The 57,034-nt window shown below is 66.4% G+C and carries 50 protein-coding genes and 1 tRNA gene (1 of these 51 cut by a window edge); 25 read left to right on the forward strand and 26 right to left on the reverse strand.

Annotation, left to right across the window (positions count from 1 at the left end; genetic code table 11):
- From L8K25_RS18830 to L8K25_RS18840, 3 genes are all read right to left on the reverse strand, one after another.
- A tRNA-Asn gene (locus L8K25_RS18830) sits at positions 1–75 on the reverse strand.
- A gap of 62 nt (positions 76–137) precedes the next feature.
- Positions 138–674, reverse strand: a complete 537-nt coding sequence (locus L8K25_RS18835) for a DUF2141 domain-containing protein (protein WP_242140537.1) — start codon at positions 672–674, stop codon at positions 138–140.
- 27 nt (positions 675–701) lie between these two features.
- The gene (locus tag L8K25_RS18840; protein ID WP_242140538.1) at positions 702–1,292 is read right to left on the reverse strand and encodes a hypothetical protein; all 591 of its coding nucleotides are present in this window, start codon (positions 1,290–1,292) and stop codon (positions 702–704) included.
- 289 nt (positions 1,293–1,581) lie between these two features.
- Here L8K25_RS18840 and L8K25_RS18845 point away from each other — a divergent pair, with 289 nt between their 5' ends.
- Positions 1,582–2,187, forward strand: coding sequence for a hypothetical protein (locus L8K25_RS18845; RefSeq protein WP_242140539.1), 606 nt, complete (start codon positions 1,582–1,584; stop codon positions 2,185–2,187).
- A gap of 300 nt (positions 2,188–2,487) precedes the next feature.
- Here the strand turns inward: L8K25_RS18845 and secA are convergent, their stop codons facing one another.
- Both secA and L8K25_RS18855 read right to left on the reverse strand, forming a co-directional pair.
- Positions 2,488–5,220, reverse strand: coding sequence for a preprotein translocase subunit SecA (secA, locus tag L8K25_RS18850; RefSeq protein ID WP_242140540.1), 2,733 nt, complete (start codon positions 5,218–5,220; stop codon positions 2,488–2,490).
- A gap of 96 nt (positions 5,221–5,316) precedes the next feature.
- Positions 5,317–5,580: a hypothetical protein gene (locus L8K25_RS18855; protein WP_242140541.1), complete on the reverse strand. Its 264-nt coding sequence runs from the start codon at positions 5,578–5,580 to the stop codon at positions 5,317–5,319.
- Between the two features lie 456 nt (positions 5,581–6,036).
- On the opposite strand from L8K25_RS18855, the gene argJ reads away from it, so the two are divergent.
- On the forward strand, positions 6,037–7,257 hold the full coding sequence (gene argJ / locus L8K25_RS18860) for a bifunctional glutamate N-acetyltransferase/amino-acid acetyltransferase ArgJ (RefSeq protein WP_242140542.1): 1,221 nt from the start codon (positions 6,037–6,039) through the stop codon (positions 7,255–7,257).
- A 36-nt stretch (positions 7,258–7,293) separates the two neighbouring features.
- Here argJ and L8K25_RS18865 read toward each other — a convergent pair whose 3' ends face one another.
- Genes L8K25_RS18865 through L8K25_RS18875 form a run of 3 tightly spaced genes read right to left on the reverse strand, consistent with a single transcriptional unit; the run spans position 7,294 to position 10,456 of the window.
- Positions 7,294–9,282 carry a TonB-dependent receptor gene (locus L8K25_RS18865; protein ID WP_242140596.1) on the reverse strand — a complete coding sequence of 663 codons (1,989 nt, stop codon included), beginning with the start codon at positions 9,280–9,282 and terminating at the stop codon, positions 7,294–7,296.
- A 53-nt stretch (positions 9,283–9,335) separates the two neighbouring features.
- Positions 9,336–9,686: a hypothetical protein gene (locus L8K25_RS18870; protein ID WP_242140543.1), complete on the reverse strand. Its 351-nt coding sequence runs from the start codon at positions 9,684–9,686 to the stop codon at positions 9,336–9,338.
- Positions 9,687–9,700: 14 nt separating this feature from the next.
- On the reverse strand, positions 9,701–10,456 hold the full coding sequence (locus tag L8K25_RS18875) for a molybdopterin-binding protein (protein ID WP_242140544.1): 756 nt from the start codon (positions 10,454–10,456) through the stop codon (positions 9,701–9,703).
- Positions 10,457–10,520: 64 nt separating this feature from the next.
- Here L8K25_RS18875 and map point away from each other — a divergent pair, with 64 nt between their 5' ends.
- From map to L8K25_RS18910, 7 genes are all read left to right on the forward strand, one after another.
- On the forward strand, positions 10,521–11,345 hold the full coding sequence (map, locus tag L8K25_RS18880) for a type I methionyl aminopeptidase (protein WP_242140545.1): 825 nt from the start codon (positions 10,521–10,523) through the stop codon (positions 11,343–11,345).
- A 385-nt stretch (positions 11,346–11,730) separates the two neighbouring features.
- Entirely contained in the window at positions 11,731–12,069 is a 339-nt protein-coding gene (locus L8K25_RS18885; protein WP_242140546.1) for a P-II family nitrogen regulator, read from the forward strand.
- A 135-nt stretch (positions 12,070–12,204) separates the two neighbouring features.
- Positions 12,205–13,626, forward strand: a complete 1,422-nt coding sequence (glnA, locus tag L8K25_RS18890; protein WP_242140547.1) for a type I glutamate--ammonia ligase — start codon at positions 12,205–12,207, stop codon at positions 13,624–13,626.
- A gap of 359 nt (positions 13,627–13,985) precedes the next feature.
- Positions 13,986–14,903, forward strand: a complete 918-nt coding sequence (locus tag L8K25_RS18895) for a rhodanese-related sulfurtransferase (protein ID WP_242140548.1) — start codon at positions 13,986–13,988, stop codon at positions 14,901–14,903.
- A 131-nt stretch (positions 14,904–15,034) separates the two neighbouring features.
- A complete protein-coding gene (locus tag L8K25_RS18900; protein ID WP_242140549.1) occupies positions 15,035–16,528 on the forward strand; it encodes a carbohydrate porin in 1,494 nt (497 codons plus the stop codon).
- A 64-nt stretch (positions 16,529–16,592) separates the two neighbouring features.
- On the forward strand, positions 16,593–16,772 hold the full coding sequence (locus L8K25_RS18905; RefSeq protein ID WP_242140550.1) for a hypothetical protein: 180 nt from the start codon (positions 16,593–16,595) through the stop codon (positions 16,770–16,772).
- Positions 16,769–17,560, forward strand: coding sequence for a hypothetical protein (locus L8K25_RS18910; RefSeq protein WP_242140551.1), 792 nt, complete (start codon positions 16,769–16,771; stop codon positions 17,558–17,560). The genes L8K25_RS18905 and L8K25_RS18910 overlap by 4 nt, the downstream gene beginning before the upstream one ends.
- A gap of 69 nt (positions 17,561–17,629) precedes the next feature.
- Here L8K25_RS18910 and L8K25_RS18915 read toward each other — a convergent pair whose 3' ends face one another.
- Positions 17,630–19,162: an aminoacyl--tRNA ligase-related protein gene (locus L8K25_RS18915; protein WP_242140552.1), complete on the reverse strand. Its 1,533-nt coding sequence runs from the start codon at positions 19,160–19,162 to the stop codon at positions 17,630–17,632.
- Between the two features lie 176 nt (positions 19,163–19,338).
- Between L8K25_RS18915 and L8K25_RS18920 the strand changes: the two genes are divergently transcribed.
- The gene (locus L8K25_RS18920; RefSeq protein ID WP_242140553.1) at positions 19,339–20,100 is read left to right on the forward strand and encodes an SPFH domain-containing protein; all 762 of its coding nucleotides are present in this window, start codon (positions 19,339–19,341) and stop codon (positions 20,098–20,100) included.
- A gap of 117 nt (positions 20,101–20,217) precedes the next feature.
- On the opposite strand, the gene L8K25_RS18925 is transcribed toward L8K25_RS18920, so the two are convergent.
- Together L8K25_RS18925 and L8K25_RS18930 are read right to left on the reverse strand one after the other, a co-directional pair.
- Positions 20,218–20,469, reverse strand: coding sequence for a hypothetical protein (locus L8K25_RS18925; RefSeq protein ID WP_242140554.1), 252 nt, complete (start codon positions 20,467–20,469; stop codon positions 20,218–20,220).
- Between the two features lie 103 nt (positions 20,470–20,572).
- Complete coding sequence (locus L8K25_RS18930) at positions 20,573–21,547, reverse strand: quinone oxidoreductase (RefSeq protein ID WP_242140555.1); 975 nt, start codon at positions 21,545–21,547, stop codon at positions 20,573–20,575.
- 122 nt (positions 21,548–21,669) lie between these two features.
- On the opposite strand from L8K25_RS18930, the gene L8K25_RS18935 reads away from it, so the two are divergent.
- On the forward strand, positions 21,670–23,094 hold the full coding sequence (locus L8K25_RS18935; RefSeq protein ID WP_242140556.1) for an aldehyde dehydrogenase family protein: 1,425 nt from the start codon (positions 21,670–21,672) through the stop codon (positions 23,092–23,094).
- A gap of 132 nt (positions 23,095–23,226) precedes the next feature.
- Here the strand turns inward: L8K25_RS18935 and L8K25_RS18940 are convergent, their stop codons facing one another.
- The 3 genes from L8K25_RS18940 to L8K25_RS18950 all read right to left on the reverse strand — a co-directional run bounded on the left by L8K25_RS18940 (position 23,227) and on the right by L8K25_RS18950 (position 29,647).
- Positions 23,227–27,285: a translocation/assembly module TamB domain-containing protein gene (locus L8K25_RS18940; RefSeq protein ID WP_242140597.1), complete on the reverse strand. Its 4,059-nt coding sequence runs from the start codon at positions 27,283–27,285 to the stop codon at positions 23,227–23,229.
- 116 nt (positions 27,286–27,401) lie between these two features.
- Positions 27,402–29,381, reverse strand: coding sequence for an autotransporter assembly complex family protein (locus tag L8K25_RS18945; RefSeq protein WP_242140557.1), 1,980 nt, complete (start codon positions 29,379–29,381; stop codon positions 27,402–27,404).
- A gap of 53 nt (positions 29,382–29,434) precedes the next feature.
- Positions 29,435–29,647, reverse strand: coding sequence for a hypothetical protein (locus tag L8K25_RS18950; protein ID WP_242140558.1), 213 nt, complete (start codon positions 29,645–29,647; stop codon positions 29,435–29,437).
- A gap of 182 nt (positions 29,648–29,829) precedes the next feature.
- Between L8K25_RS18950 and L8K25_RS18955 the strand changes: the two genes are divergently transcribed.
- Positions 29,830–30,012, forward strand: a complete 183-nt coding sequence (locus tag L8K25_RS18955) for a hypothetical protein (protein ID WP_242140559.1) — start codon at positions 29,830–29,832, stop codon at positions 30,010–30,012.
- Between the two features lie 14 nt (positions 30,013–30,026).
- On the opposite strand, the gene L8K25_RS18960 is transcribed toward L8K25_RS18955, so the two are convergent.
- Complete coding sequence (locus tag L8K25_RS18960) at positions 30,027–30,653, reverse strand: S24 family peptidase (RefSeq protein ID WP_242140598.1); 627 nt, start codon at positions 30,651–30,653, stop codon at positions 30,027–30,029.
- Positions 30,654–30,746: 93 nt separating this feature from the next.
- On the opposite strand from L8K25_RS18960, the gene L8K25_RS18965 reads away from it, so the two are divergent.
- Complete coding sequence (locus tag L8K25_RS18965) at positions 30,747–30,932, forward strand: hypothetical protein (RefSeq protein WP_242140560.1); 186 nt, start codon at positions 30,747–30,749, stop codon at positions 30,930–30,932.
- Positions 30,929–31,237 (forward strand): hypothetical protein, encoded by a 309-nt coding sequence (locus L8K25_RS18970; RefSeq protein ID WP_242140561.1) that lies wholly within the window; start codon positions 30,929–30,931, stop codon positions 31,235–31,237. Before L8K25_RS18965 ends, L8K25_RS18970 begins: the two co-directional genes overlap by 4 nt.
- 56 nt (positions 31,238–31,293) lie before the next feature.
- Here the strand turns inward: L8K25_RS18970 and L8K25_RS18975 are convergent, their stop codons facing one another.
- The gene (locus L8K25_RS18975) at positions 31,294–32,139 is read right to left on the reverse strand and encodes a hypothetical protein (protein ID WP_242140562.1); all 846 of its coding nucleotides are present in this window, start codon (positions 32,137–32,139) and stop codon (positions 31,294–31,296) included.
- Positions 32,109–33,350 (reverse strand): TIGR04063 family PEP-CTERM/XrtA system glycosyltransferase, encoded by a 1,242-nt coding sequence (locus L8K25_RS18980; RefSeq protein ID WP_242140563.1) that lies wholly within the window; start codon positions 33,348–33,350, stop codon positions 32,109–32,111. The genes L8K25_RS18975 and L8K25_RS18980 overlap by 31 nt, the downstream gene beginning before the upstream one ends.
- Positions 33,351–33,465: 115 nt before the next feature.
- On the opposite strand from L8K25_RS18980, the gene L8K25_RS18985 reads away from it, so the two are divergent.
- From L8K25_RS18985 to L8K25_RS18995, 3 genes are read left to right on the forward strand one after another with little or no spacing between them, the layout of a single operon-like run.
- A complete protein-coding gene (locus tag L8K25_RS18985; RefSeq protein ID WP_242140564.1) occupies positions 33,466–33,624 on the forward strand; it encodes a hypothetical protein in 159 nt (52 codons plus the stop codon).
- A complete protein-coding gene (locus tag L8K25_RS18990; RefSeq protein WP_242140565.1) occupies positions 33,617–34,978 on the forward strand; it encodes a putative O-glycosylation ligase, exosortase A system-associated in 1,362 nt (453 codons plus the stop codon). The genes L8K25_RS18985 and L8K25_RS18990 overlap by 8 nt, the downstream gene beginning before the upstream one ends.
- Positions 34,975–36,069 carry an acyltransferase gene (locus tag L8K25_RS18995; RefSeq protein WP_242140566.1) on the forward strand — a complete coding sequence of 365 codons (1,095 nt, stop codon included), beginning with the start codon at positions 34,975–34,977 and terminating at the stop codon, positions 36,067–36,069. The genes L8K25_RS18990 and L8K25_RS18995 overlap by 4 nt, the downstream gene beginning before the upstream one ends.
- Here the strand turns inward: L8K25_RS18995 and L8K25_RS19000 are convergent.
- Positions 36,045–36,626 (reverse strand): type 1 glutamine amidotransferase domain-containing protein, encoded by a 582-nt coding sequence (locus L8K25_RS19000; protein ID WP_242140567.1) that lies wholly within the window; start codon positions 36,624–36,626, stop codon positions 36,045–36,047. The genes L8K25_RS18995 and L8K25_RS19000 overlap by 25 nt on opposite strands.
- Positions 36,627–36,745: 119 nt before the next feature.
- On the opposite strand from L8K25_RS19000, the gene L8K25_RS19005 reads away from it, so the two are divergent.
- The 3 genes from L8K25_RS19005 (at position 36,746) to L8K25_RS19015 (ending at position 39,516) form a co-directional block, all read left to right on the forward strand.
- Complete coding sequence (locus L8K25_RS19005) at positions 36,746–37,774, forward strand: DNA topoisomerase IB (protein WP_242140568.1); 1,029 nt, start codon at positions 36,746–36,748, stop codon at positions 37,772–37,774.
- A 10-nt stretch (positions 37,775–37,784) separates the two neighbouring features.
- Entirely contained in the window at positions 37,785–39,008 is a 1,224-nt protein-coding gene (locus L8K25_RS19010) for a mechanosensitive ion channel family protein (protein ID WP_242140569.1), read from the forward strand.
- 220 nt (positions 39,009–39,228) lie between these two features.
- Positions 39,229–39,516 carry a hypothetical protein gene (locus L8K25_RS19015; protein ID WP_242140570.1) on the forward strand — a complete coding sequence of 96 codons (288 nt, stop codon included), beginning with the start codon at positions 39,229–39,231 and terminating at the stop codon, positions 39,514–39,516.
- A gap of 15 nt (positions 39,517–39,531) precedes the next feature.
- Here L8K25_RS19015 and L8K25_RS19020 read toward each other — a convergent pair whose 3' ends face one another.
- The gene (locus L8K25_RS19020) at positions 39,532–39,954 is read right to left on the reverse strand and encodes a diguanylate cyclase (protein ID WP_242140571.1); all 423 of its coding nucleotides are present in this window, start codon (positions 39,952–39,954) and stop codon (positions 39,532–39,534) included.
- A 375-nt stretch (positions 39,955–40,329) separates the two neighbouring features.
- Here L8K25_RS19020 and L8K25_RS19025 point away from each other — a divergent pair, with 375 nt between their 5' ends.
- Positions 40,330–40,806 (forward strand): MaoC family dehydratase, encoded by a 477-nt coding sequence (locus L8K25_RS19025; RefSeq protein WP_277923125.1) that lies wholly within the window; start codon positions 40,330–40,332, stop codon positions 40,804–40,806.
- A gap of 135 nt (positions 40,807–40,941) precedes the next feature.
- Positions 40,942–42,120 (forward strand): acetyl-CoA C-acyltransferase, encoded by a 1,179-nt coding sequence (locus tag L8K25_RS19030; RefSeq protein ID WP_242140573.1) that lies wholly within the window; start codon positions 40,942–40,944, stop codon positions 42,118–42,120.
- 136 nt (positions 42,121–42,256) lie between these two features.
- Here L8K25_RS19030 and L8K25_RS19035 read toward each other — a convergent pair whose 3' ends face one another.
- Positions 42,257–42,535 (reverse strand): hypothetical protein, encoded by a 279-nt coding sequence (locus L8K25_RS19035; protein ID WP_242140574.1) that lies wholly within the window; start codon positions 42,533–42,535, stop codon positions 42,257–42,259.
- 54 nt (positions 42,536–42,589) lie between these two features.
- Here L8K25_RS19035 and L8K25_RS19040 point away from each other — a divergent pair, with 54 nt between their 5' ends.
- Entirely contained in the window at positions 42,590–43,069 is a 480-nt protein-coding gene (locus tag L8K25_RS19040; protein WP_242140575.1) for a pyridoxamine 5'-phosphate oxidase family protein, read from the forward strand.
- Between the two features lie 108 nt (positions 43,070–43,177).
- On the opposite strand, the gene phaZ is transcribed toward L8K25_RS19040, so the two are convergent.
- The gene (gene phaZ / locus L8K25_RS19045; RefSeq protein WP_242140576.1) at positions 43,178–44,395 is read right to left on the reverse strand and encodes a polyhydroxyalkanoate depolymerase; all 1,218 of its coding nucleotides are present in this window, start codon (positions 44,393–44,395) and stop codon (positions 43,178–43,180) included.
- A gap of 155 nt (positions 44,396–44,550) precedes the next feature.
- Here phaZ and L8K25_RS19050 point away from each other — a divergent pair, with 155 nt between their 5' ends.
- Positions 44,551–46,377, forward strand: coding sequence for an ABC transporter transmembrane domain-containing protein (locus tag L8K25_RS19050; protein WP_277923723.1), 1,827 nt, complete (start codon positions 44,551–44,553; stop codon positions 46,375–46,377).
- A 95-nt stretch (positions 46,378–46,472) separates the two neighbouring features.
- The gene (locus tag L8K25_RS19055; RefSeq protein ID WP_242140577.1) at positions 46,473–47,630 is read left to right on the forward strand and encodes a saccharopine dehydrogenase NADP-binding domain-containing protein; all 1,158 of its coding nucleotides are present in this window, start codon (positions 46,473–46,475) and stop codon (positions 47,628–47,630) included.
- A 434-nt stretch (positions 47,631–48,064) separates the two neighbouring features.
- Here the strand turns inward: L8K25_RS19055 and L8K25_RS22750 are convergent, their stop codons facing one another.
- The 5 genes from L8K25_RS22750 to L8K25_RS19085 form a co-directional block, all read right to left on the reverse strand.
- Positions 48,065–49,072: a sensor domain-containing diguanylate cyclase gene (locus L8K25_RS22750; protein ID WP_347341163.1), complete on the reverse strand. Its 1,008-nt coding sequence runs from the start codon at positions 49,070–49,072 to the stop codon at positions 48,065–48,067.
- 136 nt (positions 49,073–49,208) lie between these two features.
- Positions 49,209–51,611, reverse strand: a complete 2,403-nt coding sequence (locus L8K25_RS19070) for an RNB domain-containing ribonuclease (protein WP_242140578.1) — start codon at positions 51,609–51,611, stop codon at positions 49,209–49,211.
- Between the two features lie 122 nt (positions 51,612–51,733).
- Entirely contained in the window at positions 51,734–54,511 is a 2,778-nt protein-coding gene (locus tag L8K25_RS19075) for a TonB-dependent receptor (RefSeq protein WP_242140579.1), read from the reverse strand.
- A gap of 216 nt (positions 54,512–54,727) precedes the next feature.
- On the reverse strand, positions 54,728–55,795 hold the full coding sequence (locus L8K25_RS19080) for an acyl-CoA dehydrogenase family protein (protein ID WP_242140580.1): 1,068 nt from the start codon (positions 55,793–55,795) through the stop codon (positions 54,728–54,730).
- Between the two features lie 109 nt (positions 55,796–55,904).
- Positions 55,905–57,034 carry the 3' portion of an acyl-CoA dehydrogenase family protein gene (locus L8K25_RS19085; protein ID WP_242140581.1) on the reverse strand. The gene runs 88 nt beyond the window's last position, so only the last 1,130 of its 1,218 coding nucleotides appear in the window; its start codon lies off the right edge, out of view; it ends in the stop codon at positions 55,905–55,907.

The raw sequence follows: 57,034 nt of genomic DNA on the forward strand, positions 1-57,034 counted from the left end.
TGGCTCCCTGAGTAGGATTCGAACCTACGGCCGCTCGATTAACAGTCGAGAGCTCTACCGCTGAGCTATCAGGGAACATCGCGGAGGCGCGCCTATAGCAGCGGGTTTCGCGCGAATGCAAGCGGTGTTACGCAGGTTTATCGCATCGGGCTGAAACCGCCCAGGCCGTGCAGATATTGCGTGTGGATATCCAGCGACACGATGCCCGAGCCCACCGCCACCGTGGCCGCATCGACCGACGGACGCGCGCGCCCGATCCGCGCGTTGCTCCGCAGACCGACGCCGTCGGCGAAGACGTCGAACTTGTCCTGCGCGCGCCGCGAATGCAGCATCAGCAGCGCATACCGTCCCGGGTGCGGCACCTTGATGCACAGGCTGACCGCGCCGGTCTCCGGGGTCGCCACGGTCACCCGGCGAAACACCTTGCCCGCCGTGAGCAGGTCCGTATCGGATCGCATGAAATCGTCGGGATTGTCGGGATAGAGTTCGAGCTTCACCTGCCCCTGGCGATCCTTGAGACCCAGCACGTTGACCAGGATCGCAGGCCCCCTGCCCGACGTACAGGCATTGGCATCGCTGCCGAACATGCCGCCCGCGCTCGCGCGCTCCGGCTGACCCAAAAGGGCGATCGTCAGGCCACAGAGACCCAGGGCGATCCACGACTTGTCACGCATCTTCACTCTCTTCGTCGATTGGGGTGATCAGAATTTCAGGCCGACCATGAGATTGGCGATCGGATTGAGACCGCCGGGCCGGTCGCCCAAGGCGCGGTAGGACCGTGGCAGGTTGGCGTTGGCGGCGCCGATCAGCGTGCCCATCTCCACGCCGAACATGGCATTGTGATACGTGCCGCTATAGCCGACAGTGGCCGCGGGGGTCCGGCGGTTGAAACCGGTGCGCACGCCGGAGTTTCCCCCGGGCAAGCGGGGCGCATACAGCAGGCCGCCGGTCGCCTTTTCCGCATCCCGCACGAAATTCGCGACGGAAAAAAACTTCATCCCCCCGGAGAGATGCAGCCCGCTCCCGTGGATCGGGTAATAATCGATCATCGAACTGGCGAACCGGTGCTTCATCGTCCCGTCCGGATCCTGCAGCGGATCCAGCGTCTCGGACGTACTCAGCACGGCCAGTCGCAGGCGGAAGTCCGGGGCGAGCCTTGCCTCGACCGGCGTCACCCGGCCGACCGCAGCCGGCGCAGGCGCCGCCAGCACTGCCGCATAGTCGGCGTGCGCCGATCCCCCCAGCGCCACCCCTGCGGCCAAACTTGCGGCAAACCCTGTCACGATCCGCATCGGCACCCCCGTAGGCACTGCGATCCCCGTCGCATCCATCCCTGTTGCAAAGACGGTAACCGGCGCCTTAACCCGCCCATCGTAGCGGCCCGGTGCGACCAAAGGAGTATCGATCGCGACAAAACGATGAAACCGTCGTTCGTCGCGCGTCAGTCTCCGTTCATCTCGCAAGGCTTACAAAGTGTGAGACCGGATCAATTACCCGGAGCCTTGCGCCCGGTCGCTCGTTCTGCGCTTCATGGCCTCGACGGCACGGCTCGCCGCACAGACCAGTTCACTGGAGACCGAAATGCCCAAGTTTTCGCCGACCTTCCGCAGATCCGCTATCGTCGCGGCACTGGCGGCATCTACCCTATTGACGGCTTGCGCCACGGAATCGACCTATCGCCCAGCGGTCGGCCGCGGGTTCGAGCGTTCGGGCTACAGCGATCGCCAGATCGAAGACAACCGTTTCCAGGTCAGCTTCTCGGGCAACAGCTACACGTCGCGCGACACGGTCGAAAAGTACCTGCTGTTCCGTGCGGCCGAGCTGACCGTACAGCGTGGCTACGACTATTTCGTCTTCGCCGACCGTAACGTCGACAAGAGCACGCGGACCTATACCACGCCCGGTGTCGGCGGGTTCGGTGGATTCGGATATGGCGGCGGCTTCGGCGGCGGCTATTGGGGCCCCAGCTGGCGCTATCGCGGGCGTGGCTTCGGCTGGCGTTCGTGGGATCCGTATTTCGGCGACCCGTTCTTCGACCGCGGGGTCGATATCAACACGATCGACAAGTACGAGGCGAATGCCGAGATCGTGGTCGGCAAGGGCCCCAAGCCCAAGGACAATATCCGCGCCTTCGATGCACGCGAAGTGTTGCGCAACCTCGGACCGAGCATCGTCACGCCGAAGTAACGGCTACCGCGCGACGGCATGAAAAAGCCCCCCTTCTGCAGACAAGAAGGGGGGGTTTTTTTGTCCCGTTTTGAGGGACGCGGTGGTGGGCTTTCAGGTTCCGTCATTTTCGCAACGGCATGAGCGCCCCGAAACCGGAGCTGCTCTCCCGCGAAGGCGGGAGCCCAGGAGTCGCGCGAACTGCAAGCCGTTGTCTTGCTTGGCACTGGATTCCCGCCTTCGCGCGAAAACAGTGCATGGCGCGTCCCTGGCTCAAGCTTCGCGGGGATGACGGCGTCTAAGGGAGAGGGTCGGTGCCCGTCACACCGCGCCGTGGCAGTGCTTGTACTTGTTCCCCGACCCGCACGGGCATGGCGCATTGCGGCTGACGTTGCCCGCCCATTCCAATGGATCCTGCCCAAGCTCCTGCCCTTCCGGTCGCGGGATCGACAGCGGCGGAAGGCGCGTGGTGATCAGGCCGCTTCCCGCATCCTGGTCGTAGGTATCGTCGTCCCCGGTGAACGGGTCGAAATGGTTGGTGATGAAGTCGGGCAGCGTCGGCAAGGCCGGTGCCGGCTCGACGTTGAACTCGGCGAAGGCGATCGTGCGGGTCACGTCCTCGCGGATGCTGCCGAGCATCCGCTCGAACAGCGAGAAGGCTTCCTGCTTATACTCGTTGATCGGCGTCTTCTGCGCATAGGCGCGCAAATGGACGACCTGGCGGAGCGCGTCGAGCGTCGCGAGATGCTCCTTCCAGTGATGATCGAGGTTCTGCAGCAGGATCGACTTCTCGACCCGGATCCACGTCTCGGGATCGAGCGACTCCGCCTTCTCGCGGACCAGATCGTCCGCCTGCGCGCGGACACGCTCCTCGATGATCTCGGGGTCGATCGCCTCTTCCTCGAGCCACGCCTCGACCTGCGGTTCGAGGTTGAGCGTCGTCGCGAGCTGCTCCTTCATCCCCGCGATATCCCATTGCTCGGGATAGGTGCCAGGAGGGCACGCCGCGCCGACGATGCCGTTGACCGTCTCGGCGCGCATGTCCTCGACGACGTCGCCGACGGTCGCGGCGTCCATGATGTCCGACCGTTGCTCGTAGATGACCTTGCGCTGGTCGTTCATCACGTCGTCATATTCGACGACCTGCTTGCGGATGTCGTAGTTGCGCGCCTCGACCTTCTTCTGCGCGGTCTCGATCGCCTTGGACAGCCACTTGCTGCCGATCGCCTCGCCGTCGCCGATGTTCGAGCGCATCATCTTGGCGAACAACGTGTCCGGCCCGAAGATGCGGAGCAGATCATCGTCGAGGCTGAGGTAGAATCGCGAGAGACCCGGATCACCCTGACGGCCCGAACGCCCGCGTAGCTGGTTGTCGATACGACGGCTCTCGTGCCGCTCGGTGCCGAGCACGAACAGCCCGCCCGCCGCGAGCACCTCGGCCTTCTCGACCGCGATTTCCTGCTTGATCCGCGCGATCGCCGCCTCGCGCTCCGGCCCCTCGGGCATCGCCGACAACTCGTCGTTGACGCGGAATTCGAGGTTGCCGCCGAGCTGAATGTCGGTGCCGCGGCCCGCCATGTTGGTCGCGATCGTCACCACGCTCTTGCGCCCCGCCTGCGCGACGATGTGCGCCTCGCGCTCATGCTGGCGCGCGTTGAGCACCTCGTGCTTGACGCCTTCCTGCACCAGGAATTCGCTCAGCAATTCGGACTTCTCGATCGACACGGTGCCGACCAGCACCGGCTGACCGAGATCGGCGTGATGCTTGATCTTCTTGGCGATCGCGCGGAATTTGTCCGGGGTGTCCTTGTAGAATTCGTCTTCCTCGTCGACGCGCTGGACCGGCACGTGGGTCGGGATCGTCACCACGTTCATCTTGTAGATGTCGTAGAATTCCGCCGCCTCGGTCGCCGCCGTCCCGGTCATCCCTGCGAGCTTGGGGTACATGCGGAAATAGTTCTGGAAGGTGATCGACGCCATCGTCTGGTTCTCGGGCTCGATCTCGACGCCTTCCTTGGCCTCGATCGCCTGATGCAGACCGTCCGACCAGCGGCGGCCGTCCATCATGCGGCCGGTGAATTCATCGATGATGATGACCTTGCCGTCCTTGACGATGTAGTCGATGTCCGCCTTGAACATCATGTTCGCGCGGAGCGCCTGGTTGGTGTGGTGCACCACCTGCGTATTCTCGAAATCGTACAGGTTCGCGCCCTCGAGCAGCCCCGCCGCCTCGAGCAGCCGCTCGACCTTCTCGGTGCCGTCCTCGGTCAGGATGATCGACTTCTGCTTCTCGTCCTTTTCGTAATCCTCCGCAGCCAGCTCGCGGACGATCAGGTCGACCGAGCGGTACAGGTCGGACTTGTCGTCGGTCGGGCCGGAGATGATCAAAGGCGTGCGCGCCTCGTCGATCAGCACCGAATCGACCTCGTCGACGATCGCCATCGCAAACGGGCGCTGGACCATCGTCTCGCGCTCATATTTCATGTTGTCGCGCAGGTAATCGAAGCCGAATTCGTTGTTCGTGCCGTAGGTGATGTCCGCGGCATAAGCGTCGGCGCGCTGCTGGTCCGACAGGTTCGGGACGATGACGCCGACCGTCATCCCGAGGAAGTTGTAGACCTGCGCCATCCAGCCCGCATCGCGTGCCGCCAGATAGTCGTTGACGGTGATGACGTGGACGCCCTTGCCCGGCAGCGCGTTGAGATAGGTCGCGAGCGTCGCGACGAGCGTCTTGCCCTCGCCGGTGCGCATTTCGGCGATCTCGCCGCGGTGGAGGACGATGCCGCCGATCATCTGCACGTCGTAATGCCGCTGGCCGAGCGCACGCTTGGCGGCTTCGCGGACCGTGGCGAACGCTTCGGGGAGCAGCGCATCGAGATCTTCGCCCGCTTCCAGCCGCTCGCGGAAGCGCGCGGTCTGGGCGGAGAGGTCCTCGTCGGACATGGCGGAGATGGTGGGCTCGAACCCGTTGATCTTCGCGACGACCGCGCCGAGCGACTTGACGTAGCGGTCGTTGGACGAGCCGAAGAGCGATTTGGCAATGCCGCCGAACATGGGCAATTCCTGTATGTCTAAAGGGGATGAGCGGCGCGCTACCCGCGGCCACCGGAAAATGTCGTTAAGAAGGGCAGCGCGGCAGGCGCCGCCGGATCAAGCCCGCGGGCGATCCAGGTAGAGGCGCGCAGGTGCGATCGCGGGAAGCGCAACGACTTGCAGCGCGAAAACCGCCGTTTCGCCAAAGCCGCTCGCGAGGTGCAGATGCCCCGCTACGCGCAGCACCCGCGCCGGGAGCGCGACCTGCGTGCGTGCCGCCGCGACCGACTGGCATTCGACCTGCACGTCCGGTGCGCGAACGCCCGTCACCACGCCGGTCAGCGCGGAGAGGATCGCAGAAAAGAACAACAGCCATTCCATGGGTGCTCGGGCATGTAATGGCTGCGACGCGCTTCGTCTATCGGCAAACACCGCTCGTCGTGGGGGGCTGTTCGTGCGCAGACGACCCTTCGACTTCGCTCAGGGCGAACGGGGGGAGGATGGTTTCGGCGAGCAACCCGCGCCCGAAAGGGTGAAGGAAAGAGCTGCGCTGCATTGCGTTCGTGCTGAGCGTAACATACCGTTCGTGCTGAGCGAAGTCGAAGCACCGCCCCAAGCAAGACGCCTGAAACCGCGCCCTCCCTTGCCTAGGAAGGGGAGAGGGACTTCCGACAAGTTCCTCCCCTCCCTGGAAGGGAGGGGTTGGGGGTGGGTAGGCTCGAGGCGGGTGCTGCACCCTCCCCACACCAACCCACCCCCGCCCCCTCCCTTCCAGGGAGGGGAGAAGCAACAGCAGCACCGCTTGAGACGCGCCTTCGATCTGCTAAAGCCGCGCACATGACCCGCTCCCCGCTCGCTCGCCCCTTCCCCGCCCTGCCTGCGATCGCGGGCGTCACCCCCCGCGTCGCGCGCGCCGGGTACAAGGCGTGGGAGCGCAACGACCTCACCTTCATCACGCTCGACCCCGGCACCACCGTTGCGGGCGTGCTGACGCAAAGCAAATGCCCGTCGCCCGAAGTCGAATGGTGCCGCTCGGCGCTGATCCTCGGCGAGGCCCGCGCGGTCGTCGTCAATGCCGGCAACGCCAACGCCTTCACCGGCGGGCGCGGCCGCGCCGCGGTCGAGGCGATCGCGGCCAAGGTCGCCGGCGCGCTCGCTTGCCGCCCATCGGACGTGTTCGTCTCCTCGACCGGCGTGATCGGCGTGCCGTTGCCGATCGACAAGGCCGAGGCCGGGCTCGACGCCGCCTTCGCCGCGCTGCCGTGCTCGTGGGAAGACGCAACCAACACGATCGGCACGACCGACACCTTCGCCAAGGGCGCGATGACGACCGCAGTGGTCGGCGGGCGTACGGTGACGTTGGTCGGGATCATCAAGGGCTCGGGGATGATCGCCCCCGACATGGCGACGATGCTCGGCTATATCTTCACCGACGCGGCGGTTTCCGCCGAGTTCCTCCAGGCGATGCTCGGCGAAGCCAACCGCGCGACCTTTTCGTGCATCACGGTCGACAGCGATACCTCGACCAGCGACAGCGTCCTCGCCTTCGCCACCGGCAAGGCCGGGAATACCCCGCTCACCGGCGCGGACGACGACGGCGCCGACGCGTTCCGCGCGGCGCTGGCGGACCTGTGCCGCCAGCTCGCGCATCTGGTCGTGCGCGACGGCGAGGGCGCGTCCAAGTTCATCGAGGTCGCGGTGACCGGCGCGGAGAGCGACCGCAGCGCCCACCGCATCGCGATGAGCATCGCCAACTCACCGCTCGTGAAGACGGCGATCGCGGGCGAGGATGCGAACTGGGGCCGTGTCGTGATGGCGGTCGGCAAGGCGGGCGAACCCGCCGAACGCGATCTGCTGGCGATCCGTTTCGGCGATACGCAGGTCGCGCGCGAGGGCCTGGCGGTCGTCGGCTATGACGAGGCACCGGTCGCCGCGCATCTCAAGGGGCAGACGATCGAGATCGGAGTCGATCTCGGGCTTGGCAACGGTATTGCGACGGTGTGGACGTGCGACCTGACGCACGGGTACATCTCGATCAACGCGGACTATCGGAGCTGACGCCCGGCTGGGGACCGTCGACCGACATGGGGCGCGTCAGCGTCCTGACGCGCCGCCGAGCCGTACCCCGATCCACAACCGGCGCGGCGTGCCGAGGTCGATCGACCCGGCTGCGTTCCGCGTGATCACCGTGGTATCGGTCAGATTCTCGCCGCGCGCGATCACCGCCCAACGCCGCGCGATCGGCACCGACACGACGCCATCGAGGGTCGTTGCCGCCGGCAGGACGTCGGTTTGCAGATCGTCTTCATATTGTCGCCCGACGTACCGGCCCGTCAGCGATACGCCGAGCCCGCGCGGATCCTGCCAACCCAGCGTTGCGCTGGCCGTGTGGCGCGGGCTCTGCGCCGGGATGAACCCGTTCAGCTGCGCCGAGGCCCCGGAGGCGCGGACCTTGCTGTCGCTGAACGCATAGGACCCGTCGAGCGACACGCGCCCGTGCGTCGCATGCGCGGTCACTTCCACCCCGCGCGCGACGATCGCATCGACATTGCGGCGCTGCCGCACGGTGGGGGTAATCGTCACGTTGGCGATCGCACCCTCCAGCCGGTTATAGAACGCGGTCACACCCAGCGAAACGCCGGCGACCGGTGTCAGGTCGATCCCGCCCTCCACGCCGCGCAACCGTTCCAACCCCAGCGCGACATTGGCCTGGGTCGTGATCGGGAACACCACGAACGGCCGGTAAAGTTCGTTGAGCGTCGGCAACCGGAAACCGGTATAGCCCGCCGTCCGCAAGGCCACCGCGTCGCTGGCATGAAACACCGCCCCCGCGCGTCCGGTCGCCTCCACCCCGTCGCGATCGGCGAAGCGCTGATTCGTCGTGACCGTTCCCGCGCCGTTGCGCTCGCGGAAGAAGCCGTCCGTAATCGTCCAGCGGTCCCCCCGCACACCCGCCGTCAGCACCAGACGGCCGAGCGTCCAGTCATCCTCCGCAAACAGGCCGGTCGTATTGGTCGTCCCGCCGGCGGTCCGCCGCGTCGTGACGGCACCGCTCGCGGCATAGGCGTCCTCGTAAAGCGTACCGTCCCCCAACCGGACGTCCGCGCCGATCCGCAGGACGTGGTCCGGGCCAACCGGCGGCCGCAGTTCGATCTTGCCGCCAATCCCGGTCGACGGAGTGTTGCGCTGGTCGAGGGTCAGTTTCGCGGTCGTCGCGCTGATCACGCGATTGGCGAAGTTCCGCGCCTGGACATACGCCAGCACGTCCACCGCCCAGGGTCCGCGATGGACCACCCGGACGCTGGCGTCCTCGCCTTCGGAGCGACTGTCCGCCCCCGCGAACCGCAGCGTCCGGTCGTCACGGAACACCACCGCCCGCGCCTGCAACTCGGTTTCGGCATCGATCGGGAGGACGGCGCGGGCTTGCCCCGACCAGTCACGATAGCGCGCGCGGACGGTGGCCGCGGTCCGCTGGTCGAGTGGGGTCGTGTAGAAGCCGTCGCCCCGTTCATACTTCCCCGCGACCGTCAGGAAGCCCGCGCCGACGTCGGGGGATAGGCTCGCGGTCGTTTCCACCGCATGGTCGCTGCCGTAGAAAGCACTGCCGGCGACGCGGGGGAGATCGGCGCGGGTGGCGCTGGAAAGCTCGATCGTTCCCGCGACCGCCCCCGCGCCGAAGGCCCCGGCCCCGCCCCCGCGCGTGATCCGCACGCTCGACAGGCGGTCCGGCGACAAGGCGTTGAACGGGATATAGCCGAAGAACGGGTCCGCCAGCGGGACGCCGTCCAGCAGCACCAGCGCCCGCGACGAGGCATTTCCGCCCAAAGCGCGCAACGTGACGCCCTGCGCCGACGGATTGGCCGACCGGCTGTCGCTGCGGCGGAACTGCTGGAAGCCGGCGACGTCCGACAGGACGTCCTCGACCCGGCCCGACGCATCGTTGGTGAGCCGGTCCCGATCGATCGTCACCGATCCATAGGCTGGCATGCCCGGCGGCACCGGCAGCGGTGACCCGAGCACCACGATATCGGGGCCGGAAACGCCCGGCGCCGCGACCGGCGCAGCCGCCTGTTGTGCGGACAGGCCGGCCGGCACGCCGATGACGGCGAGCGCGAGACGTCGACATTTCACGGACGCTATTGTTTCTTGGCCTGGGGCACGCCGCTGACCCAGAAGACGCCATCCGGCTGCAGCGTGATGACATATTGTCCGCGATCGTCGCACTCTGCGATCCACACGGCGTGCCCGTCGATCGGTGCGTGCTTTTCGAAACGCACGATCTTCTGACACGTGTAGCCGCCATCCCTGATCGCGCGGAACAGGGTGGTTTCCTGCAGGTTGCGCGGCAGCGCGTCGATCCTGGCTTCCATCGGATCGGGCTTGGTGGTGGCCGCCGCGGTGGTCCCGCCGGTGCTGGCCGGATCGCAGGCCGACACACCGGCAACCATGGCGGCGAGCATGGCGATGCGGGGTAGGACGTGTTTCATCTCAGCTCTCCGGATCATATGCCGTCGCCAACGACGCGGCGCCCGGATTGCTCCAGCGCCGCCGTCAGATCGGCGATACAGCGATCGGCCAGCGCCGCATCGGTTGCCCGCACGACGAAATTGGCGCCAACCTTGCCGTCCCGAAAGAACGGATAGCTGCCGATTGCGACGCCTTCGTGCGCCTTTTCGGCCTGGCTGAGCAGGTCGGCGACCTCGCTCTCGGCGACCCAGCACCCGATCGTGCGCGACAGTACGGGCAACCCGCCCTCCAGCGTCCCGGTAAGCGCATCCAGCATCCCGGCGGTGATGTGCGGCACCCCGGCCATGATGAAGATGTTGCCGATCTTGATCCCCGGCGCGCCCGACATGCGATTCTCGATCAGGTCCGCGCCTTGGGGAACGCGGGCCATGCGCTTGCGCGCCTCGGTCAACCCGCCGCGCTCTGCATAATAGGTTTCCAGCACGGCCAGCGCCTGCGGATGGAAGGCGACCGGCACCCCCAGCGCCGTTGCGATCGCATCGACGGTAATGTCGTCGTGGGTCGGGCCGATGCCGCCGGTGGTGAAGAGATAATCGTTGCGCTGTCGCAGGATATTGATCGCCTCTACGATCGCCTCGGTCTTGTCCGCGACGATCCGCACCTCGGCGAGGCGGATCCCCTGCACGTTGAGCCAGGCCGCGATCTGCGCGACATTCTTGTCCTGCGTTCGGCCCGACAGGATTTCGTCGCCGATCACCGCGAGCGCGGCTGTCCAGATGCGTTGCGTCATCTGCTTCGCATAGCCCCCCGCCGCCCTCTCGCAAAGCCCGCACGGAGCCGCTATATCGCTTCGCATGACCGAATATGTAACCGTAACCGCCGACGCGCCGATGGGCCGCACCGGCGCGATCAAGCTTCATGGCCGCGATGCGTTCGACGGCATGCATGCCGCGGGCAAGCTCGCCGCCGAAACGCTCGACATGATCGTGCCGCACATGGTGCCCGGCATGGCGACCGCCGAACTCGACGCCATGATCCGGCGGTTCATCGTCGATCGCGGCGGCATCCCCGCGACGCTCGGCTATCGCGGCTATACCCATTCGAGCTGCATCTCGACCAACCATGTCGTCTGCCACGGCATCCCGAGCGAGAAGACGCTCAAGAGCGGCGACATCGTCAACGTCGACGTGACGCCGATCCTCGACGGCTGGCATGGCGACAGCAGCCGCATGTATCTGGTCGGCGACGTGCCGATCAAGGCGAAGCGGCTGGTCGACGTGACCTACGAATGCCTGATGATCGGGATCGAACAGGCGAAGCCGGGCAACCATCTCGGCGACATCGGCCATGCGATCCAGCGCCATGCCGAGAAGCATCGCTACGGCGTGGTGCGCGATTTCTGCGGGCACGGGCTGGGGCGGTTGTTCCATGACGCGCCCGAGGTGGTCCATGCCGGACGTCCCGGCACCGGGCCGGAACTCAAGCCGGGGATGATCTTCACGATCGAGCCGATGATCAACACCGGGCGCGCCGACGTGAAGCTGCTCGACGACGGCTGGACAGCGGTGACGCGCGATCGCTCGCTGTCCGCGCAGTTCGAACACTCGATCGGGATTACCGAGGACGGCTGCGAGATCTTCACGCTTAGCCCGGGCGGGTTCGACAAGCCGCCGTATTGAGGGGTTGGGTAGCGCGCGCGCACCACTTCTCACGCACCAAGCACGTGCACCATGCGCAACCACCCCGGCGAAGGCCGGGGCCCAATTGCGAAGGTCGAGGTAATGTAGCGCAGCGCTGTAAGCGCCTGCTGCGCTATTGGGCCCCGGCCTCCGCCGGGGGGGTGCGTTCCATGGCTGCGTCTCTTGAGGTGCGCTGGGTGCGTTTCTAAGGGTGCACTCCTACAGCGCAAGCGCGCTGCCGCAAAATCGGGCACACCCTCACCGCCTGCGCGCCAGTTAGGCATCGCACTCCCCGCGCCCCCGCGCATAACCAACGCATTTCCGCCCCTCGCGTAGCTGGCATGGTTATTGTAAGGTAAACGAACATTCCGGGAGGCGTACCAGCGTGAAAAAGATCGAGGCGATCATCAAGCCGTTCAAGCTCGATGAGGTGAAGGAGGCGCTGCACGAAGTCGGGGTCAGCGGGATCACCGTGACCGAGGCCAAGGGGTTCGGGCGCCAGAAGGGCCATACCGAACTGTACCGCGGTGCCGAATATGTCGTCGACTTTCTCCCCAAGGTGAAACTCGAGGTCGTGGTCGAGGACGGCATGGCCGACCGCGTCGTCGAGGCGATCGCCGCCGCAGCGCAGACCGGGCGAATCGGGGATGGCAAGATCTTCGTCATTCCGGTCGAGACCGTGCTGCGCATCCGTACCGGCGAACGCGACGAAGACGCGATCTGACCGCGCAACGATCGGAATGCGGGTTTGACGCAGCGCAACATCTTGTGACAGCGTGAGCATCCGGGCTTAACACGAGTCCCGCCCCGGAATGACCGGAACGGGCAATTTTTCAGTATCCAGAAAGGGCGTGGGGACATGGCGAAGACGGGCAACAGCGCAAGCGACGTGCTGAAGATGATCAAGGACCAGGAGATCGAGTGGGTCGATCTGCGGTTCACCGATCCCAAGGGCAAGTGGCAGCATCTGACGATGGTCGCGGGCGTCGTCGGCGAGGACGAGCTGACCGACGGCTTCATGTTCGACGGATCGTCGATCGAAGGCTGGAAGGCAATCAACGAGTCGGACATGATCCTCATGCCGGATCTCGACGCGGTGTGGACCGATCCGTTCTCGGCGACTCCGATGCTGATCCTGGTGTGCGACATCGTCGAGCCGTCGACCGGCGAGCTCTACGCGCGCGATCCGCGCTCGACCGCGAAGCGCGCCGAGGCGTATCTCAAGACCACCGGCATCGGCGACACGATCTTCATCGGGCCGGAAGCCGAGTTCTTCATGTTCGACAACGTCCAGTTCGAGAACAGCTACGCGACCAGCTATTACAAGATCGACGACATCGAGCTGCCGACCAACACCGGCACCAGTTACGAAGGCGGCAACCTCGGCCACCGTCCGCGCGCCAAGGGCGGTTACTTCCCGGTCGCGCCGGTCGACAGCGCAGTCGACATCCGCAGCGAGATGGTCTCGACCATGCTCGAGATGGGCCTGCCGTGCGACAAGCATCACCACGAAGTCGCCGCCGGCCAGCATGAGCTGGGCCTCACCTTCGGCACGATGACGCTGACCGCGGATCGCATGCAGATCTACAAGTACGTTTGCCACAACGTTGCGCAGGCTTACGGCAAGACCGTCACCTTCATGCCCAAGCCGATCAAGGAAGATAACGGCTCGGGGATGCACACGCATCTGTCGATCTGGGACAAGGGCAACCCGCTGTTCGCCGGCAACGGCTATGCGGGCCTGTCGGAAACGTGCCTGTTCTTCATCGGCGGCATCATCAAGCATGCTAAGGCGGTCAACGCCTTCACCAACCCGACGACCAACAGCTACAAGCGTCTGGTCCCGGGCTATGAAGCACCGGTGCTGCTCGCTTACTCGGCGCGCAACCGCTCGGCATCGTGCCGTATCCCGTACGGCACCGGCCCCAAGGCGAAGCGCGTCGAAGTGCGCTTCCCCGATGCGATGGCGAACCCATATCTCTGCTACGCCGCTTTGTTCATGGCGGGCATGGACGGGATCCAGAACCGCATCCACCCGGGCGAGGCGATGGACAAGAACCTGTACGACCTGCCCCCGGCAGAGCTCGCCGAGGTTCCGACCGTCTGCGGTTCGCTCCGCGAGGCGCTCGACTCGCTGGCGGCGGATCACGACTTCCTGCTCAAGGGCGACGTGTTCTCCAAGGACCAGATCGAATCGTACATCGAGCTGAAGATGCACGACGTGCTGCGCTGGGAGATGACGCCGAGCCCGGTCGAGTTCGATATGTACTACAGCTACTGAGGCGCGGCCACGACCGCGCCGGTGGCGACGAGGCGAAGCCAAGTCGCCACCGGAGCTGTCGGCCGGCCTCGCCCTGGCGAGGACCGACGGCGTGGCTTTGCCACGACGGGACACAAAGAAAGGGCGTCCGGAGCGATCCGGGCGCCTTTTCCGTATTAACGTCACCCCGGCGCAGGCCGGGGCCGCCATGTTGTGCTTGGGAACATCGGTTTCGCGTCCAACCTGGCGGCCCCGGCCTTCGCCGGGGCGACGGGGAGGAGCAACAAAGCGACTTTCGCACCGCTCTCGCCTTCGCTTTGGTGACGCCCCCCACACCAACCGCATTCCAAACCCCCGCAAAACCCCCTAAACCCCGCCGCATGATCCACGTCGCCGCGCTCTACCGTTTCGCCCGCTTCCCCGACCCCAAGGCGCTTCGCCAGCCGCTGCTCGACCTGTGCGAAGCGCAGGGCATCAAGGGCACGCTGCTGCTCGCCCCCGAAGGCATCAACGGTACGATCGCCGGCAGCGACACGGCGATCGCGGCGGTGCTGGCGCACATCCGTACCCTCCCCGATTGCGCAGCGATCACCGCCAAGCACAGCCACGCCGAGACGATGCCGTTCCACCGCATGAAGGTCCGCCTCAAGCGCGAGATCGTGACGATGGGCGAACCCGCGATTGATCCGCTCGAGGGCACCGGCACCTATGTGAAGCCCGCCGACTGGAACGCGTTGATCTCGGACCCCGACACCGTCGTGATCGACACGCGCAACGCCTATGAGGTCAAGGTCGGCACCTTCGCCGGCGCGATCGACCCCGGCACCGACAGTTTCAGCGACTTTCCCGGCTGGGCCCGCGCGCACCGCGCCGAGCTCGAGGGAAAGCGCATCGCGATGTTCTGCACCGGAGGAATCCGCTGCGAGAAATCGACCGCCTTCCTCAAGGCCGAAGGGCTGACCGACGTGTTCCACCTCGAAGGCGGCATCCTGAAATATCTCGAGACGACGCCGCAGGCCGAGAGCCGCTGGCAGGGTGAATGCTTCGTGTTCGACGAGCGCGTCGCGGTCGGCCACGGGCTGGCGCCCGGTACGCACGCGCTCTGCCGCGCGTGTCGCATGCCGGTCAGCCCGGCGGAACGCGCGTCGCCACAGTATCAGGAAGGCGTCTCCTGCCCGGCGTGTGCCGACACGCGCGATGCGGCCCGGCGCGCCGCCTATGCTGAACGCCATCGGCAGGTGAAGCTCGCCGAGGAGCGGGGCGAAGCGCATGTCGGCGCGACGCAATCGAGGTCCTGATCCCGTCCAAGGCCAGCGGATGAATAGATCGCCGTTCCTTGTCTCGTCGCATTTGTATGCACTTAAACATGTTCTTTGATAGATCTTTGCTGCATTGCGCCCGCATTGGAAAAATACGGGTGGGTCCAGTGATGGTACGATCGACGGTTGGTTTACTGGCGCTGGCCTCGGCTGGTCTCTGCGTCGCGCATCCGGCCTTTGCGCAGCAGGTCGACATCGGCGCGCCGGCGCCGCCCCCCGCCGCCGACTCACCCGCACCGCAGACACCCGGCAACGACAGCCAGAAACCCGCGACCGAACCGGCCGGACCGTCCGGGCCGGATACCCCCGCCGATTCGCCCACGCCGTCGAAGCGCCACGTGCCCACGCACATGCAACACCCGCGCAACATGCTGTTCGAACAGCCGATCGGCGACACCCAGACCAGTGCCCCGCCCGGACTGTTCGCCGACTGGCGGCATACCCGCACCTGGCTGGGCGAGCGCGGCTTCGACGTATCGGCGCGGTATGCGTCCGAAAGCGCCTATAACCCGACCGGGGGCGCGCGGCACAAGCTGACCGAGACCGGGCAGCTCGACTTTGGCGCGAAGATCGACATGGGCAAGGTTGCCGGGATCGAAGGCGGCACGTTGCAGGCGACCGTCACCTGGCGGCGCGGGCGTAACCTGTCGGACGATGCCGGCCTCGGTACACTGCAACAGGTGCAGGAAGTCTATGGCCGGGGCCAGACCGTGCGCATCACCGAATTGTGGTATGAGCAGAAGATCGGCGATGCGATCGAGATCAAGGTCGGCCGGACCAACCCGGGGTCGGATTTCGCGGTCTTCTCCTGCCATTTCGAGAACCTGTCGTTCTGCGGCGCGCAGCCGGGCAACCTCGTCGGCGATTATTGGTACAATTGGCCGGTCAGCCAATGGGGCGGCCGCCTGCATGCCGACGTCGGCAGCGGGATCTATCTCCAGATTGGCGCTTACGAGGTCAACCCGCTCAACTTGCGCAACAATTTCTTCGTCGCCCGCTTCCACGGCGCGACCGGCGCGCTGATCCCGGTTGAAGCCGGCTGGACCCGCCTCGGCGACACCGGGCATGTCGGCTCGTACAAGGTCGGCGCGTGGTATTCGACCGCCAATGGCGACGACGTCCTGCTCGACGTCAACCGTCGCCCGATCGTCGTCACCGGGCTTGCGCCACTCCAGCGCTCGGGGCGGTATGGCGTCTATGCCAATATCCAGCAGCAGATCACGGGAACGTCGAAGGACGGGAAGGCGCTCACCGGGCTCGGCGTGTTCGCCAACGTCACCCAGGCCGACCGCGCGACCAGCGTGACCGACAATCAGGTGACCGGCGGGCTGTTCTACAAGGGTTTGCTGCCGGGCCTGGAGGGCGACGTGCTCGGCGTCGCGGTCGGGCGCACCAACGTGAACGGACGTGCCGCGGAAGCCGATCGGCTGATCGCAGGTACGCCGGTGCGCGATGCGGAATATGCGGCCGAAGTCTATTACAGCCTGACCCCGGTGCCGTGGCTGGAACTCCAGCCCAACGTCCAGTGGATCCACCATCCGGGCGGCATCCGGACGCGCGGCGATGTCGCTGTGCTGGGGCTCAAGGCAGCGCTGACGCTCTAGCGGAGTCGCGCGCCGTCGATTGCAAAGATCGGCCACACGTCTTATTGTTGAGTCCGGAGGTCGCATGCGCGTCAATACGGCTCAATCGATCGAAACTGCCCATACGGTGCATCTGCGCTACGGCAGCTGGCAGGCCGCGCGCGAGGCTGCGCGGTTCGAGGAAGGCAAGTTCGTGCTGCACGTCGCCGCTGACTCGACCGCCGTGCAACCGTCCGAGCCGAAGGACGCTGCCCCCGCCGCATGAGTTTCAGCTATACGCTCTTTCTGGCGCTGCTGCTGCTCGCGCCGGGGCTGGGCGCATGGGCCGGGTTGCGTAGCGGCGAACGCTCCGACCTGATCGCGCAGGCTCCGGAAAAACCCGGATCGACCTTCTCGCTGCTGGTCATCGTCTTCGGTGCGCTTGCCGGGCATATCCTGCTCTCGCTGGTGTTCGCCGTGCAGGCGTGGGCATGCCGCTCCACGGCCGCGTGCTGGACGCTCGGGTTCGATCCCAACGTCTACCGCGTCATCCTCAACACCGGGCACGCCGGGCCGCGCCCGCCCGACCTGGCCTTCCTGTGCTGGTTCGTCGGACTGCTCAGCCCGGCGCTGATCGTCGGCGCCATCGCCTATCGCGCGAGCGGCTGGCAGTGGGTCCGTACGATGCGCGAGACGGCGGCGTTCGGCTGGCTAAAGCGCTGGGTCGATCTGGGGCGCGCGCCGAACCGGTTCATCATCGCCTATGTCGTCACGACGCTGGAACATGATGGCGCGAGTGTCGCCTATGAGGGCGTCGTCGAGACGATCGCGCTCGACGACAACAAGGCGATCGCGATGCTCGTGCTGAGCAACTGCGACCGGTTCCTCGTCCGCATCGGCCCCGACCGGGTCGAACGCGTCAGCACCGCCGCCGCGCCGATTCCGCTGATCCAGCTCGACAGCCGCAACTTCGTCAACGTCGCGCTGGAGGTGTTCGATACCGATCTGCTGCCGAGCCAGCGCGCGCTGCCGGATCGCGGTGACCACGGAAACCCGGTGGGGCGAGACCTTTAGAAAACCCGTCTCGTTACCTTCAAACGGTATTCCGGGATGCTCCATGTTCCTGTCCTGGCAGGCACACGATCAATAGGCGCGCCCGATCAGCACCCGCTCCACCGCTGGCGCAGCGGTGAACACGCAGGGGCCATCGACCGCGGCTTGCAGCATCGGCGCGTTGCGGATCGTCAGCTTGAGCGCCTTGAGCCGCGCGACCACCGCGTCGAGCGCGGGTCCGGTCGGCCTGGACCATTGCACCTCGAGCCAGCCGGGGTTCTTCACCCCCTCCGCGAAATGCGTCTCGATCGCGGCGAAGTCGGACGCGGCAACGACACTCGCCTCGAGCCGCGCGCTCGCCTCGCCGTGGAGCGACGCCTGGATGTCTGCGAGCATAGCCCCCGCACCCGCGACGAAATCGTCCTGCGCGACGACGTTGCTGTCGAGCTTGCCGTCTTCGCGGTACAGCCGGTCGCGCCGGATAAGCGACACGTTGCCCCCCGCCACGTCGCGCCCGCCGACCTCGATCACGATCGGCGCGCCCTTCTTGACCCAGCCCCAACGCTTGGTCGCGGTCTTGCCGAACTTGAGGTCGAGCAGCGCGCGCACCGGCTCGCCAAGCGCGGTCTGCTGCGCGAGCTTGGCCTGCAACGCCTTGCAATAGTCGATGATCGCCGCGTCCTCGGGATTTTCGCGTAGCATCGGGACGATCACCACCTGCCACGGCGCGATCCGCGGCGGGACACGCAGCCCGTCGTCATCGCCGTGGACCATGATGACCGCGCCGATCATCCGCGTCGACACGCCCCAGCTCGTCGTATTGGCGAGCTCGAACACGCCTTCCGAATTCTGGAACTTGATCTCCTGCGCCTGCGCGAAGTTGGTGCCGAGGAAATGCGAAGTGCCCGCCTGGAGCGCCTTGCCGTCCTGCATCATCGCCTCGATGCTGTAGGTCGAGACCGCGCCGGGGAAACGCTCGTTCTCGGGCTTCTCGCCCGCGACAACCGGAACCGCGAGGCAATCTTCCGAGAAGGCGCGGTAAACCTCGAGCATCTTGAGCGTCTCCTCGCGCGCCTCCTGCGCGGAGGCATGGGCGGTATGGCCTTCCTGCCACAGGAACTCGCTGGTGCGCAGGAACATCCGGGTGCGCATCTCCCAGCGGACGACGTTCGCCCATTGGTTGATGAGCACGGGCAAGTCGCGCCACGACTGCACCCACCGCGCGAACGCCGCGCCGATCACCATCTCCGACGTCGGGCGGACGACGAGCGGTTCCTCGAGCTTCGCCTCGGGATCGGGGATCAGCCGACCAAGCCCGTCCGCCTTTAGCCGGTGATGCGTGACGACCGCCATTTCCTTGGCAAAGCCTTCGACATGCTCGGCTTCCTTTTCAAAATAGGAGAGCGGGATGAACAGCGGGAAGTAGCAATTCTCGTGGCCGGTCGCCTTGATCTGGTCGTCGAGCAACCGCTGGATCCGTTCCCAGATGCCATAGCCCCACGGCCGAATGACCATGCAGCCGCGCACCCCCGATTCCTCGGCGAGATCGGCCTCGGTGATGACGGACTGGTACCAGGCGGAAAAGTCGGCCTCGCGGGTGACGGGGAGTGCGCGTTTGATCATGATCGCGCGGATAGCGACAAATCGGTCGGCGGCAAAGCCCGGCGACTCCCTGCGTGCAGCAAATGCATGCAGGAATGCAACGGACCCTGGATGATTCGGCCGACGATCGGCGTAGATTCGTCCGCGCGGCGCGTGCCGCAGCAAGCCGCATGATCGCGGCATTCAACGGGGTTTTCATGGAGTTCTTGATAGGGGTCGCGGTGCTGTTCGGCATCGCGCTGGTGCTTGCGCTCAAATCTTTCGGCATCAACCAGGAATATGAACGCGGCGTCGTCTTCCGCCTGGGGCGGTTGCAGGCGACCAAGGGGCCGGGGTGGTTCTGGCTGGTGCCGTTGGTCGAGCGCGTCGTGAAGGTCGACATCCGCACGATCACCTACGCGCTCGACACGCAGGAGACGGTGACGCGCGACGGCGTCGCGGTGCGGGTCAATGCGGTGCTGTGGTATCGCGCGTTCGATGCGGCGGGCGTGGTGACGACCGTCAGCAACTGGCAATCCGCGATCGTCCAGGCCGCCGAAACCGCCATGCGCGACGCGATCGGGCAAAGCGACCTCGACCAGATGCTGAAGGACCGCACGACGATCAACAAGCGGCTGTATGAGATCCTGACGACGACCTGCAATCGCTGGGGCGTCGAGTTCGACGCGGTCGAGATCAAGGACCTGGACATACCCGCGCAGATGCAGCGCGCGATCGCGCGCGAGGCCGAGGCGATCCGCGAGAAGCGCGCGCGGATCATCAAGGCGGAGGGCGAACAGGAAGCGGCGGCCAAGCTCAGCGACGCAGCCCGCGTGATCGGCGAGGTGCCGGGCGCACTCGAACTCCGGCGGCTTCAGACGCTGTCCGAAATCGGGGTCGAGCATAATTCGACGATCATCGCGATGTTCCCGACCGAAATCCTCGAGGCGGCGAAACGCATCGCGGCACCTGCCGTCTGACCCACGGCATGGTGGCATCCGTCATGCCCGACCTGTCCCGGCATCCACCGGGTCGCCTCGTCGTCGATCGGCGATGGCGACCCGAAGGGGCCCCGGGCAGGCCCGGGGTGTCACGGCTTAGCGGTAGCGCCAGCCGTTGTGATAGCGATAGCGGTTCTGCCAATAGCGGCGGCCATCCCAATAGCCGCGGCCGTGATAAAAACCGCCGACGCGGGGTGGGCCACGATCGACGAACACCGGACCGTTGGGGCGGCACATGCCTCGCGGTCCGCGATGGCCGCCGCGACCGCAGCCGTCCGCGGCATCCGCCGGCGCGATGGCGGTAAGCGCCACGCCTGCCGCAATCGCTGCCAATACAAGCTTCTTCATGATCACCTCGTGTAGAACGATCCACATTGCCCTTGCGGGACACAAGACAAACCGATCGACACCGCCGGATGTTCCTGACGCTCCGGTTCGGCCCTTTTCCGGGCTAGACCAGCAACAGCGTCGCGCCCGACGTATCTCCTTTCGCCAGCGCGCGATGCGCCTCCGCCGCCTGCTCCAGCGGAAACGTCTGGCCGATCGCGGGAGTGATCGCGCCCGACCGCAGCATCGCGAAGAGCCGGTCGATCCCCGCCTGTCGCTCCTCGGGCGTGACATAGTAGCTGAACAGGGTCGGCCGCGTGACGAACAGCGACCCGCGCGTCGACAGGATGCCGAGGTCGACCCCGGTCACCTTGCCCCCGGCATTGCCGTAACTGACGATCAACCCGCGCCGCGCCGCACAGGCAAGCGAGATGTCCCACGTCGCCATGCCGACCCCGTCCAGCACGACCGGCACGCCCGCACCGGCGGTAATGTCCCGGACCCGCGCCGCGACGTCTTCCTGCTTGTGGAGGATGACGTGATCCGCGCCCGCCGCCCGGGCCTGCGCCGCCTTGTCCTCCGTACCGACCGTCCCGATGACGGTCGCGCCTATCGCCTTGAGCCAGCCGACCAGCAGATGCCCGACCCCACCCGCCGCCGCATGGACCAGCACGGTCTGCCCCGCTTCGATCCTGGCACAGCGTTCGACCAGGAACTCGGTGGTACAGCCCTTCAGCAAAACGGCGGCGGCGGTCCGATCGTCGATGTCGTCGGGCAGCTTGAACACCGTTGTCGCGGCCAGGTTTCGCGCCTGTGCATAGGCACCGAGCGTGGGCCCGAAAGTGCCGACACGGTCGCCCACCGCCAGACCCGTCACCCCGTCGCCGACCGCCTCGACCACGCCCGCCGCCTCCGACCCGAGCCCGCACGGCAGGCTGGCCGGATAGACCCCGCTGCGAAAATAGATGTCGATGAAATTCAGCCCGACCACGGTGTTGCGCATCCGGATCTCCCCCGGGCCGGGGGGCGCCAGGGTGACGTCGGTCCATTCGATCACTTCGGGGCCGCCGGTGCGGTCGATCCGTGCGGTACGCGTCATATGCCGTGTCTCCTGTGGTCGCAGCCGGCACCCTATCGATCAGGTTTCAGGTTGCAACGCTTGTTCGCCCGCGCCAGATATGGCGTTACGTACCCCATATTCAAAAAATGCGGAGGCTGAGGATGAAGAGCTATCTCAAGCACTATATCGACGGCGCCTGGGTCGCGAGCCAGGGCGGCACGCGGCACGACGTGATCAACCCGGCGACCGAGCAGCCCTGCACCGAGATCACGCTCGGCACAGCCGCCGACGTCGATGCCGCGGTACAGGCCGCCCGCGCGGCGTTCGAAACCTTCTCGCAGACCTCGGTCGCCGAGCGTGCGGCGCTGCTCGAGCGGATCATCGACGCGTACAAGAAGCGCATTCCGGATCTGGCCAACGCGGTGAGCAGCGAGATGGGCGCGCCAATCGGCTTCGCGATGGCAGCGCAGGTCCCGGCCGGGCTTGGTCATTTCCTCTCGACACTGAAGGCGCTCAATGCCTTCGCGTTCGAGGAACGGCTGGGGCGGTCGACGGTGGTGCATGAACCGCTGGGCGTGGTCGCGATGATCACCCCGTGGAACTGGCCGCTCAACCAGATTACCGCAAAGGTCGCCCCCGCGATCGCGGCCGGCGATACCATGATCCTGAAGCCGAGCGAGGAATCGCCGGGCTGCGCCGTGATCCTCGCGGAGATCATGGACGCAGCGGGCGTTCCGAAGGGCGTCTTCAACCTCGTCAACGGTGACGGCCCCGGCGTGGGCGTCGCGCTGTCGAGTCACGGCGACGTCGACATGGTGAGCTTCACCGGATCGACCCGCGCTGGGATCGCCGTGGCGCAAGCCGCCGCCGCGACGGTCAAGCGCGTTCATCAGGAGCTTGGCGGCAAGGCCGCCAACCTCGTGCTGAAAGGCGCCGATCTCGGCACGGTGCTGCCGCCGACCGTGCAGGGCGTGCTGGCCAATTCGGGGCAGAGCTGCATTGCGCCGACCCGTCTGCTCGTCCACGCCAGCCAGGTCGACGAAGCAACCGCGATCGTCAAGGCGATGATGGAGGGCACGCAGGTCGGCGACCCCGCCGAGATGGGCGCGCACATCGGCCCGGTCGTCAACAAGGCGCAGTTCGACAAGATCCAGGGCCTGATCCAGTCCGCGATCGACGAGGGCGCCACGCTCGTGACCGGCGGCACCGGGCGGCCCGATGGGCGCAACGCGGGCTATTTTATTAAGCCGACGCTGTTCGCCGACGTGACGCCGGAGATGCGGATCGCGCAGGAGGAAGTGTTCGGCCCGGTCGCCACGATCACCCGCTACGACACCGAGGACGAAGCGGTGAAGATCGCCAACGGCACGCCGTTCGGCCTGTCGGCGACCATTTCGGGCGATCCCGCCGCCGCCGCGAAGGTCGCGCCGCGGCTGCGCGCCGGGCTGGTCACGATCAATTCGTGGAGCCCCGACGGCAATGCGCCGTTCGGCGGATACAAGCAGTCGGGCAACGGGCGCGAGAACGGCAAGTTCGGGCTGGCCGATTTCATGGAGGTCAAGACGGTGGTGGGCGCGCCGGAGTAACCGGCTTCCCGCCCTGACCCGGCTCGCTCGCCAGCCGCGTCACGGTGGCGCGCGCCGTGCCGTCGCGCTGCGATCCTATGCTGGACTTGCCCCCGGCGGCCCACGCCGCCGCCGGGGGTGACGGCACCGCGCTCAATAATCCTTCGAAACGCGCAGGTTCGCGCTCTGCCGCCCGAGCGTCGAGATCGTCGACAGGACCGACAGCCAGCGCGTCACCTGGAACTCCACCTGGGTCGCGGAATAGCCGGCACCGTCGGTAACGATCTCGGCATAGAAGCGGCGCGTGATATATTTGCCAGCGGCGATCGACGTGCGCTGCCCCGTTTGCGGATCGGCCGAGACGATCCGCAACCGATCCAGCCCCGCGACGCGGCGCACGGCGTTGATCGGGTCGAGCCCGCCCTTGCCATTCTGCAGCGCCGCGACGGCGGAAGCGAGCTGCAGCGCCTCGGGGGCCGACAGATTGGTGATCGACGTCCCGAACAACAGGCGCGACAGCAGTTCGTCCTGCGGCAACGCGGGCACGCTGGAAAAGGCGATCTCGGGTTTCAGAGCAGGTCCGGTCACGTTGATCGTCGCGGTCAGGCCGGTGGTGTTGGCATTGGCGGCAATATCGAGCGCGGGGTTGGCCGGTGCTTCGCCCGTGAACAGGATCTTGCCGCGTTCGAGCGCGAAGGTCCGCCCCGCGAAATCGTAATTTCCCCGCACGAGATCGGCGCGTCCCGAAATCGCCGGATTGTCGGGTGCTCCGCCGATCTGCAGATCCGCCAGCCACTCGCTGCGCAGGCCGAGACCCGACACGATCAGCTGGTTGGGCGCGCGCGCGTGGATCGCGAGCCGCCATGGCGCGCGCGGAACGTCGTCATCCTCGGTGCCGCCGCCGGGAAGGTTGATCTCGCGGATGTTGAGCTGCGGCACGGCGCTCGCAGCGGTCGCCTGGCCGAGCCGGTAGCGGCTCTTGTCGAGGCGCAAATCGCCCGAGATGGTGCCGCCGCGCTTGTCCGACTGGAAGCGCAGCGGCCCGGTGACCGTCGCGCCGATGTCGTCGCGCGCGATCATCACCGCATGGTCGGCCTGGACCGCGAGGTCGAACCCGCTGTTCGCGCCGAAATCGAAACTGCCCTTGCCCGTGACGTGACCACCCTTGCCCGCGTCGGCGGTAAAGGTGTCGATCGTCAGCCGCGATCCGCCGAACTGCCCGTTGGCGACGACATTGGTCAGGACGGTGCCGGTCGTCGCGCTTTCGATCCGCGCGCCTCGCGCCTGTACCACGCCCCGGATCTGCGGGTTGCCGACACGACCGCCGACATCCGCGCCGATCGCGACGGGGCCGGTCAGGTCGAACAGTTCGATCCCGGTGAGCCGCCACAAGGTATCCGCGGCGCCATCGTAGCGCAGCTGCGCGAAGAGCCCTGCATCGGCGACGCGCGTCGCGAGATCCTGCCCAGCGGGCAGGTTGAGCAACATCTGCGCCCGGCCGACGGTCTTGCCCCCGGTCGCCGCAACCGCCCGCGCCGCGATCCGGTCGGCCGACAGGATGCCGGCCACCCCGACGTCGACCGGTCGGGACGTCAGCACCAGCCCCGAGCGGGTCAGCCCGCGCACCGTCATGTCGATCCGCCCGGTGGGCGGCGCGGCGCCCCCCTGTGCGTAGGACAGGCTGCCCGACGCGCTACCGCCGAGCCCAAGACCGGGATACCCGATATCGAGGATCGTCAGCGGCATGTGCGCGAGCTTCGCATCGATCGCATTCGCCCCGCGGGTGAACCGCCCGGACAGCTGCGCATCGCCCCCCGCGAACGTCAGTTCGGTCGGTGTCAGACGCCAGCCCGTATTTTCGGCCTCGCGCGTGAACACGGCGGGCGTCACCAGTTTGAGCGGACGGCGGTCGAGCGTTCCCTGGGCGGACACGACCCAGCGATCGGGCGTGACCTGCGCCACCGACCGGATGTCGAAGGCGCGCCCACCCGACCCTGCGATCGACGCCGTCACCGTGCCGACACCGCCGCGCAGCGACGCGCGCGCGGCAAAACGGCCCAGGACGAGCGACCCGCGCCGCAAGCCGCCACCGACAAGGTTCGCCTCGATCGACGTGCCGGCTGGATCGAGCACCGTCACCGCGTCGAGATGCGCCCGCCGGATCGTGACCCCGTCGGCCAGGCTTGCCGCGCGCGCGTCGAGGTGCGCCTCGATCCGTTGGTTGTCGCCGACCGGCGCAAACAGCAATGCGCCCGCCATCCCGCCCCCGGCCACCGCCAATCGTCCGTTGAACCCGCCGTCGACGATCGCCAGCGGCCCCGTCAGATGCGTGCCGCTCACCGCCAGGTCGGCGATCGCGATCGTTCCGCCGCCGCCCGGTGGCAGCAGGATCGCACCATTGCCCGTGAACGGCCCGAGCCTGGATCCCCCGCGCGCGGTAAAGGCGAACCCCGCGTCGGTCGGATCGAGATGCGCGACGACGTCCGTAAGGCCCAGGACATCGTTCGGCCGCTGGAACACCAGATCGAGCGTCGGCCGGTCGATCTTGCCATCGAGCTTCAGGGTCAGTGGCCCATAGGTCTGCTGCGTCCCGCTGCCCTCGAAATGGAACGTGCCGTCACGGCGGCGGATGCCGTTTCCGACGATCCGGATCTGCGGGCCGGTCAGCACCAGATTGTTCAGGTGCAGCACCCCGTCCGGGGTGCGTTCGAGCCCGGTGACGAGCCGCGGCAGCCCCCCCGCCAGCGAGCGGAAGAAGGCATTGTCGAGCCGCACCATCTGCGCGACCCCCTGCCCCAGCACGCGCGTGCCGTGGCCGTCGGGGCCGGGCACGACCTTGAGCATCGTCCTGACGTCGACCACGCCGAGCCCCGGGATCAGGTACCGGCCGAGCCCCCCGTTAATCGCGATGTCGTATCGGCCATCGCGCAGGTCGAGCAACAGGTTGAACCGCCCGCTCAGCTTGTCCGAGGTCAGCCGCATGTCGTCGCCGGTGACCAGGGTCGACGTCACGCGCAGCACGCCCTGCATCGTCAGGTTGCGCAGGATGCCGCCCGCGACGTCGCCGACCCCCGTCACGCGCGCGGCGACGAAGCGGATCGGAACGAGCACCGGCGATGTGGACAGGCGCCCGCTGCCCGCCGCAAAGGCATCCTCGAATCCGGTATCGTCGAAGGCGAAGCGCTTCGCCGCCAGCCGATAGTCGAACCGCGCGGTTGCGAAGGCGCCGTCGAGGAGTACGCGCAGTTCGATCGCGCGGCCCGACATGTTGGGGAAGAGCCCCGTCGGGCGGACCAGGATCGCATGCAACCGAACGCCCCGAAACGCGTTCGCGGCGAGGTCGAGGATACCATCGGCGGTCACGCTCAGCGATACCGAGCGGAGCGACAGCGTGCCTTTCAGCTGGCGATTGAACAGCGTCGCGGTGCCATGCGTCAGTACGCGCGGCGCCGACAGCCGCTGCAACTTGCCATGCGACAGCGGAGCCGGCGTCAACACACCGGCCAGCGCATAGGCGCCGGCGCGATTGGTCAGTTTGAGGTCGACGAGCCGGACCTTGCCGACCACCGCGACCGCGCTGCCGTCCCATTTCGCCCAGGTGCCGCGACCAGCGATATCGAGCGCGATCGGGCGCAGGAAACCGGTCAGTTTGGCGAGCACCCCGTTGGCGGCCCCGCGCGCGTGCGTGTCGATCGCGAAACGATTGCGGTCGGGTGCCGCGTCGATCCTCATGCGCAGCGTGTCGCTTTGGGCGACCATGGCGTCGAGATCGACCAGCGCGCGGCCGCGGTGGATGGTCGCGCGTCCCGACAACCTGCCGACGCGCTCGACCCCGGTCACCGCCTTCGCCAGGACGATCCGATCGATCGCCAGCGCCCCGATCCGGATGTCGAACGACGGCAGGATCGGCTGCCGGGTGTCCGACTTGATCAGATCGGGCAACCGCTCGAGCCGTGCCTGCGCGATGTGCAGCCGGGTGATGTCCAGCCGATTGTCCAGCCAGCGCAACGGGGACCAGTCGAGCTCCGCGCGCGGCGTGGAAAAGACCAGCCCGCGCCGGTCGCGAATCCGCAGGTCGATCAGCGTCGCCTTGCCATAGATCGACCCGTCGATCCGCCCGATGCTGTAGCGCAACCCGTTCGACGGACGCAGCGCCGCGATCCGGTCGGTCAGCAGCCGGTGCCCAATGCCGGTGTCGAGCAAGGCCACCATCGCCGCGACCAGCGCGAGCGCGCCCAGCAGCACCCCGAACGCAATCCGCCCCCACCGCCGGTGCCGCGGCACCGCCACGATGGCATCGTCGGGGGTCGGGGGCGCCAGCGGTTCGCTCAAAAGGCCTGTCCCAACGAGACGTAGACGGCGACCCGCGGATCGCCCTTGGCCGGGTTGACGGGCGTGCCGACGTCGATACGGATCGGGCCGAAATTGGTGTAATAGCGCAGGCCGATCCCGGCGCCGTAGCGCATGTCGGTCAGTTTGGGCAGTCCGCTGGTGTAGATGTTGCCGCCGTCGAAGAACGGCACGACCCCGAAATTGCCAAAGGCCTTGACCCGCGCCTCGATCGAAAATTCGGACAGGCTGCGGCCGCCGATCGGATCGTTGTTGGGATCGCGCGGGCCGATATCCTGATAGCCATAGCCGCGCACCGAGGCGCCGCCGCCGGCATAGAAACGCCGCGACGGCGCGATCGCATCGCGCGGGGCACCGACGATCGTCCCGAGCCGGATCCGCCCGGCGAGGACGGTCCCCTTGGTCACCGTGCGATAGGTGCTGGCGTCGAGCTGCACGCGGGAATAGCCGAAGACGTTCCCCTCGAGCGACAGCTCCGGCGAAAACCGACCGCTCAGCCGGAATCCGCGCGAGGGGTTGAGCAGATCGTCCGACCCGTCATAACTGAGCGTGGTCGGCAGCGCGCCGATGAAATAGGTCCGCCGTCGCGGCGCGCCGGTCGAGACGATCACGTCGCGCTCGTCCGATGCCAGCAGCTCCCCCCCCAGCGACCAGGTCCATTTCTTCTGGAAGAAGATGTTGGTCTGCCGTTCCAGGCTGGCGGCAAGCCCGAAGGTTCGCGCCTGATACGCATTGCGCGTCAGGTTGGAGGCGGTGACCGAGGCGGTCAGGATCCGGTCGCGACCGTTGAAATTGTTACGCCGGAAGATGACGCTGGCGAGTTGCTCCTGCGTGCCGAGCACGCCGCGCAGCGTGAGCCCCCCTTCGGGCGGGAACAGGTTGCGATGGGTCCAGCTCACCTCCGATCGCGCACCTTCGCCCGTGCCATAGCCGATCTCGCCGGCGATGGTATGCGGCGGCGCGCGTTCGACGCCGACGGCGATGTCGACGGTGCCGGGTTCCTTCCCCTCGACGGGTGCGACCTTGACCGTGGATACGAGCCCGGTCTGGATCAGCGCGCGCCGCAGGTCGACCAGCGCGGACGCATCATAGGGATTACCCGGGGTGAAGCGCGCAATGTCCTGAACATGATCGGCATCGAACACCTGCTGCCCGGACGTCATCACGATATGCCCGAACCGCCGCTGCGCGCCGGGGACGACCGCCACATCGAGCGTCGCGCTGTGCGCCGCGCGGTCCACCACGATTTCGGGATCCCCGACCACCGCAAAGGGGAAGCCCTTGTCGGTGATCGTCGTCACCAGCGCCGATTGGCCCGCGACGACCGAATCGGAATTGACCGGATCCCCGGCGTGCAGCCCGAAGGCCTTGCGCAGCAGCGCCTCCTTGTCCCCCGCGCCGGCCACGCCGGACAGGGTCACGCCGCTGAACGTATAGCGCGTGCCGGGATCGGCATCGAGCACCACCAGCGGATGACGGGCGTTGGGCTCGACCCGCGTCGCCACGCGCGCATCGTAATAGCCGTCCGCCTTGAGCAACGACACCAGCAAGGACGCATCCTCGCGCGCGCGCCGGTCGAGCTGCGCCGCGTTGGCGGGCTGGCCGTCATTGGTCGCCAGCGTCGACAATTGGTCGAAACGGTCCCGCAGCAGCGCGCTCGCGACCCCGTCGATCCCATCGATGCGGTAGCTGTAGCGCGCCTCTCCCGTCAGCGTGGCGACCGTCGGCACGACCAGCGGCTCGACCGGGGCCTTGGACAGATCGGGCCAATCCACCCCAAGTCCGGGCAACGGCGCCATCGGCGATTGCGGGTCGAGGTGCTGCGGCTCGATCGCGGGGGAAGCCAGTACGGACGGCTCCGCTGCCGGACGCACCTGTGCAGCCGCGCACGGACACCCCACGACAAAGACCCCGACGGCGGCAAGCAACTGGCCCCGCCGCCCAACCGGTAACGACATGGATCCGTCCTAGCCCGGCAATCGGCGAAGCGACAGGGGGTAGGCGTGCGCGGTTAGTGAACCGTGCCGATCGCGCGATCGGACGACAGAAAGGCGATCAGCCGCTCGATCTGGCGCCAGCGGCAAAAGTGCAGATAGTTGCCGAGGTCCCTGCTGCGATCCGCGCGCGCCGCGGCTTCCGAGCACGCCTCGCTCCCGAACATGGTGATCAGGTCTGCCGCATCGGTGCATTCGGCGCGATCAGCGAGATAGGGAAGATGCGGCATTCTGGCTCCAGACGGGTCCGAGGCGACCGATGATCCGCCCGGCGATGCAGGCGCCTAGCAACTCTTATCGGCTGCGTCACGCATCCACGAGCACGCAATTGCGCCGTTGGTGTTCCATTTGATCCACCGCTCCCGGATCGGGACGCTGGCGTACGATCCCGGGACATGGCAGAGGATTCCGCATGGCATCTTCCCCCCCGCCCCGCTCGCCCGTCGCCGGTGGTTCCCTGATCGCGCTGGGGGCGATCGTGGGGGCAGCGGTCGGGCTGTTCACGGTCCTTGGGCCGACGCGCGGCTTCCTGCTCGGGCTCTCGGGCGGGGTCGCGATGTCGTTGGCGATCTGGTTGCTCGACCGCAGGCGCTGACGCCGCGGCCCCGTTTACCGCAGCGCGCGCGAAAGCCACACCACGCGGCCGACGATATCGGCTTGCTGCAGGACGATGTCCGGATAGGCAGGGTTGTCGCTCGCGACGGTGATGGCGGCGTCACGCCGCGAAACGCGCTTGACCAGCAACATCCCGTCGTGCCGCAGGACGAAGATCGCCGGACGGGCCCCGACCCGCTGGTCGCGCTCGTCGACCACCAGCGTGTCCCCATCGGCAATCGTCGGCAGCATGGAATCGCCGCGCGCGGTCAGCATACCGGCGTCGGACGGACTTAGCCGCAAATCGGTCAGCAGGCGCGGGTCGAGCAGCATGGTACGGGCGCCGTCGCGGCTTTCCGCCCCGTCGACCATTGCGCCGGGTCCGGCGGAGGCCTCCACCGACAGGCGGCGGATCGCGGTCATCCGGGGCGTGGACGGCCCGCCGAGTTCGCTTTGATCCACCCGGAAATACGCGGCCAGCAAGGCACGGTCGCGCTCCGCCAGGACCCGCGGCGTTCCCCGTCGCACATATTGCTGCAGATAGGCGTCGTTCCGGCGCAGCATCCGCGACAGCGCGGCATAGCCGACGCCGTGCTGCGCGACGAGCGCCGCCAGACGGGCACGAGGATCGGACGCATCCATGGTCAAAACGATACCATAGGAAAATTCCTAGACAAGTTGGAAATGGCGGAACACATCGGGAACATAAAGCGACTCAAACCGAAAGGCCATCCGATGTCGGTACTGTACAAGATCGATCGTTATCTCCGCGCAACCGCGATGCCGCCGACGACGTTCGGGCGGCTGGCAGTGCGCGATCCCCGGCTCGTGCAGGATCTGCGGCGGGGGCGCGAGCCGGGCGCGCGGATGGTCCGCCGCATCGAAGCCTTCCTCGCGACCCAGCGGGACTTGCCGCGATGAGCCGCGGTCCCGATGCCACCATGCTGTTGCAGCGCCAGCTGGAACGCCATGCCGATCGCTGCGGCATCGCCCTGACCTGGCATGCGCTGCACGTCCGCCGATGGGCCAGCGCGACCTTCGTCGGCGCGCAACACCGGCTTGCCCTGTCGATCAGCGGTGCGGGCACCGCCGCCTGGGCGGCGGCGCTGGACGAGGTCGACCTGCCGTTGCGAGGGCATCTGGTGGCGGATCTGGTCGTGACGACGATCACCCAGGCCGACGACAGCGCCGACCTTGGCATCGAGGTGCTCACCGTCGAAACGTAAGGACGGACCGATCGATCCTGCCGGTCTGCCGCGAAGGAGCCGTGGTGTCTGGCGGCCTAGCGCGCGCGCAGCGCCATGCTGCGCAGTTCGGCAAGCGCGGCTTCCAGCCCTCGTTCCGGCTGGTCGGACCGATCGTTCGGCGGGCGCTGCACCACCTGCTCGAGCCGGTCGAGCAAGGCATGGATCGACTCCGAAGGATCGATCTTCCCCGGCTTCAGGCGAAAGGTTTCCAGGCGCTCCCCCGGCGCGAAAGTCTGCGGACGCGCGGATACGGGCTCGGTACGATACGCCGCGAGCGGCACGTCGAGATCCTTCGGCAAGGCGCGTTCGGCACCCGGCGCAACCGTCCCGGGGAAGAGCAAGCCGGACACCGCGTCCCCGCCCGTCTTCGGTGCCCCCGTCTTGGGTTCTTCCGTCTTGGGTTCTCGCGTCATCGACGCCGTTGTGAGGGGCGTTTGCGCTGCGCCGTCCCCGGCGGAGACCTGCAGGAACGGCGTGCCCAGATCACGGTCGGCACGCAGGGGGCGACGTGCGGGCGCATCCGGGTGCGCATCGGCGCGACGGAGGATTGGTGCGGCTTCCTCCCGGGATGCGCCTTCGTCGATGGTGATGCCATGCTCGGCGACCGCCGCCGACCGCGTCCCCAGGACCAGAAACGCTGCGAACCAGCCGATCACGCCCAGTCCCCCACCCCCGAACACGACCATCAGCAGCCGAGCGGTGAAACCGAGTGGCGGGGCCGCGGCCGAGACGATCGCGGCGATGCCGCTGTCGAGCGCGATCGTCTCGACCACGCCGATCGGCACCGCGGCCAGCACCACGGCGGCACAGCTGCCGACGAGCGCGCCGACGAGCGGCGCGACGGGGAGGATCAGGCGTTGAGAATCGGAGTGGACGGCCATGGAGCGAACCTTGCCTGGGGATCGGTGAGTTTCTGGTAAACGGGGGCGTAACATGCAACGTTGAGCGCCCAGTTGCGCTCTTTCTCGACGAAGGCGCGGCCGCGGTCGCGTCGTCCGTCCCAGCTTGCCCGGTCCGCCAGCAACCTCGCCAGCGCCTGTGCCATCGCGGCGGGATCGTCCGGCGCGAACAGCGTACCGGTCACCCCGTCCGCGATCAGCTCGCGATGCCCGCCGACATCGGACGCCGCGACGAGTCGGCGCTGCGCCATCGCTTCCAGCGGCTTGAGTGGCGTGACGAGATCGGTCAGCCGCATATGCTTGCGCGGATAGGCGAGGACGTCGATCACGCTGTAATAGCGCTCGACCTCGGTGTGCCGCACGCGGCCGACGAAATGGATATGACCCGCGACCGGAGAGGTCGCCGCCTGCGCACGGAGCGCCGCCTCGACCGGGCCGCCGCCGACCAGCACGAGATGCGCGCGCGGCCGCGCCGCGACGAGCTGCGGCATCGCGGCGAGCAGATCGTCGAGCCCCTCGTAATCGTAGAAGCTCCCGATGAAGCCGATGACCTCGGCAGCGCCGATACCGAGCTGCGTGGCCAGCGCGGTATCGTAAGCGGGCGGCTCCCCGAACACCGAGAGATCGACTCCATTGGGCGACACGAACACCTTGTCGCGATCGATCCCGCGCGCGACGAGATCGCGGCGCAGCCCATCGCAGATCACCGCGACTGCATCGGCACGGCGCACCGCATAGGTTTCCAGCGCGCGAGTGGCGCGATAGACTGCGGATCCCTCGCGCCCCGTGCCGTTGCCGACCGCCGCATCCTCCCAGAAGGCGCGGATCTCATACACCAGGGGCAGCGAACGTCGCCGCGCGACCCGCAGCGCGGCCAGCGCATCCAGCACCGGCGAGTGCGCATGCAACACGTCCGGCCGGAAAGCCTCCACCACGGCATCGATCCGCTTGGCGAAGGCATGGATTTCGCGGAGTTCCCGAAGAACCGGCGGCATGCCCCTGACCGGCGCGGTGCGATGGAAGTCGATCGCGTCGATCGTTTCCTCGGCGGCGGGGGCGTCTCCGTGGCGCGGGCCGGTGACGGCCGCGACCTGCCATCCGCGCCGCATCTGGCTCTTCAGGATTGCCCGCGTCCGAAAGGTATAGCCGCTGTGGAGCGGCAAGCCGTGATCGAGGATGTGAAGAATCCGCATGCGCATCGGTTAGCGCAAGAGTGTTTAACGGAGCCTCAACCGCCCGCGCGCTAGGACGACGCCGTGGCCGGCCTGACGGACACGCGGGACACGGGCGTCGAAGGGGTTTGCGCGGATGATCGACAATTTCGCGCTCGCCGTCAGCCATGGCCTGATCGCGTTGACGGTCTGGCTGCTCCTGCGCCGTCCCGACCTCGACCGGGAAGCCGCCGCTACCGCGAACGACCCCGCGCCCGCCACCCCAGAAAGACCGGGGAGACGCCCGCGTGCGTGACCTGTTCTTCGTCGCGTTCCTTGCGGCCTTCTTCGCGGCGGGGTTCCGGCGGCCGTTCGTGTTCGTGCTGTCCTATGTCTATATCGACATCGTTTCGCCGCAGCGCCTGACCTATCTGCTGCTCAATTCGGTTCCGATCTCGCTGGTTGCGGTCGCGCTCGCGGTCGGCGGCTTCCTGCTCGCCGACGACAAGCGCGACGTCCGCCTTGCCCCGCGCCAGCTGCTGATCGTCCTGCTGCTGCTATATTGCGGCCTCACCACGCGCAGCGCCGATTTCCCGGTCGAAGCGCTCGATAAATGGGGTTGGGTGTGGAAGACGCTCGCCTTCGCCGCCTTCCTCCCGCTGACCCTGCGCACCCGCCTGCGGATCGAGGCACTGCTGGTGGTGATGATCGCCTCGGCGGCGTCGATCATCATCGTCGGCGGGCTGAAGACGATCGCCAGCGGCGGGGGCGGCTATGGCACGCTCAACCTGATGGTCGCGAACAATTCGGGGCTTTACGAAGGCTCGACCATTTCGACCGTCGCGGTCGCGATCATCCCGCTGATCCTGTGGTTCACCCGCTACGGGACCATCTTCCCGCCGGGATGGAAGGTGACCGCCTTCTGCTATGCGCTGGTGTTCGCCTGTCTGCTGATCCCGGTCGGCACGTCGACCCGCACCGGCCTGCTCTGCATCGGGCTGGTCGCGCTGTTGATGCTGCGCGATGCCAAGCGCAAACTCCTGTATCTCGGCCTGATCGCGGCGGCGGGGCTGATCGCGGTGCCGTTCCTGCCGAGCGCCTTCACCGAGCGGATGGGCACGATCAAGACTTATAAGGGCGATGAATCCGCCTCCACCCGGCTCGCGGTGTGGGGCTGGACGTGGGATTATGCCAAGCAGCACCCGCTGGGCGGCGGGTTCGAAATGTATCGCCAGAACCAGATCCGCTACGACACCGAAAAAGTCGAAGGCGACGGCAACAACGCGACCGTCGACCGCAAGCTGACGGTCGACAAGGCGCGCGCCTTCCACAGTGCCTATTTCGAGATGATCGGCGAGCAGGGCTTTCCCGGCCTGCTGCTGTGGGCGCTGATCAACGGGATCGGGCTGATCCGCATGGAAGTGCTGCGCCGTCGCTATCGCAAGGGGGACGCGCACCAGGCGTGGATCGCGCCGCTCGCCGGGGCGCTGCAATCCGCGCATATCGTTTACCTGCTGGGCGCAGCGTTCATCGCGATTGCGTTCCAGCCGTTCGTCTACATGCTGATCGGCGCGCAGATCGGCCTGGACACCTATCTCGCGCGCAAGCGCGCCGAACAGACGTTCCGGCCGCTTCGCAAGGCCCGCCCCGCGCGGATCGCCACGACGTGACCGCGCGCGCCGAGTTGCGCGCGCTCACCGGGGTGCGCGGGATCGCCGCCTGGTGGGTCGTGCTGTATCACATCCGCCTGTCGATCGCCGGATTGCCCCCCTTCTGGCTGGCGCTGTTCGCCAAGGGGTATCTGGCGGTCGATTTCTTCTTCTTGCTGTCGGGCTTCGTCTTGTGGCTGAGCTGGAACGACCGCCTGCGCAGCGGCGGGATCGGCGCGATTCCCGGGTTCCTGTGGCGTCGGCTGGCGCGGATCTGGCCGCTTCACCTGTTCATGCTCGCGTGCGCGACCGCGCTTGCGCTCGCGCTCGCCGCGATCGGCAAGGGGGACGCACAGGCCTTTCCCTTCGCCGCCCTGCCGCTGCATATCCTGCTGCTGCAGAATTGGGGGTTCACCGATCGGCTCGCCTGGAACGATCCGAGCTGGTCGATCAGCACCGAATGGGCGGCCTATATCCTGTTTCCGGTCCTGGCGATCGTCCTCGACTGGCGACGGGTGCCGACCGCCGGCATCGTCGCGGCGATCGTTGCGCTGGGCGTGCTGCTGCACGCCGCAATGGCCGGCGCGCTGACCCTCGGCACCGACATCTGGTCGCTCGGCCTGCGCCGCTGCCTGATCGAATTCGTGATGGGAACCGCGACCTGCGCGCTGTGGAGCCGATACCGGACGACCCCGATCGGCCCCGCCATGGTCGCGCTGTTCGTCTTCGGCGGCGCGGTTACAGCATGTGCATTGGGCGCGCGCGAAACGCTCGTGGTGCCGTGCGGATGCGCGGCCGGGTTGCTTGCCCTTGCCCTGACGTCGGGTCTCCCGGGAAACCCGCTGGCCGCGCCGTTCTTCCACCGACTCGGCGAGATCAGCTATGCGACCTATCTCGGCCATTTCCTGTTGTTCGTCGTGGTCAAGCTCGTGCTCGTGCGCGACGCGCATGCCGTGCCACCACCGGTCATCGCGCTCTACCTGGCACTCGTGCTGGCCAGTTCGGTCGTCCTGTACGCCCGCGTCGAGCAACCCGCGCAGGAGCGGATGAACCGGCTCGCCAAGACCTGGCGAGCCGGTTCGCGGCGTCACGCGTCCGCCGTGTCTTCCTGATCGGCTTCCTGGTCGTCCAAGTCTTCCTGCAGCGCCTGCAGGATCGCCTTGTTGAACGCCGGAATGTCGTCCGGCTTGCGGCTGGTGATGAAAGGACCGTCGCGGACGACCTCCTCGTCGACCACGTCCGCACCGGCATTCGCCAGGTCGGTCCGCAGCGACGGCCAGCTCGTCATGCGGCGACCATCGACGACGTCCGCCTCGATCAACAGCCACGGCGCGTGGCAGATCGCGGCGATCAACTTGCCGTCGTCGGCGAATTCCTCGACGATCTCGACCGCGCGGTCATCCATCCGCAAGGCATCGGGATTGGCGACGCCTCCCGGCAGGAGAAGCGCGGTGTAATCCTCGGTATCCACGGTATCGAGCGTCATGTCCGGGGTGATCGTCTGCCCCTTCTGGTCATGCTCCATGCCCTGGATCGGATCCATCTTGGGCGCGGCCAGAGTGACTTTGACGCCCGCGTCGAGCAGCGCCTTGCGCGGCTCGAACAGTTCGGCTTGCTCGAAGCCGTCGGTCGCGATGATGAGAACGTGCGCCTGCGAAAGCTCGGCCATGATAGTCTCCGGTGCTCAAAGGGTCGGTGGGGATCAAGCCTGGGGGCTCGCGGTGCTCAACCCGCGAGCGGGGTCGGCTGTTCCGGAACGATGCGCCCACCCGTGCATTCAAACAGGCCATGGAGCAGCACATCCCCAGCATCGATTACCACGACGACAGCGAGCCTGGCATCACCCGCAAGAAGATGCGGCACGGCTGGGGCTATCATGATGCGCAGGGCAATCGTGTCACCGACCGTGCCGAGATCGACCGGCTGAACGCAATCGGCCTGCCCCCCGCCTATCGCGATGCGTGGTTCTGCCCCTCGCCGACGGGTCATATCCAGGCGGTTGGCTGGGACGAAAAGGGCCGTAAGCAATATCGCTACCACACCGGCTTCCGCGAAACGCAGGAGGCGGCGAAATACGACCTGTGCGCGCCGTTCGGCCAGGCCTTGCCAAGGCTGCGGGCGCGCGTCGAGCGCGATCTCGCGCGCCGGGGTCTGGACAAGAACATCGCGGTCGCCGCGGTGGTCCGCCTGCTCGACCTGGGCAAGGTCCGGATCGGGAACGAAGGGTATGTGAAGTCCAACAAGAGCTTCGGTGCCACGACGCTGCGCAAGCGCCATGCGGACATCAAGGGACAGTCGCTGAAGCTGCAGTTCAAGGCGAAGTCGGGCAAGATGCGCATGCTCACGATTACCGATGGATCCCTGAGCCGCTTCGTCAAACGCTGCCAGGACCTGCCGGGCCAACATCTGTTCCGCTGGGTCGATGCCGAGGGCACATGTCACCCGGTCAGCTCGTCCGACGTAAACGCTTATATCCGCGATGCGATGGGCGCGGATTTCACCGCCAAGCACTTCCGCACCTGGAGCGCGAGCGTTCTGGCGTTCGAGGCGCTCGCGTCGGCTAAGCACGATATCACGCTGAAAACGATGCTCGAGCCCGTCACCGAAGCGCTCGGCAACACCCCGGCCATCGCGCGCAAATCCTATGTTCATCCCGCGCTGCTCGCCCTGGTAAAGGACGGGCAGTCCGCCTTTCGCGACGGGTTGCGCCTGCCGCGCTCCACGCAGCATCTTTCCCGGGTAGAACGCGGGTTGATCGCGTTTCTAGACAGCGGCTCACCGACGGGAAGCGCAGCAACGCTCGCCGGGGCCGCGTAAAGGTTTCATCATGAGCAACAAGTCCGCGGCCATCCTCCCGCCCATCCGTGTGCGCGACGTGAACAGTCAGGTTCACGGCCTGGTCAAGACGACGGTCGACTGGGTCGGCGATTATTGGCTGCAATTGCTGGTATCGATCGGCGTCGGAACCGCGATCGTCCTGGCGCTGCACGTTGCGCGCCGGCTCGGGCGGACGCTGTGCGAGCGCGACGGCAAATTGCAGGGCTGGGGAATCGTACTGGGGCGTGCGATAGCGCGGACCGGGAACGTCTTCATGGTGCTGCTGGCGGCGAAGCTGGTCGTGGGCTTCGCCAATCCGCCGGCCGACGTCACACGGGTGATCAATTTCCTGTTCACGATCTCCGCGGTCTTCCAGGCGGCCTTGTGGGCCCGCGAGCTGATCCTCGGTGCGATCGAGCACCGCACCCGCAACGAACATTATTCCGGCGAGGCGATCGGCAGCGCGATGGGCATCATTCGCCTGCTGGTGAGCTTCGCGGTATTTGCGATCGCGTTGATCGTCGTCCTCGACAACCTCGGCGTCAACGTCACCGGGCTGGTGGCGGGCCTCGGCGTCAGCGGCATCGCGATCGGTCTGGCCGCACAAGGAATCTTCGCCGATCTGTTCGCCGCCCTCGCGATCATCTTCGACCGGCCGTTCCGGCGCGGCGACGCGATCAGCTATGACAAGTCGTCCGGGACGGTCGAGGCGATCGGACTGAAATCGACGCGCATTCGCGGCGTTACCGGCGAAGAACGGATCGTCGCGAACAAGCAGCTGCTCGAGAAGGAGATCATCAACAACAGCTCGCGCGACTATCGGCGCGTCATCTTCACGCTCGGGCTGGTGCAATGGACGCCGATCGAGACGATGGAGGCACTGCCCTCGATGCTGAAAGACGTGATCGAGGCCAATGGCATGAAATTCGTTCGCGCCGGCTTCACCACGTTCGGCACGAACAGCTATGATTTCGACGTGGAATTCGATTCCCCCAGCGCTGCGTTCCAGGACTTCTACGATGCGCGTCACACCGTCGGGATGGCGATCGTCCGCATGTTGAACACGGACGGGATCGAACTGGCCTATCCGACCCAGACGACGCTTGCCGGGCCGGGAGCGGACGGATCCGGCTTGCCGCCGACCGCGACGAAGCCGCCATCGTCCGAACAGCGCAAGGGCACCGGAGCAGCCGCCAGCCGTTCCGCCGTGGACGAGGACGCTGCGCACAATTGATTTCGCAATACGGTTACTGTCGAATTGTGACTGTTGCGTACGTCATTCACAGTATATTGCCGATAGTTTCGGCGGGAACATTCAAAACGGCTGTATCGCCACTGGCGTTACCGCCGTTTTTGACCTATAATTTCCCTGTATACAGAGAGCGAATGAACTGATCCCGAAGATAACAGCGAAAGGGATTATAGCGGACGCCGATCTCTTAGGGGCGACAGTAGTGGCATTGCAGCGGTTGCACGACCCAGAGGCCAGTATCGAAACGCGGCTCAATCAGGCCGCTCTCGCCTATTTGCGCAAGAACTGGCCAACACCGGTCCATCTTTCGCCGACCCGACTTGGCACGGAGTTCTCGCCCGAAGGCAAGACCTTCGTCCGCATCGTCCAGAGCCTGATCGACGAGGGCTTTCTGTCGGTCGAGTTTTTCCTGATCGGTACGGGCGACGAACCGACCGCCCGCGATGCGATCCTCACGCGGAAAGGTGTCGCCGCGACGCTGAACCTGTGACCGGCGGTCGCCCGGTCACACGATCAGTTCGATAATTCCCGCCAGTTTCCGCAAGGTTGCGAGGTCGTCGTCCGATACGGTGCGGGTCTCCTCCGCCAGGATCGCCAAAGTCCCGATCCGCGCGCCGCGGTCGTCGCGCAACGGAACGGCGACATAGAAGGGAAAACCCGCCGCCCCCGCGGCCACCGGATTGACCAGCGCGCCGAGCGAATGCTGCGCCTGCCCGCTGACGGGCGTGATGCTCGCCGCGCCGACACGCTTGGTTTGCCAACCCTGGGCGATGCGGTCGATGACGATCACGGCAAGCGGAACATCGAGCGACCGCATCGCCAAATGGGCCAAATCGTCGAGCACCACAGCGCCGCTCGCCGCGCGCCGGTCGTGGCGTGCATCGCTCAATACATACATTTCGCGTTGATCGGTTGGTCGCTGTTTCATCGCTACTCGCATGAGGATCTTGTTCCTTCCGACGGCGCCCAACTGATGTTGGGTTAATGTAGGAGGACCTATGCATGGATATTTTAGGGGCACATCCGCCTTAAGTCGGGTTTCATTCCTATTGACTATGATCGGTGGCAACTCGACGAAGGTTTTGCGTCATTTAAAATGCTCCGTCGCGCCCGCCGGCCACCCCGACGAATCGTCGGTCTCCCTGATTCGAAAATCCGGTTCGCCGAGGAGGGCCTGCGCGGCATCGCGTTCCTGCCAATTAACGCTACGGCCGCCTATCCGTTCCGATCATGGGTTTCCACAAGGCTTGCATGGGGCAAAAGCCGGTGCCATCTCCCGCAGCACGATAGCCAGGCGCGCACTTTGCAGGGGAATGCCGTGACGACCACGATTACAATTCAGGAGCTCGCCGGTCGGATCGGCAGCGAGCAGGTATCGGACTGGGTCGAAGTCAGCCAGGAAATGATCGACAAATTCGCGGATGCGACGGGCGACCACCAGTTCATCCACGTCAATCCGCAAATGGCCGCGATGACCCCGTTCGGCGGCACGATCGCGCATGGCTTCCTGACGCTGTCGCTGATGCCGCTGCTGTCGTCCAAGATCATCGACGCGGTCCAGATCGAGGGCGTGAAGATGGGGATCAACTACGGCGGCAACAAAGTGCGCTTCCTCCAGCCCGTGCGGTCCGGCAAGCGCGTGCGCGGTCGGTTCAAGTTGCTCGAACTGATCGAGAAGCGCCCCGGCCAGTGGCAGCAGACCAACGAGTTCACGGTCGAGATCGAAGGCGAGGAAAAGCCCGCGATGATCGCCGAATGGATGTCGCAGATCTTCGTGTGATCTTTAAAAAGCCCCTCCCCTTTAGGGGAGGGGTTGGGGTGGGGCCGTGCCGTTATCGAACCGGCTGCCTCCATCCCACGTCCCCACCCCAACCCCTCCCCTGAAGGGGAGGGGCTTTAAGTAAGGAGAAGCCCGATGCGTTCAGCCGTCATCGTTTCCACCGCCCGCACCCCGATCGGCCGCGCCTATCGCGGTGCCTTCAACAACACCCCCGCCCCCACGCTCGCCAGCCACGCAATCAAGGCCGCCGTCGAGCGCGCCGGGATCGACGGCGGGATGGTTGACGACGTCGTCTTCGGCTGCGCGCTGCAGCAGGGCCACCAGGCCGGCAACATCGCACGCACCTCGCTGCTGCGCGCCGGTCTTCCCGTCACCGTGCCGGGCATGTCGGTCGATCGCCAGTGCGCGAGCGGGCTGATGGCGATCGCAACCGCCGCCAAGCAGATCATCACCGACAATATGGACGTCACCATCGGCGGCGGGGTCGAGAGCATCAGCCTCGTCCAGACCCCGCAGATGCGTTTCGCACCCGACCCCGAGCTGATCGCCATGCACAAGGACGTGTACATGGCGATGCTCGGCACGGCGGAAGTCGTCGCCAAGCGCTACAACATCAGTCGCGAAGCGTGCGACGAATATGCGCTCAAGTCGCAGCAGCGCACGGCTGCCGCGCAGGCTGCTGGCTATTACGACCAGGAGATCGTCCCCGTCACCGCGACGATGGCGGTGACCAACAAGGAAACCAAGGAAGTCACGCACAAGGAGATCACGCTCTCCAAGGACGAAGGCAACCGCCCCGAGACGACGCTCGAGGGTCTCCAGTCGCTCCAGCCCGTGATGGGCCCGGGGATGAACGTGACCGCGGGCAACGCCAGCCAGCTGTCGGACGGGTCGTCCGCCTCGGTGCTGATGGAAGAGTCGCTCGCCTCGAAGCGCGGCCTCACCCCGCTCGGCCGTTATGTCGGCATGGCGGTGGCTGGCACCGAGCCCGACGAGATGGGCATCGGCCCGGTCTTCGCGATCCCCAAGCTGCTCGAGCGCTTCAACCTCAAGATGGACGACATCGGCCTGTGGGAGCTCAACGAGGCGTTCGCGGTGCAGGTGCTGTATTGCCGCGACAAGCTCGGCATTCCGGATGAGCTGCTCAACGTGTCGGGCGGTGCGATCTCGATCGGCCATCCGTACGGCATGACCGGCGCGCGCGCGACCGGCCACGCGCTGATCGAGGGCAAGCGGCGCGGCGCGAAGTATGTCGTCGTGACGATGTGCATCGGCGGCGGCCAGGGTGCGGCAGGGTTGTTCGAAGTCCTGTAATTGAAGTCGACGCCCGTTTCGTCTATAACGGCGTCGGCGATCATAGGCGCCTCTCATAGCGAGCCCCGGTCGTGTCAGCGGCCGGGGCTCAATACGTTTGGGGCTCGGCTGTCAGACCGAGCCCCGCCCGTGCACCTCAATCTTTGCGTGCCATCTCGATGATCTTCAGGACCAAGGTCGCGAAGGCAAGAAGCACGCCCAGGATCAGGCACAGATCGGCGACCATCATAGGTGCACCTCTCATCTTGGCGGCCGAATTGCCGCCGCGGGAATGACTAATCGCGACTTTGGCGATCGGCAAATCCAGGCGACACTCGCCTTGCCCGGTCGCCCTGCTTTCGACCGATGGTGTTCGGTATTCTTCGCAGGATACGCCAATGTCTTGCCAGCGATTACCGCAGAAAATGCGGGGCAACCAACCCAGCGTCCCGTCGTTTCCTGTCCGAACCATCCTGAAGGAGAGACCCGCATGGCCGACACCCACGAAATCAAGGAAACGCTGTGGAAGAAGATGGCTGACAGCCCCTTCGTTATGGTCGGCCTCGCCGACGGTTCGTCGCATAGCGAACCGCTGACCGCGCAGCTCGACAAGGATCTGGTCGACACGCTGTTCTTCTTCACCGGCAAGGACAATCGGCTCGCCGGCGGTGGCAAGGTGATGGCGCAGTTCGTGGCCAAGGGGCACGACTATTTCGCGTGCATGGCCGGCACGATCCGCCAGGACAATGACAAGGGCATGATCGACAAGCTGTGGAACAAGCAGGTCGAGGCCTGGTTTCCCGAAGGCAAGGAAGACCCCAACCTCGCCCTTCTGCGCATGGACATCGACAGCGCCGAATTGTGGGAAACCGACATTTCGCTGACGGGTCGCGTCAAGATGTTGTTCAGCGGCACCATCACTGCGGAGGAAAGCAGCAGCCACGCCAAGGTCAGCACGACGGCCGCGTAAGCGAAGGGTTCCCTGATCCCGCTGGATTCCGGCCGCGTGCCGGGATCCAGCATAAACAGGTACGGACCGGCCCGGCAACGCGCGGCGGAGCGCGGTCCGCTACGCTCTTCAGCCGTGCGCTTTCATCCAGTCCTCGACGACCGGCGCGACCTTGTTACGCCACTTCGAGCCGTTGAAGATGCCGTAATGGCCCGCGCCCTCGGCCATGTAATAGCGCTTCTTGTCGTCCGGCAGGTTGGTCGCGATCGTCAGCGCCGCGCGCGTCTGCCCGAGCCCCGAAATGTCGTCCTTCTCGCCTTCGATCGCGAGGATCGCGATATCGGTGATCGCACCCGGATCGACCGGACGACCGCGATGCGTCATCGTTCCCTTGGGCAGCGCATGGTCCTGGAACACAACGTCGATCGTCTGCAGGTAGAACTCGGCGGTCATGTCGCAGACCGAGCGATACTCCTCGTAGAACCGCTTGGTGGCATCCGCCTCCAGATCCTCGCCGACCACCAGATGTTTGAACATCTCGTAATGCGACATCATGTGGCTGCCGAGATTCATCGACATGAAGCCGGCAAGCTGCAGGAACCCCGGATACACCTTGCGGCCCGCGCCCGGATGCGACGCAGGGATTGTCGCGATGACGTTCTGGCTGAACCAGCTGTGCGGCCGCTCGGTCGCCAGCGTGTTGACCGAGGTCGGTGCTTCGCGCGTGTCGACCGGGCCACCCATCATCGTCAGCGTCTTGGGACGGCACGGATGCTTGTCCGCGCTCATCACGCAGGCGGCAGCGTAGCACGGCACGGACGGCTGGCACACCGCGAGCATGTGCCCGCCCGGGCCCACGACCTCGAGAAACGAGATCAGATAATCGATGTAATCGTCGAGGTCGAATTTGCCCTCGGACAGCGGCACCTGCTTCGCATCGCGCCAGTCGGTGATGTACACGTCCGCCACGGGCAGCATCCGCTCGACCGTACCGCGCAGCAGCGTCGCATAATGGCCCGACATCGGCGCGACGATCAGCAACTTCGGTCCGGTTTCGACGCCTTCGCGGACGAACCGCTTGAGCTGCCCGAAGGGCTTGCGCGCAACGATCTCCTCGGTGACGGCAACGGTCTTGCCATCGACTTCGGTGAAATCGAGTCCGAAGGCCGGCTTCCCGCGCGGCGCGGCGGCGTGCGCGAACACTTCGAGCGCCGAGCCCATCACCGCCCCGCCGCCGAAATAGGCAAAGGGATTGGCCGGGTTGCTCAGCCACCCTGCGCTGAAGTCGGCCATGGCACTCGCGCCGGCGAGCATCGATTTTTGAATTTCATAGGCATTGTAGAGCATAGCCGCGCCTTCTAGCATACCGAGCTTACGATTCTATCATCATATGCGGCCATGCGACGAACGGACGTGCCGCATGCCCCAGAGAGATACGCGCTGCGCGGCAATAGGCTGCACGACGATTGAGGCGCCTGCCAGTCCCTGCTAGGCGATTCGCCATGGCAGAGACCGTTCACGCCGCTCCCACGCACGACCCAGCGCCTGGCACCGCCCCTCGCGACACGCCGGCACCCGGCCGGCGCAAGCTCAGCAACCTGCTGATGATCTGGCATTTCGGATCGCGCTATCCGGCGCAGATCACGATCGCGCTGCTCGCGTTGCTGACGACGTCGGCAACCACCCTGTACATCCCGTGGACCTTCAAATCGGTGATCGATCAGGGATTCAGCCACGGCGGCGATCCGCAGCACATCGATCGCGTCTTTTACGGCCTGTTCGCGCTGGTCGCGGTCCTGGCCGTGGCGACCGCCGTGCGCTTCTATTTCGTGTCCTGGCTGGGCGAGCGAACCGTCGCCGACATCAGGACCGCGGTGCAGGCCAATCTGCTGCGCCTCGCCCCGCGCTGGTTCGAGGAGAATCGGCCATCGGAAGTCGCCTCGCGCCTGACATCCGACACCGCGCAGATCGAGAGCGCGGTCGGCACGACCGTATCGGTTGCCTTGCGCAACACGTTGACCGGGATCGGCGGGATCGTCTCGTTGTTCGCGCTCGCGCCGAAACTGGCGGGGATGCTGATCATCGGCATTCCGATCGTCGTTCTGCCGATCATGCTGCTCGGGCGGCGCGTGCAGAAATATTCGCGTTCCAGCCAGGATCGGATCGCCGACATCGGGGCGATGGCGGTCGAGACGTTTGCCGCGATGAAGATCGTCCAGGCGTTCGGCCAGGAAACCCGCGAGGCCGAGCGTTTCGCCGGGGCGGTCGACCGCAGCTTCACCGCCGCCAAGCGCCGGATCCGGATCCGCGCGATCATGACCGCGCTGGTGATCGGCCTGCTGTTCGGTGCGGTCACGCTCCTGATGTGGTCGACCCTGGCGGACGTCTCCGCAGGTCGGCTGACGGGTGGCGCCCTGACCGCGTTCATCTTCACCGCCGGGCTGGTAACCGGCGCATTCGGGGCCCTGACCGAGGTGTACGGCGATCTGCTGCGTGCTTCGGGCGCGGCCGAGCGGCTGGCCGAATTGCTCAACGAGGAGCCCGAGATCAGCGCGCCGGCGGTCCCGGCCACGCTGCCGGTTCCGGCGCGCGGCACGCTGACCTTCGATCATGTCGAATTCCGCTACCCGACGCGGCAGGATGTCGCAGCGTTGCACGACTTCTCGCTCGAGATCGGCAGCGGGGAAACCGTCGCGATCGTCGGCCCCTCGGGCGCGGGCAAGACCACGCTGTTCCAGCTGATCCAGCGCTTCTACGATCCCGATGCCGGATCGGTGCGGATCGACGGGGTCGATCTGCGCGATGCCGACCCCACGGAAATCCGCGCGCGGATCGCGATGGTGCCGCAGGAAACCGTCATCTTCGGCGCGACCGCGCGCGACAATTTGCGCTACGGGCGCTGGAGCGCGCAGGACGACGAATTATGGGCAGCGGCAGAGGCCGCGAACGCCGCGGAATTCCTCCGCAAATTGCCCGACGGGCTCGATACCTTCCTCGGCGAGAGCGGCGCACGGCTGTCGGGCGGTCAGCGCCAGCGAGTCGCCATCGCCCGCGCCTTGCTGCGCGATGCGCCGATCCTGCTGCTCGACGAGGCGACCAGCGCGCTCGACGCGGAGAGCGAACGGCTCGTCCAGCAGGCGCTCGAGCGACTGATGACCAACCGCACCACCCTCGTCATCGCGCACCGGCTTGCGACCGTGCGCGCCGCCAAGCGGATCATCGTCATGCGCGATGGGCAGATCGTCGAGCAGGGGTCGCACGGGTCGCTGATCGGCGAGAACGGGCTGTATGCGCGTCTCGCCAGCCTGCAGTTCAACGAAGCGGCTTGAAGGAGCCCGGCGGCCGCGGGCTTGTTCGCGCGCCGTCTATGCCGCACACTCCGCCGCATCCGGCACAGCATCCGGATCGCTCAACGGAGAGCCACATGACGCGCGACTTCGACATCATCGTATTCGGGGCAACGGGGTTCACGGGTCGCCTGGTTGCCGAATATCTCCTCGGCAGCGGCGCCCGGCGCTGGGCGATGGCGGGCCGATCGCTCACCAAGCTGGAACAGGTGCGCGACCTGATCGGTGCCCCGGCAGATACGCCGCTCGTCACCGCCAACGCCGACGATCCCGCCGCCCTCCGCGCGCTGTGCCGGCGCACCACCGTCGTGCTGACCACGGTCGGCCCGTACCAACTGTACGGCAGCGATCTGGTCGCCGCCTGTGCCGAAACCGGGACCGCCTATGTCGATCTCTGCGGAGAACCGGCATGGATGCGCCACATGATCGACGCGCATCACGAGACGGCAACGGCCTCGGGCGCACGGATCGTGTTCAGCTGCGGCTTCGATTCCATTCCGTTCGACCTGGGCGTGCTGACGCTCCAGGAGGCTGCCCGGACCAAGTTCGGCCATCCGCTACCGCGGGTGAAGGGGCGGGTCCGCAAGATGCAGGGCGGCTTCTCCGGTGGGACCGCCGCCAGTCTCAAGGCGACCCTCGCCGCGGCGGCGAAGGATCCCTCGCTGCTCGGTCTGCTGGTCGATCCGTTCGCGCTGACACCGGGGTTCCAGGGGCCGAGCCAGCCGCGCGGCTTGCTGCCCGAATATGACAAGACTATCGAGGCGTGGGTCGCGCCGTTCATCATGGCGCCGATCAACACCAAGAACGTCCACCGCACCAATTTCCTGCTCGGCGATGCCTATGGCCCCGGCTTCGTCTATGACGAAATGATGGTGGCGCCGGGGCTCGGCGACATGGGCAAGGCGGCGGCCGAGGCGATCGCCCGGATCAATCCGCTCGCGAGCGACAAGGGTCCGAAGCCTGGCGAGGGGCCAAGTCGGGAAGAGCGCGACGCGGGTTTCTACGATTTGCTGTTCATCGGGGAAGGCCCGGGGGGCGAACGGATCGACTGCGTCGTCACCGGCGACAAGGATCCGGGCTATGGATCGACCAGCAAGATGATCGCAGAGACCGCGCTCTGCCTGGTGGAAGAGGCGGGCGGCGCTGGCGGCATCTGGACGCCGGGCGCGTTGCTGGGGCGCGGTCTCGCGGACCGGCTGCAGGCCCGGGCCGGGCTTGTCTTCCGGGTGGGGTGATCGCAAGGGGGCTGCTACCAGGGACAAGGCCCGCCCGGGCGGACGCACCGCGATCCCTACGACCGGAAACAGGACGTAGAATCGCTCCTCAACGCCGAGTGTCCAGGTGTGGAGGAAGGGAATGGTGAAATGTTCATCCCCGGGCACGATAGCGGACAAGACTTGGCTGCGACTCAGCTACCCAGCGCATGTCCGTCATTAGTATTGCCCCCAGCAAGATTTGCTTCGCAAACCGGCTGGCCTTTCCTTGATTCTTACTGGGATGTCCATGCAGGAATACGGGGCGAGCGGATCAGCCTCGCGGACCTCGGCACGGCGCGTTCTCAGCGCGTCCATCCGGCGGCAGAGTGTCATCCATGGCGCGGGCTAAGCCGCGGTAGCCCTGTCCGTGCGGCGTTGGCCGCCCACGGCATGCGAAATGCGCCGGGCGAGGATCAGTCCGCCGACGGCAAGATCGGTCGCAGGTCGCCGGACACCATCGCCCGCCCCTTCCCCAGCGATTTTGCGTTGTACAGCGACAGGTCGGCACGACGCAGGATATCGCTGCGCGACGTAATGCCCTGATCGAGCACGCACGCCCCGATGGTCGCACGCACCACGATCGCCCCCGCCGCGCCGGTCACCGGAAACGTCAGCGCGGTCAGCAACGTCGCCAGCAACGCCCGTAGCCGCCCCAACGCGTCTCGATCCGTGATCGCGAGCACGAACTCGTCACCGCCCGGGCGCGCGACAAAGCCGATGCGATCGGCATGGCTCGCGAGGATGTCGGCGGTGCGCTGCAGCACCTGGTCTCCCGCCTGGTGTCCGTACGTGTCGTTGACCCGTTTGAAATTATCGAGGTCGAGCAGAACGACGGCAAGCCCGTCCTCGGTCGAACGGTTTTCGAAACGCTCGTTCAGGAAACGATTGAGCGCGGCGCGATTGGCAATACCAGTGAGATCGTCGATCAGCGCGCTCCGCTCCAGGGCACGCTCGATTTCATATTGCGCCGTGACGTCCTGGCACACTCCGACCAGGCATCGGGCTTCGCCGTCCGGCCCGTCCACTTCCCCGACGTTGCGAAAGCGCCGTCGCCGTCCGTCCTCCGTAATGATGTCGGTTTCGACCTCATAGGGCTGCCCCGTTTCGATCGCGCGGTCGATCGCCTGCATCAACACCATGCGGTCGTTGAACGGATAGAAGTTCAGGAACCTGTCCCACGTCGGCATCGCGGCCGCCGGATCGACGCCAAACACGATCCGCGCTTGCCGGGTCCACTCCATCTCGGCGGTCGCGAGATCCAGCCGCCAGGACCCGATGTCGGCCAACCGCTCCACCAGGTCGAAATGGCGAAGCCAGCGGGCTTGCACGACATCCCGCCGGGCGGGCGCGAGCCGCTTTTTCGGGTGTCGCATCAGCACGATGCGGTCGTCCCCGGACATCGCCCTGCGGGCTGCCGACACGTGATCGTCCTCGTTTCACGGCTTCACAGCCAATGGTCATGACCCATTATAGACGTGTCCGGACGCTGACCGCGGTTCGGCGAGGGATTCCGCGCCGCGACCCGACGCCGACCCGGCATCGCGTCGCGCCGGCGGGCTAGCGTTTCTTCCCCTGATGGCGAATGTTTGCAGGCCGACCCCGCCGTTTGAGCACGCGGGGCGCGGGCTTGCCAGCGCCCCTGCCGCGCTCGGGCCGGTCGGGCGAAGCGCCCCGCCCCTCGACCATCTCGAAGCGGAGCGCCCCGGACACCGGATTCGCCTCGGCCAGGCGAAGCGGGAGTTTCTGCCCACTGGCATAGACCGTCCCGCTCTGTTCGCCGGTGAGCGTGCGCGCCGCCTCGTCAAACCGGAAATATTCGCCCCCGATATCGCGCACGGGCATCAAGCCGTCGCCCCCGATGCCATCGACGGTCGCGAAGAACCCGAAGTTGGTGACACCGGTGATCCGCGTCTCGAGCACCTCGCCGACCTTCTCCGCCAGGAACGCGGCGACATAGCGGTCGATCGTATCGCGCTCGGCCTCCATCGCGCGGCGTTCGAATTGCGAGATCGACTGGCCGATGCGGTCCATGCCCGCGGCCTCGCCTTCGGTCAGGCCGCCCGCGCCGAGCGTGTACGCGGCAACCAGCGAACGATGGACGAGCAGATCGGCATAGCGCCGGATCGGCGAGGTGAAATGCCCGTAGCTCCCGAGCGCCAGCCCGAAATGGCCGAGGTTGGCCGGGGCATAATAGGCCTGCGTCTGGGTCCGCAGCACCTGTTCCATGATCTGCGGCCGCACGTCTTCATCGACGACCTTGGCGAGGATGTGGTTGAACGTGCGCGGCTGGATCACCTGGCCGAGCGCGAAATCGATCCCGAAGGTCTTGAGATAGTCCTTGAGCGCGACGATCTTCTCGCGGCTCGGCTGTTCGTGGACGCGGTACATGACCGGCGCCTTCTTCGCCTCGAGCGCCTTGGCGGCCGCGACGTTGGCGGCGATCATGTAATCCTCGATCAGCTTGTGCGCGTCGAGCCGTTCGCGTGGGCTCACCGAGAGGATCCGGCCTTTCTCGTCGAGCACGACGCGGCGTTCGGGGAGATCGAGATCGAGCGGCGCCCGCGCCTCGCGCGCCGTGTTGAGCGCGCGCCAGCACTCCCACAGGGGAAGAAGCGCCGCGAGGATGGGATCAACGCCAAAACCGTCCCGTAGCCCCTCCCCTTCAGGGGAGGGGTTGGGGTGGGGCAGTCCAGCAGACACATCGTCGGCGGCAGGCACGGCCCCACCCCCAACCCCGCCCCTGACGGGGAGGGGTTTTTGGGTGTCCCCAACCCCGCCCGCAGAGGGCTGGGCGTTGTGCGCATCCACCATCGCCTGCGCATCCTCATACGCCAGGTTGGCCGCGATCCGCACCACCGCGCGGGTAAAGTGAAAGCTCTTGAGCGTGCCGTCCTTGCCGATCCGCAGATGGCAGGCCAACGCCGCGCGATCGACGCCCTCTTTCAGCGAGCACATTTCCGCCGACAGGCTCTCGGGCAGCATCGGCACGACGCGATCCGGGAAATAGACGCTGTTGCCGCGTCGGCGCGCCTCGCGATCGAGCGCCGAGCCGGGGCGAACGTAGAAGGACACGTCGGCGATCGCGACGATCGCCTTCCAGCCGCCGGCGTTGCCGGGATCGTCGTCCGGCGCCGCCCACACCGCATCGTCATGGTCGCGCGCATCCGCCGGATCGATCGCGACGATCGGCAGGGCGCGCAGGTCCTCGCGATCCGCGCCGAGCGGCTGCGCGGCGACGCGAACGGCTTCCTCGAGCGTCTCCGTCGAGAACACGTCCGGGATGCCGAGCTTGTGGATCGCGATCAGCGAAAAGCTCCGCGGGGCGAACGGATCGCCCAGCACCTGGGTCACCCGCACGGTGATGCGGGGCGGCCGCCCGGCCCGTTCGGCAAGGACGAGATCGCCCGCCTGCGCGCCGCCTGCATCCGACACCGCGAATTCGTGGCGCTCCTTCTTTTCGACGCCTTGCAGCCACATGCCGCCGGGTTCCTGCCGCAGCACGCCGAGCACGAGGTCCTCGCCGCGCGGCAAGGTCTTCATGGGATGCGCGATCCAGCCCTGCCCCGCCTCCTCGGTGCGGGCCAGCACGCGGTCCCCGACGCCGAGCGCGCCGCGCTTGCGCTCGCGGACCCGCAGCTTCGGCGCGGGTGTATCGGCTTCCCACCGCTCGGGCACGGCCCAGACATTGCCGCCGTCATCGGCATCGACGATGCGCAAGACGGTCACCTTCGGCACGCCACCCATCTTGTGGAACGCACGGCCGGGGGCGCTGTCGATCAGGCCTTCGTCGGCCATGTCCTTGAGCAACGCCTTGAGCAGGATCTTGTCCTGCGCGGTCAGGCCGAAGGCACGCGCGATCTCGCGCTTGCCCGCGGGCGTGTCCGATGTCGCGATGAAATCGAGGATCTGTTCAGGGGTCGGAAGACCCTTGGTCGTGCTGCTAGGGGTACGCTTAGGCATCGCTCGACCATAGGGCAGCGGACGGGTGATGCCATCCATGAAAAAGCCGCTACCCGGGGCTTACGCCAGGCAGCGGCTTGAGGTGGGCGAAATACTGTCGCCGGAAACGTCGCGTTACGCGATCAGAACTTGCCCCGCAGCGTCACGCCATAGGTGCGTGGCTCGGCCAGATATTGCGAGAAGATCTGGCGGCCGCCGGGATATTGCGGATCGACGAACGGCGCGCTGGTCGTTCCCGCCTGGAAGGGCGAGTTGAACGCGACCTGCGTGTAGTTCTTGTTGAAGATGTTCTGGCCCCACAGCTCGATCGCCCAGCGCTGGTCGCGACCACGGATGCCGACGCGCGCGTTGAACACCGCGAAACTGTCCTGCGCCTTCTGCGGGAACAGGTCGGAACCGGTGTTATAGTCGCCCGACAGGCGGCTATCGATGTAGAACAGCGCCGACAGTCCGTTGCTGCCAAGGCTCGGCGTCCAGGCGACCGAGCTGGTCACCACGACTTCGGGTGCGTTCGACAGGTTCTTGCCCGGCAGCACGCGCAAGGCCGGGTCGAGCGGCGCGCCGCTGCTGTTGCCGACCAGATTGTTGCGATACTTCGTCGACTGGTAAGTGAAGCCCAGATTGACGCGGAAATCGCGCATCGGGACCAGCGCCGCCTCGAGCTCGACACCCTGCGACAGGACACCGTACCCTACGCTGCCACTGGAACACTGACCCGTGGCTGCGCTGAGATCCCGATCCCCGCCGTTGAGGCTGCTGGTGCACCCGTTAATGTTCTGTACCAGGAACACCGTGCCGTTGAACGTGTTCAGCTGGAAATTGCTGAATTCCTGACGGAACGCCGCCGCCGACAGCGTGAACGGACCGGTCCCGTATTTCGCGCCGACTTCGTAGGACGTCACCGTCTCGGGATCGAACTGCAGGTTGTTGACCAGCGCCTGGGCACCACCCACCGCGGCGAACGTCGTCGTCGGGACGCCGTTGAACAGCTGGATCGGGTTCTTGAGCGCCGACCGATCGAGGTTGAAGCCGCCCGCTTTGTAGCCGCGCGAATAGCTGCCGTAGAGCAACATGTGGTCGAACGGCCGCCACGACAGGATGCCCGTGCCGCTGAACCGGTCCTCGTGACGCTTGCTGTTGATCGACACGCCGTTCAGCTCGGCGGTGGAATTGCCTTGGCACGACAGGCCGATCAGGCCACCGGCCACGGCGGCCAGCCCGGCGTTGCTGAGGAACGGCGTCAGCGCGGCCTCATTGGCGACGCACGCCGTATTGTCATTGCCGAAGGTCGCCGCGAACTTCTTGGTTTCGTTGGTGTAGCGTACCCCGAGCGTGACATCGAGCCGGTCGGTCAGGTGAAAGATGTTGTGCGTGAAGATCGCGAAATTGCGGCTGTTCTGGGTATAGCGGTCGAGCGTCGAGCCCTTGTCGTTGATGCTGTCGAGCCGGTCGAACGCCGCATAGATCAGCGGCGACGCGGCGCCGAACGCCAGCGGGCGCGCGCCAAGGCAACCGGGCGACGTCGGCGAATACAGCGCCGCCAAGCCCCCGCCGGAAACGATCCGGCAGGTCGCGAAGCGCCCATATTGGCTGCCGAACCGCAAATTGTCGGTCACGGTCAGGTCTTCGTTCGCGAAATAGCCGCCGACCAGCCAGTCGAGCTTGTTGTCGAACAGATTGCCCTGCAGGCGCAATTCCTGCGTGAAGGTCTTGAACTGGCGCAGCGAACCGCCGTTGGCGGCACGGTACAGGATGTCCACCGAGCTATAGTCGGTGTCCGATCCCTGATCGCTCTTATATTCGCGATACGCCGTGATCGACGTCAGGTTGATCCCGCCGAGACGCCAGTCGATCTGGCCCGAGATCCCCTTGTCGGTCGTGATGCCGGCGAAACTGCGCCCGGGGCTGACGCTCACGTTGCGGTCGTATCCCGCGTTGGTCAGCTTGGCGAGCGGCTGGCCCAGATCGCGCAGCACGTTGATGATGTTGTTGCCGTTTGCGTTCGTCGGCGACAGCGGCGTCTGCGGGTTGTTCAGATTGCCGACGAACTGGTTGACCGAATTGTCGACGTAGATCGCGGCGCAGCACTTCTCGTTGCGATGCGTATAGTCGCCGATCAGCCGCAGCGAGAAATCCGCGCTGGGTTGATACAGGATCTGCCCGCGGATGAAGTAGCGGTCGCGGTTGTTGATGTCGGTCTTGTTGGTGGTGTCGTAATAGAAGCCGTCGCGCTTGACATATACCGCGTCGAGCCGGGCGGCGATCGTCTGCGTCAGCGGCACGTTGACCGCGCCCGCCAGACGATAATAATTGTAGTTGCCGTAGGTCGCCTCGCCGTTCGCGCCGAAGGTGAAGCTCGGCTTCTTCGAAAAGACGTTGATCACGCCCGCGGATGCATTGCGGCCGCCCAGCGTTCCCTGTGGTCCCCGCAACACTTCGACCCGGTCGATCTCGCCGAGTTCGTTGAGCCCGATGCCCGCGCGCGACCGATACACGCCGTCGACGAAAACCGCGACCGAGCTTTCCAGCCCGGGGTTGTCACCGACCGTACCGATGCCGCGAATACGGGGCGAACCGTTCGCTTCCGATCCGGTGGAGGACACCAGCAGCGACGGGGCGAGCTGGCTCAGCTGGCGGATGTCGTTGGCGCCCGAGTTGGCGAGCGAGGCCGAGGACACGGCGGACACCGCGACCGGGACATTGGCGAGCAGCTGCGAACGGCCCTGCGCGGTGACGATGATGTCCTGACCGGCGTCGTCCTGGCTGCCGCCGGTGTCTGCCGCCGGGGCTGGCGAAGGCGTTTGGGCTGGTGGGGTCGCTTGCTGGGCAAGAACGGGGTTAGCCGTACCGATTGCCAGAGCCGAAAGCGCACACGCCACCAAATACCGCTTGTTGGGCATCTTTATCTCTCCCCGGGCCGGAGCGCTGATCGGCTCCGTACCCTATCCTCGAATGCCCTGACAACAGACTCCCGTCAAGCATCGGATTCTGCTAATTGACGGAGCGTGACGTTGCTGTTGCACAAAAGACATAATGAGAATGCGCCCGGTGCGGCCAGAACGTATTTTCTAAACCATAGTGTCGAGGATCCGTCGTCCAAACGGATGAGCCGTGGGTCAATAGCCGTTGAGCCGCGCGAACCGTTCGCGGTGGTAGGCGGCATTGCCCCACATCGATTCCAGCACGCGCGACCGCTTGATGTAGAAACCGGCGTCATAATCGTCGGTCATGCCGATGCCGCCGTGTAACTGGATCATCTCGCGACTCATCAGGTTGAGCGTGTCGCTCGCGATCGCCTTGGCGAGGCTCACCGACTGGTCGAGATCCGAGCGCCCGGCATCGATCGCTTCCAGCGCCCCTTCCACAGCCGATCGCATCAGCTCCAGTTCGGTGAACAGCTTCGCCATGCGGTGCTGGAGCGCCTGGAAGGTCGACAGTTGCTGTCCGAACTGGACCCGCGTCTTCAGGTAATCGTTGGTCGTGTGAAACGCCTGCTCCGCCATGCCCAGCATTTCCGCGCACACGATCGCCGTCGCGCGGTCGACCACCTGTGCGGTCAGCGCCCGGTCGCCGAGCCGTTCAGCGGGTGCGTTGGTGAAGCGCACTTCGGCATGGCTGCGCGAATCCGCCATGGCGCGGGAATGGCGCGTCACCCCTTCGTCCCCCGAAACGAGGTACAACCCGTCGGTCGCGGCGACGACGAACAGCGTGGCGCTGTCGCCTTCTGCGACGAAGGCCTTGGTGCCCGTCAGCTTGCCGTCGACCACATGCGTGGCGATCGATGCCGGGTCGTGCGTTGGGCCTTCGTCGATCGCGAGCGTGGCAACCACCTCTCCCGCGGCGATCCGGGGCAACCATTCCGCCCGCGCGGACTCCGACCCGCCCAGCACGATCGCGGTGGCGGCTGCCGCGCTGGCCGCGAGCGGCGACGCGGCGAGGTTGCGCCCGAGCTGTTCGAGCACGATCCCGAGCGACAGGTAGCCGAAGCCGGTCCCGCCGAACGCCTCGGGAATCACGATCCCGCCGAGCCCCATTTCCGCCAGCGCGGACCAGGCGGCCGGGTCGTATTTCTCGGCTGGCGCGGCGGCGCGCATCTTGCGGAAGGCGGAGACGGGCGATTCATTGTCCGCCCATTCGCGCACCATGTCGCGCAGCATCGTCTGTTCGTCGTTGAGTACGGCCATGTCGCTATCCCCCGATGATGTTGGCAAGAAAACGGGGGAGAATGGCTTCAGCCATCCTTCACCCCGCCCCTCTCCGGCGCGCCGCAGCGTCGCGGCCGCCTAACTGAATTTACTGGTGATCCAGCATCCCGAGGATGCGCTTGGAAATCACGTTGTTCTGGATCTCGGTCGAGCCGCCGTAGATCGACACGGCCTTGCCCCACAGCCAGGTGCGGGTCTGTTCGAGCTCCGCGTCGGTAAAGCCGTCGCCTTCCCAGCCGAGCCCGGCCATGCCCATGATCTCGATCGACAATTCGGCGCGGTCCTGGGTAATCCGCGCGCCGACGTTCTTCATGATCGAGGTCGCGGCCGACGGCCCCTGGTTCGACTTTGCCTCGAGCGCCGCGCGGCGCAGCGTCAGCGCGAAGGCGCGCGCGTCCATCTCGTGCCGCACGATCCGCATCCGCAGGTCGCTGTCGTTGACGCGCCCCTCGGCGTCGGTCCCGCGATAGTCCTTGGCGAGCGCGTTGACCGGCTTGCCCGCGAACAGCCGCGACGCCGAACCGCCGCCCGACAGGCTCGAGCGTTCGTGCTGGAGCAGCCGCGTGCCGATTTCCCAGCCCTGCCCCTCGCGTCCGACGAGATTGCCCTTGGGCACCATCACGTCGGTGAAGAAGGTCTCGCAGAACGGCGACTGGCCCGAGATCATCCGGATCGGCTTCACGTCGACGCCCTCGGCGGTCATGTCGAGCAGCAGGAAGCTGATCCCGCCATGCTTCTGGCTCTTGTCGGTCCGGACCAGCGCGAAGCATTTGTCCGCCCATTGCCCGCCGCTGGTCCAGGTCTTCTGCCCGTTGACGAGGTAGTGATCGCCCTTGTCCTCGGCGAAGGTCTGGACGTTGGCGAGATCGGACCCGGCATTGGGCTCGCTATACCCCTGGCACCAGCGGACTTCCCCCTTGGCGATCGCGGGAATATGCTCGCGCTTCTGGTCCTCGCTGCCATATTCGAGCAGCGTCGGCCCGAACATCATCACGCCCATCCCGCCGATCGGGTTCCACGCGCCGATCCGCGCCATTTCCTCCTGCAGCACCCTAATCTCGGGCTTGCTCAAGCCACCACCGCCATAGGCCGCGGGCCAGCCGGGGACGCCCCAGCCCTTCTCGCCCATCGCCTTCTGCCACGCGATTTCATCGGCGGAGGGATCGCTCGGGCCTTCGAGCGCGGACATCGCATTGTCCTTGCCCTTGAGCGCGGGCG

This window comes from Sphingomonas sp. TREG-RG-20F-R18-01, assembly GCF_022662475.1.
GTDB lineage: Bacteria > Pseudomonadota > Alphaproteobacteria > Sphingomonadales > Sphingomonadaceae > Sphingomonas.

Bases quoted from the DNA above. Each gene is read 5' to 3' on its own strand.
- L8K25_RS18940 (WP_242140597.1), bottom strand. From the start codon at position 27,285: ATGGTGGCCTTGCTCGACACCGGCATTGGGCACCGGCTGCTGACCGAC.
- L8K25_RS19080 (WP_242140580.1), bottom strand. From the start codon at position 55,795: ATGGCCGTACTCAACGACGAACAGACGATGCTGCGCGACATGGTGCGC.
- L8K25_RS19020 (WP_242140571.1), bottom strand. From the start codon at position 39,954: ATGAAACAGCGACCAACCGATCAACGCGAAATGTATGTATTGAGCGAT.
- L8K25_RS18915 (WP_242140552.1), bottom strand. From the start codon at position 19,162: ATGATCAAACGCGCACTCCCCGTCACCCGCGAGGCCGACTTTTCCGCC.
- L8K25_RS19000 (WP_242140567.1), bottom strand. From the start codon at position 36,626: ATGGCCGAGCTTTCGCAGGCGCACGTTCTCATCATCGCGACCGACGGC.
- L8K25_RS18950 (WP_242140558.1), bottom strand. From the start codon at position 29,647: ATGCCGCATCTTCCCTATCTCGCTGATCGCGCCGAATGCACCGATGCG.
- L8K25_RS18855 (WP_242140541.1), bottom strand. From the start codon at position 5,580: ATGGAATGGCTGTTGTTCTTTTCTGCGATCCTCTCCGCGCTGACCGGC.
- phaZ (WP_242140576.1), bottom strand. From the start codon at position 44,395: ATGCTCTACAATGCCTATGAAATTCAAAAATCGATGCTCGCCGGCGCG.
- L8K25_RS19005 (WP_242140568.1), top strand. From the start codon at position 36,746: ATGGAGCAGCACATCCCCAGCATCGATTACCACGACGACAGCGAGCCT.
- L8K25_RS18925 (WP_242140554.1), bottom strand. From the start codon at position 20,469: ATGAAGAAGCTTGTATTGGCAGCGATTGCGGCAGGCGTGGCGCTTACC.
- L8K25_RS18845 (WP_242140539.1), top strand. From the start codon at position 1,582: ATGCCCAAGTTTTCGCCGACCTTCCGCAGATCCGCTATCGTCGCGGCA.
- L8K25_RS18920 (WP_242140553.1), top strand. From the start codon at position 19,339: ATGGAGTTCTTGATAGGGGTCGCGGTGCTGTTCGGCATCGCGCTGGTG.
- L8K25_RS19030 (WP_242140573.1), top strand. From the start codon at position 40,942: ATGCGTTCAGCCGTCATCGTTTCCACCGCCCGCACCCCGATCGGCCGC.
- L8K25_RS18985 (WP_242140564.1), top strand. From the start codon at position 33,466: ATGATCGACAATTTCGCGCTCGCCGTCAGCCATGGCCTGATCGCGTTG.
- L8K25_RS18930 (WP_242140555.1), bottom strand. From the start codon at position 21,547: ATGACGCGTACCGCACGGATCGACCGCACCGGCGGCCCCGAAGTGATC.
- L8K25_RS18875 (WP_242140544.1), bottom strand. From the start codon at position 10,456: ATGACGCAACGCATCTGGACAGCCGCGCTCGCGGTGATCGGCGACGAA.
- L8K25_RS18910 (WP_242140551.1), top strand. From the start codon at position 16,769: ATGAGTTTCAGCTATACGCTCTTTCTGGCGCTGCTGCTGCTCGCGCCG.
- L8K25_RS18840 (WP_242140538.1), bottom strand. From the start codon at position 1,292: ATGCGGATCGTGACAGGGTTTGCCGCAAGTTTGGCCGCAGGGGTGGCG.
- L8K25_RS18980 (WP_242140563.1), bottom strand. From the start codon at position 33,350: ATGCGGATTCTTCACATCCTCGATCACGGCTTGCCGCTCCACAGCGGC.
- L8K25_RS18970 (WP_242140561.1), top strand. From the start codon at position 30,929: ATGAGCCGCGGTCCCGATGCCACCATGCTGTTGCAGCGCCAGCTGGAA.
- glnA (WP_242140547.1), top strand. From the start codon at position 12,205: ATGGCGAAGACGGGCAACAGCGCAAGCGACGTGCTGAAGATGATCAAG.
- map (WP_242140545.1), top strand. From the start codon at position 10,521: ATGACCGAATATGTAACCGTAACCGCCGACGCGCCGATGGGCCGCACC.
- L8K25_RS18960 (WP_242140598.1), bottom strand. From the start codon at position 30,653: ATGGATGCGTCCGATCCTCGTGCCCGTCTGGCGGCGCTCGTCGCGCAG.
- L8K25_RS19010 (WP_242140569.1), top strand. From the start codon at position 37,785: ATGAGCAACAAGTCCGCGGCCATCCTCCCGCCCATCCGTGTGCGCGAC.
- L8K25_RS18975 (WP_242140562.1), bottom strand. From the start codon at position 32,139: ATGGCCGTCCACTCCGATTCTCAACGCCTGATCCTCCCCGTCGCGCCG.
- L8K25_RS19070 (WP_242140578.1), bottom strand. From the start codon at position 51,611: ATGCCTAAGCGTACCCCTAGCAGCACGACCAAGGGTCTTCCGACCCCT.
- argJ (WP_242140542.1), top strand. From the start codon at position 6,037: ATGACCCGCTCCCCGCTCGCTCGCCCCTTCCCCGCCCTGCCTGCGATC.
- L8K25_RS18955 (WP_242140559.1), top strand. From the start codon at position 29,830: ATGGCATCTTCCCCCCCGCCCCGCTCGCCCGTCGCCGGTGGTTCCCTG.
- L8K25_RS18935 (WP_242140556.1), top strand. From the start codon at position 21,670: ATGAAGAGCTATCTCAAGCACTATATCGACGGCGCCTGGGTCGCGAGC.
- secA (WP_242140540.1), bottom strand. From the start codon at position 5,220: ATGTTCGGCGGCATTGCCAAATCGCTCTTCGGCTCGTCCAACGACCGC.
- L8K25_RS18965 (WP_242140560.1), top strand. From the start codon at position 30,747: ATGTCGGTACTGTACAAGATCGATCGTTATCTCCGCGCAACCGCGATG.
- L8K25_RS18900 (WP_242140549.1), top strand. From the start codon at position 15,035: ATGGTACGATCGACGGTTGGTTTACTGGCGCTGGCCTCGGCTGGTCTC.
- L8K25_RS19050 (WP_277923723.1), top strand. From the start codon at position 44,551: ATGGCAGAGACCGTTCACGCCGCTCCCACGCACGACCCAGCGCCTGGC.
- L8K25_RS18905 (WP_242140550.1), top strand. From the start codon at position 16,593: ATGCGCGTCAATACGGCTCAATCGATCGAAACTGCCCATACGGTGCAT.
- L8K25_RS18835 (WP_242140537.1), bottom strand. From the start codon at position 674: ATGCGTGACAAGTCGTGGATCGCCCTGGGTCTCTGTGGCCTGACGATC.
- L8K25_RS19055 (WP_242140577.1), top strand. From the start codon at position 46,473: ATGACGCGCGACTTCGACATCATCGTATTCGGGGCAACGGGGTTCACG.
- L8K25_RS19075 (WP_242140579.1), bottom strand. From the start codon at position 54,511: ATGCCCAACAAGCGGTATTTGGTGGCGTGTGCGCTTTCGGCTCTGGCA.
- L8K25_RS18895 (WP_242140548.1), top strand. From the start codon at position 13,986: ATGATCCACGTCGCCGCGCTCTACCGTTTCGCCCGCTTCCCCGACCCC.
- L8K25_RS18870 (WP_242140543.1), bottom strand. From the start codon at position 9,686: ATGAAACACGTCCTACCCCGCATCGCCATGCTCGCCGCCATGGTTGCC.
- L8K25_RS19040 (WP_242140575.1), top strand. From the start codon at position 42,590: ATGGCCGACACCCACGAAATCAAGGAAACGCTGTGGAAGAAGATGGCT.
- L8K25_RS18945 (WP_242140557.1), bottom strand. From the start codon at position 29,381: ATGTCGTTACCGGTTGGGCGGCGGGGCCAGTTGCTTGCCGCCGTCGGG.